The 57671-nt window shown below is 65.0% G+C and carries 50 protein-coding genes and 1 tRNA gene (2 of these 51 cut by a window edge); 32 read left to right on the plus strand and 19 right to left on the minus strand.

Translation table 11 applies throughout. The features are described 5' to 3' along the window. From SFA35_RS22125 to SFA35_RS22145, 5 genes are all read left to right on the plus strand, one after another. On the plus strand, positions 1 to 129 hold the 3' end of the coding sequence (locus SFA35_RS22125; protein WP_320572682.1) for a sigma-54-dependent transcriptional regulator. 1380 nt of this gene lie to the left of the window's left edge; only the last 129 of its 1509 coding nucleotides appear in the window; its start codon lies off the left edge, out of view; its stop codon occupies positions 127 to 129. A gap of 245 nt (positions 130 to 374) precedes the next feature. Then, complete coding sequence (gene gcvH, locus SFA35_RS22130) at positions 375 to 752, plus strand: glycine cleavage system protein GcvH (RefSeq protein ID WP_320572684.1); 378 nt, start codon at positions 375 to 377, stop codon at positions 750 to 752. Between the two features lie 11 nt (positions 753 to 763). Continuing rightward, positions 764 to 3616, plus strand: a complete 2853-nt coding sequence (gene gcvP, locus SFA35_RS22135) for an aminomethyl-transferring glycine dehydrogenase (RefSeq protein WP_320572686.1) — start codon at positions 764 to 766, stop codon at positions 3614 to 3616. A gap of 52 nt (positions 3617 to 3668) precedes the next feature. Beyond that, a complete protein-coding gene (gene gcvT, locus SFA35_RS22140) occupies positions 3669 to 4793 on the plus strand; it encodes a glycine cleavage system aminomethyltransferase GcvT (RefSeq protein WP_320572687.1) in 1125 nt (374 codons plus the stop codon). A gap of 369 nt (positions 4794 to 5162) precedes the next feature. Continuing rightward, positions 5163 to 5375, plus strand: coding sequence for a cold-shock protein (locus SFA35_RS22145; RefSeq protein WP_003227496.1), 213 nt, complete (start codon positions 5163 to 5165; stop codon positions 5373 to 5375). A gap of 120 nt (positions 5376 to 5495) precedes the next feature. Here SFA35_RS22145 and lptG read toward each other — a convergent pair whose 3' ends face one another. Then, entirely contained in the window at positions 5496 to 6557 is a 1062-nt protein-coding gene (lptG, locus tag SFA35_RS22150; protein WP_320572715.1) for an LPS export ABC transporter permease LptG, read from the minus strand. After that, the gene (lptF, locus tag SFA35_RS22155; RefSeq protein WP_320572718.1) at positions 6550 to 7665 is read right to left on the minus strand and encodes an LPS export ABC transporter permease LptF; all 1116 of its coding nucleotides are present in this window, start codon (positions 7663 to 7665) and stop codon (positions 6550 to 6552) included. Before lptF ends, lptG begins: the two co-directional genes overlap by 8 nt. Before the next feature lie 289 nt (positions 7666 to 7954). Between lptF and SFA35_RS22160 the strand changes: the two genes are divergently transcribed. The 3 genes from SFA35_RS22160 (at position 7955) to SFA35_RS22170 (ending at position 10389) form a co-directional block, all read left to right on the plus strand. Further along, complete coding sequence (locus tag SFA35_RS22160; protein WP_320572719.1) at positions 7955 to 9445, plus strand: leucyl aminopeptidase; 1491 nt, start codon at positions 7955 to 7957, stop codon at positions 9443 to 9445. 98 nt (positions 9446 to 9543) lie between these two features. Further along, a complete protein-coding gene (locus tag SFA35_RS22165) occupies positions 9544 to 9972 on the plus strand; it encodes a DNA polymerase III subunit chi (protein ID WP_320572721.1) in 429 nt (142 codons plus the stop codon). Positions 9973 to 9996: 24 nt separating this feature from the next. Next, positions 9997 to 10389, plus strand: a complete 393-nt coding sequence (locus SFA35_RS22170; protein ID WP_320572723.1) for a DNA polymerase III subunit chi — start codon at positions 9997 to 9999, stop codon at positions 10387 to 10389. A gap of 3 nt (positions 10390 to 10392) precedes the next feature. Here the strand turns inward: SFA35_RS22170 and SFA35_RS22175 are convergent, their stop codons facing one another. Next, the gene (locus tag SFA35_RS22175; protein WP_320572725.1) at positions 10393 to 11460 is read right to left on the minus strand and encodes an LLM class flavin-dependent oxidoreductase; all 1068 of its coding nucleotides are present in this window, start codon (positions 11458 to 11460) and stop codon (positions 10393 to 10395) included. A gap of 200 nt (positions 11461 to 11660) precedes the next feature. On the opposite strand from SFA35_RS22175, the gene SFA35_RS22180 reads away from it, so the two are divergent. From SFA35_RS22180 to rlmF, 4 genes are all read left to right on the plus strand, one after another. Then, positions 11661 to 12734 carry an LLM class flavin-dependent oxidoreductase gene (locus SFA35_RS22180; protein ID WP_320572727.1) on the plus strand — a complete coding sequence of 358 codons (1074 nt, stop codon included), beginning with the start codon at positions 11661 to 11663 and terminating at the stop codon, positions 12732 to 12734. Further along, entirely contained in the window at positions 12734 to 13639 is a 906-nt protein-coding gene (gene gcvA / locus SFA35_RS22185) for a transcriptional regulator GcvA (RefSeq protein WP_320572729.1), read from the plus strand. Before SFA35_RS22180 ends, gcvA begins: the two co-directional genes overlap by 1 nt. Positions 13640 to 13808: 169 nt before the next feature. Next, complete coding sequence (locus SFA35_RS22190) at positions 13809 to 16655, plus strand: valine--tRNA ligase (protein ID WP_320572731.1); 2847 nt, start codon at positions 13809 to 13811, stop codon at positions 16653 to 16655. A 73-nt stretch (positions 16656 to 16728) separates the two neighbouring features. Next, positions 16729 to 17634: a 23S rRNA (adenine(1618)-N(6))-methyltransferase RlmF gene (rlmF, locus tag SFA35_RS22195; RefSeq protein WP_320572733.1), complete on the plus strand. Its 906-nt coding sequence runs from the start codon at positions 16729 to 16731 to the stop codon at positions 17632 to 17634. 51 nt (positions 17635 to 17685) lie between these two features. Here the strand turns inward: rlmF and SFA35_RS22200 are convergent, their stop codons facing one another. Beyond that, positions 17686 to 17967, minus strand: a complete 282-nt coding sequence (locus SFA35_RS22200) for an HU family DNA-binding protein (protein WP_320572735.1) — start codon at positions 17965 to 17967, stop codon at positions 17686 to 17688. Positions 17968 to 18337: 370 nt separating this feature from the next. On the opposite strand from SFA35_RS22200, the gene yejK reads away from it, so the two are divergent. Then, entirely contained in the window at positions 18338 to 19339 is a 1002-nt protein-coding gene (gene yejK, locus SFA35_RS22205) for a nucleoid-associated protein YejK (RefSeq protein WP_320572738.1), read from the plus strand. A 128-nt stretch (positions 19340 to 19467) separates the two neighbouring features. Here the strand turns inward: yejK and SFA35_RS22210 are convergent, their stop codons facing one another. Further along, positions 19468 to 20226: a tetratricopeptide repeat protein gene (locus SFA35_RS22210; RefSeq protein ID WP_320572739.1), complete on the minus strand. Its 759-nt coding sequence runs from the start codon at positions 20224 to 20226 to the stop codon at positions 19468 to 19470. A 1-nt stretch (position 20227) separates the two neighbouring features. Then, positions 20228 to 20908, minus strand: coding sequence for a Fe2+-dependent dioxygenase (locus tag SFA35_RS22215; protein WP_320572741.1), 681 nt, complete (start codon positions 20906 to 20908; stop codon positions 20228 to 20230). A gap of 216 nt (positions 20909 to 21124) precedes the next feature. Here SFA35_RS22215 and SFA35_RS22220 point away from each other — a divergent pair, with 216 nt between their 5' ends. Next, positions 21125 to 23407, plus strand: a complete 2283-nt coding sequence (locus SFA35_RS22220) for a TonB-dependent siderophore receptor (RefSeq protein ID WP_320572743.1) — start codon at positions 21125 to 21127, stop codon at positions 23405 to 23407. Between the two features lie 140 nt (positions 23408 to 23547). Continuing rightward, entirely contained in the window at positions 23548 to 25923 is a 2376-nt protein-coding gene (locus tag SFA35_RS22225) for a sulfite reductase flavoprotein subunit alpha (protein ID WP_320572745.1), read from the plus strand. Between the two features lie 180 nt (positions 25924 to 26103). On the opposite strand, the gene SFA35_RS22230 is transcribed toward SFA35_RS22225, so the two are convergent. From SFA35_RS22230 to ptsP, 3 genes are read right to left on the minus strand one after another with little or no spacing between them, the layout of a single operon-like run. Continuing rightward, positions 26104 to 27846, minus strand: a complete 1743-nt coding sequence (locus SFA35_RS22230; protein WP_320572747.1) for a PTS fructose-like transporter subunit IIB — start codon at positions 27844 to 27846, stop codon at positions 26104 to 26106. Between the two features lie 14 nt (positions 27847 to 27860). Beyond that, entirely contained in the window at positions 27861 to 28799 is a 939-nt protein-coding gene (pfkB, locus tag SFA35_RS22235) for a 1-phosphofructokinase (protein ID WP_320572749.1), read from the minus strand. Beyond that, complete coding sequence (gene ptsP / locus SFA35_RS22240) at positions 28799 to 31669, minus strand: phosphoenolpyruvate--protein phosphotransferase (RefSeq protein WP_320572751.1); 2871 nt, start codon at positions 31667 to 31669, stop codon at positions 28799 to 28801. Before ptsP ends, pfkB begins: the two co-directional genes overlap by 1 nt. Positions 31670 to 31940: 271 nt before the next feature. On the opposite strand from ptsP, the gene cra reads away from it, so the two are divergent. Then, positions 31941 to 32936, plus strand: coding sequence for a catabolite repressor/activator (gene cra / locus SFA35_RS22245; protein WP_320572753.1), 996 nt, complete (start codon positions 31941 to 31943; stop codon positions 32934 to 32936). Positions 32937 to 32938: 2 nt separating this feature from the next. Then, positions 32939 to 33718, plus strand: a complete 780-nt coding sequence (locus tag SFA35_RS22250; protein ID WP_320572755.1) for a TatD family hydrolase — start codon at positions 32939 to 32941, stop codon at positions 33716 to 33718. 43 nt (positions 33719 to 33761) lie between these two features. Here the strand turns inward: SFA35_RS22250 and ampE are convergent, their stop codons facing one another. The 3 genes from ampE to SFA35_RS22265 form a co-directional block, all read right to left on the minus strand. Then, positions 33762 to 34598, minus strand: a complete 837-nt coding sequence (ampE, locus tag SFA35_RS22255; RefSeq protein ID WP_320572757.1) for a regulatory signaling modulator protein AmpE — start codon at positions 34596 to 34598, stop codon at positions 33762 to 33764. Positions 34599 to 34600: 2 nt separating this feature from the next. Then, positions 34601 to 35182 (minus strand): 1,6-anhydro-N-acetylmuramyl-L-alanine amidase AmpD, encoded by a 582-nt coding sequence (gene ampD, locus SFA35_RS22260; RefSeq protein ID WP_320572759.1) that lies wholly within the window; start codon positions 35180 to 35182, stop codon positions 34601 to 34603. Between the two features lie 90 nt (positions 35183 to 35272). Further along, positions 35273 to 37546: a DUF1631 domain-containing protein gene (locus SFA35_RS22265; RefSeq protein WP_320572761.1), complete on the minus strand. Its 2274-nt coding sequence runs from the start codon at positions 37544 to 37546 to the stop codon at positions 35273 to 35275. 262 nt (positions 37547 to 37808) lie between these two features. On the opposite strand from SFA35_RS22265, the gene nadC reads away from it, so the two are divergent. Further along, entirely contained in the window at positions 37809 to 38657 is an 849-nt protein-coding gene (nadC, locus tag SFA35_RS22270) for a carboxylating nicotinate-nucleotide diphosphorylase (protein ID WP_320572763.1), read from the plus strand. Between the two features lie 44 nt (positions 38658 to 38701). Further along, a complete protein-coding gene (locus tag SFA35_RS22275) occupies positions 38702 to 38965 on the plus strand; it encodes a hypothetical protein (protein WP_320572765.1) in 264 nt (87 codons plus the stop codon). Positions 38966 to 39081: 116 nt separating this feature from the next. Here the strand turns inward: SFA35_RS22275 and SFA35_RS22280 are convergent, their stop codons facing one another. The 6 genes from SFA35_RS22280 to SFA35_RS22305 form a co-directional block, all read right to left on the minus strand. After that, positions 39082 to 39873, minus strand: a complete 792-nt coding sequence (locus SFA35_RS22280; RefSeq protein WP_320572768.1) for an EAL domain-containing protein — start codon at positions 39871 to 39873, stop codon at positions 39082 to 39084. A gap of 51 nt (positions 39874 to 39924) precedes the next feature. After that, positions 39925 to 41220 carry an SGNH/GDSL hydrolase family protein gene (locus SFA35_RS22285; protein WP_320572770.1) on the minus strand — a complete coding sequence of 432 codons (1296 nt, stop codon included), beginning with the start codon at positions 41218 to 41220 and terminating at the stop codon, positions 39925 to 39927. A gap of 224 nt (positions 41221 to 41444) precedes the next feature. Then, positions 41445 to 41909: a helix-turn-helix domain-containing protein gene (locus SFA35_RS22290; protein WP_320572772.1), complete on the minus strand. Its 465-nt coding sequence runs from the start codon at positions 41907 to 41909 to the stop codon at positions 41445 to 41447. Positions 41910 to 42459: 550 nt separating this feature from the next. Next, positions 42460 to 42535, minus strand: a tRNA-Thr gene (locus SFA35_RS22295). A 105-nt stretch (positions 42536 to 42640) separates the two neighbouring features. Further along, positions 42641 to 43066, minus strand: coding sequence for a pilin (locus tag SFA35_RS22300; RefSeq protein ID WP_320572774.1), 426 nt, complete (start codon positions 43064 to 43066; stop codon positions 42641 to 42643). A 211-nt stretch (positions 43067 to 43277) separates the two neighbouring features. Further along, positions 43278 to 43697: a prepilin-type N-terminal cleavage/methylation domain-containing protein gene (locus SFA35_RS22305; RefSeq protein ID WP_320572775.1), complete on the minus strand. Its 420-nt coding sequence runs from the start codon at positions 43695 to 43697 to the stop codon at positions 43278 to 43280. 228 nt (positions 43698 to 43925) lie between these two features. Here SFA35_RS22305 and pilB point away from each other — a divergent pair, with 228 nt between their 5' ends. The 7 genes from pilB to SFA35_RS22340 all read left to right on the plus strand — a co-directional run bounded on the left by pilB (position 43926) and on the right by SFA35_RS22340 (position 50772). Further along, on the plus strand, positions 43926 to 45611 hold the full coding sequence (gene pilB, locus SFA35_RS22310; protein ID WP_320572776.1) for a type IV-A pilus assembly ATPase PilB: 1686 nt from the start codon (positions 43926 to 43928) through the stop codon (positions 45609 to 45611). Between the two features lie 2 nt (positions 45612 to 45613). Continuing rightward, a complete protein-coding gene (locus SFA35_RS22315) occupies positions 45614 to 46831 on the plus strand; it encodes a type II secretion system F family protein (RefSeq protein ID WP_320572778.1) in 1218 nt (405 codons plus the stop codon). Position 46832: 1 nt separating this feature from the next. Next, positions 46833 to 47702, plus strand: a complete 870-nt coding sequence (locus SFA35_RS22320) for an A24 family peptidase (RefSeq protein WP_320572780.1) — start codon at positions 46833 to 46835, stop codon at positions 47700 to 47702. Next, positions 47702 to 48316: a dephospho-CoA kinase gene (gene coaE / locus SFA35_RS22325; RefSeq protein WP_320572783.1), complete on the plus strand. Its 615-nt coding sequence runs from the start codon at positions 47702 to 47704 to the stop codon at positions 48314 to 48316. The genes SFA35_RS22320 and coaE overlap by 1 nt, the downstream gene beginning before the upstream one ends. Further along, the gene (gene yacG / locus SFA35_RS22330; protein WP_320572785.1) at positions 48313 to 48513 is read left to right on the plus strand and encodes a DNA gyrase inhibitor YacG; all 201 of its coding nucleotides are present in this window, start codon (positions 48313 to 48315) and stop codon (positions 48511 to 48513) included. Before coaE ends, yacG begins: the two co-directional genes overlap by 4 nt. A gap of 126 nt (positions 48514 to 48639) precedes the next feature. Further along, the gene (locus tag SFA35_RS22335) at positions 48640 to 49269 is read left to right on the plus strand and encodes a DUF1780 domain-containing protein (protein ID WP_320572786.1); all 630 of its coding nucleotides are present in this window, start codon (positions 48640 to 48642) and stop codon (positions 49267 to 49269) included. Positions 49270 to 49473: 204 nt separating this feature from the next. Further along, complete coding sequence (locus SFA35_RS22340) at positions 49474 to 50772, plus strand: NAD(P)/FAD-dependent oxidoreductase (protein WP_320572787.1); 1299 nt, start codon at positions 49474 to 49476, stop codon at positions 50770 to 50772. Between the two features lie 76 nt (positions 50773 to 50848). On the opposite strand, the gene SFA35_RS22345 is transcribed toward SFA35_RS22340, so the two are convergent. Then, a complete protein-coding gene (locus SFA35_RS22345; protein WP_320572789.1) occupies positions 50849 to 51808 on the minus strand; it encodes an isopenicillin N synthase family dioxygenase in 960 nt (319 codons plus the stop codon). Between the two features lie 278 nt (positions 51809 to 52086). Between SFA35_RS22345 and hutH the strand changes: the two genes are divergently transcribed. From hutH to hutC, 6 genes are all read left to right on the plus strand, one after another. Beyond that, positions 52087 to 53619, plus strand: coding sequence for a histidine ammonia-lyase (gene hutH, locus SFA35_RS22350; RefSeq protein ID WP_320572790.1), 1533 nt, complete (start codon positions 52087 to 52089; stop codon positions 53617 to 53619). A gap of 267 nt (positions 53620 to 53886) precedes the next feature. After that, entirely contained in the window at positions 53887 to 54735 is an 849-nt protein-coding gene (locus SFA35_RS22355; protein WP_320572791.1) for a transporter substrate-binding domain-containing protein, read from the plus strand. Positions 54736 to 54806: 71 nt separating this feature from the next. Then, a complete protein-coding gene (locus SFA35_RS22360) occupies positions 54807 to 55466 on the plus strand; it encodes an amino acid ABC transporter permease (RefSeq protein ID WP_320572792.1) in 660 nt (219 codons plus the stop codon). Beyond that, positions 55463 to 56134 carry an amino acid ABC transporter permease gene (locus SFA35_RS22365; protein WP_320572793.1) on the plus strand — a complete coding sequence of 224 codons (672 nt, stop codon included), beginning with the start codon at positions 55463 to 55465 and terminating at the stop codon, positions 56132 to 56134. Before SFA35_RS22360 ends, SFA35_RS22365 begins: the two co-directional genes overlap by 4 nt. Positions 56135 to 56138: 4 nt before the next feature. Continuing rightward, entirely contained in the window at positions 56139 to 56948 is an 810-nt protein-coding gene (locus SFA35_RS22370; protein ID WP_320572794.1) for an amino acid ABC transporter ATP-binding protein, read from the plus strand. Positions 56949 to 56997: 49 nt separating this feature from the next. Continuing rightward, on the plus strand, positions 56998 to 57671 hold the 5' portion of the coding sequence (gene hutC, locus SFA35_RS22375) for a histidine utilization repressor (protein ID WP_414058560.1). Its footprint extends 61 nt past the window's final position; only the first 674 of its 735 coding nucleotides appear in the window; its start codon is at positions 56998 to 57000; its stop codon lies beyond the right edge, outside the window.

Here is a 57671-nt window from a genome sequence, read left to right on the forward strand (position 1 = left end):
GAACGCGGCCTGCTGGAAAAGCTCTACGTCAACTATCCTTCCAGCCGGCAGTTGGCGGCTCGGTTGCAGACGTCGCACACGGCGATTGCCAATCGGTTGCGCAAATACGGGATTCCAGGGGAGCGCTAGTCCACTTGACTGTATGGATTTGACTACACCGTATCGAATCCTTTACACACCCCTGGGGTCGCCCCGATGCGTGCCATCGACGGTGATGGCCCCACAACCCGTAGCGATTTCATTACAGCCCGCTTCCGACGATGGCGGCCGCGCGCCCACATCCATTGCTTTCAACGACTTGGCAACGAACTTGCTAACTATCCCGGCAATTATGCCGTTGCCCGCCACGCCGAGCGGGCCTTTGAGGAGTCTTGATGAGCCAGTTGCGATTCACCGCCGAACACGAATGGCTGCGCGCCGAAGCCGATGGCAGCTACACGGTAGGCATCACTGCATTCGCCCAGGAGGCCTTGGGCGACGTGGTGTTCGTGCAATTGCCGGAGCTGGCACGCTACACCCGCAACGCCGAAGTCTCGGTGGTGGAATCGGTCAAGGCCGCCAGCAGCATCAACATGCCGCTCGACGGCGAGATCGTCGAGGTCAACCCTGCCCTCGACGACACCCCCGAACTGGTCAACGACTCCCCACTGGGGCGTGGCTGGTTCTTCCGTTTCGTGGCGGCCAATCCGGCCGAGGTCGACGCACTTCTCGACCAACAGGCCTACGATAATCTGATCAGCGCCGCAGGTTGAGGACTCAGGACATGACCGATCGCACCGTATTGACCACCGCCAACGAATTCATGGCGCGCCACATCGGCCCGCGCCCGGCCGACGAACAGGCCATGCTCAAGACCCTGGGCTACGACAGCCTGGAGGCGCTGAGCGCCAGCGTCATCCCGCAGAGCATCAAGGGCACCAGCGTGCTGGACCAGGGCGAAGGCCAGAGCGAAGCCGATGCGCTGGCAGCCATCAAGGCCATCGCCCAGCAGAACCAGCTGTTCAGGAACTGGATCGGCCAGGGCTACTACAACACCCACACGCCGGCGCCGATTCTGCGCAACCTGCTGGAAAACCCGGCCTGGTACACCGCCTACACGCCCTACCAGCCAGAAATTTCCCAGGGCCGCCTGGAGTCCCTGCTCAACTTCCAGACCCTGATCAGCGACCTGACCGGCTTGCCGATCGCCAACGCCTCGCTGCTCGACGAAGCCACCGCCGCCGCCGAAGCGATGACATTCTGCAAGCGCCTGAGCAAGAACAAGAGCGGCCATGCCTTCTTCGCCTCCAGCCACTGCCATCCGCAGACGCTCGATGTGCTGCGCACCCGGGCCGAGCCGCTGGGCATCGAGATCGTGGTCGGCGACGAGCTGGCTCTGGGTGACGTCAGCCCGTTCTTCGGCGCTCTGCTGCAGTACCCCGCCAGCAATGGCGACGTGTTCGAATACCAGGCGCTGGTGGAGCGCTTGCATGGCGTCAACGCGCTGGTGGCCGTGGCCGCCGACCTGCTCGCTCTGACCCTGCTGACCCCGCCGGGCGAGTTCGGCGCCGACGTCGCCATCGGCAGCGCCCAGCGCTTCGGCGTGCCACTGGGCTTCGGCGGCCCGCACGCGGCCTACTTCTCCACCAGGGACGCGTTCAAGCGCGACATGCCCGGCCGCCTGGTCGGCCTGTCCATCGACCGCCATGGCAAGCCGGCCCTGCGCCTGGCCATGCAGACACGCGAGCAGCACATCCGCCGCGAGAAGGCCACCAGCAACATCTGCACCGCCCAGGTGTTGCTGGCCAACATCGCCAGCATGTACGCCGTCTATCACGGCCCGGCCGGCCTGCAGCAGATCGCCCGGCGCACCCATACCCTTGCGGCCATCCTCGCCGACGGCCTCAAGGCGCTGGGCGTGACCGTCGAGCAGACGCACTTCTTCGACACCCTGACCCTGGCCACTGGCGCGGCGACTGCCGATTTGCACGCCAAGGCCCGCGCCGCCGGCATCAACCTGCGCGAAGTGGACGCCGGGCGCCTGGGCCTGTCGCTGGATGAAACCAGCACCCAGGCCGACGTCGAGGCCCTGTGGGCACTGTTCGGCAGCGCCCCGGACTTCGCCAGCCTGGCTGGCGCCGTGCAATCGCGCCTGCCCGCCGCGCTGCTGCGCCAGTCGGCGATCCTTACGTACCCGGTGTTCAACCGCTATCACTCGGAAACCGAGCTGATGCGCTACCTGCGCCGTCTCGCCGACAAGGACCTGGCGCTGGACCGCACCATGATCCCGCTGGGCTCGTGCACCATGAAGCTCAACGCCGCCAGCGAGATGATCCCGGTGACCTGGGCCGAATTCGGCAACCTGCACCCCTTCGCCCCGGCCGAGCAGAGCAAGGGCTACCAACGACTGACCGACGAGCTGGAGCAGATGCTCTGCGCCGCCACCGGCTATGACGCCGTGTCACTGCAACCCAACGCCGGCTCCCAGGGCGAATACGCCGGCCTGCTGGCCATCCGTGCCTATCACCAGAGCCGTGGCGACGAACGCCGCGACATCTGCCTGATCCCGTCGTCGGCCCACGGCACCAACCCGGCGACTGCGCACATGGCTGGCATGCGCGTGGTGGTCACCGCCTGCGATGCCCGCGGCAACGTCGACGTCGAGGACCTGCGCGCCAAGGCCATCGAGCACCGCGACCAGCTCGCCGCGCTGATGATCACCTACCCCTCGACCCACGGCGTGTTCGAGGAAGCGATCCGCGAAATCTGCGCCATCGTCCACGACAACGGCGGCCAGGTGTACATCGACGGCGCCAACATGAACGCCATGGTCGGCCTCTGCGCGCCCGGCAAGTTCGGTGGCGACGTCTCGCACCTCAACCTGCACAAGACCTTCTGCATCCCCCACGGCGGCGGCGGCCCGGGCGTCGGCCCGATCGGCGTGAAGTCGCACCTGGCGCCGTTCCTGCCCGGCCACGCGAGCATGGCACGCAAGGAAGGCGCGGTGTGCGCGGCGCCGTTCGGCAGCGCCAGCATCCTGCCGATCACCTGGATGTACATTCGCATGATGGGCGGCGCCGGCCTCAAGCGCGCCTCGCAGCTGGCCATCCTCAATGCCAACTACATCGCCCGGCGCCTGGAGGAGCACTACCCGGTGCTGTACACCGGCAGCAATGGCCTGGTCGCCCACGAATGCATCCTCGACCTGCGCCCGCTCAAGGACAGCAGCGGCATCAGCGTCGACGACGTGGCCAAGCGCCTGATCGACTTCGGCTTCCATGCCCCGACCATGTCGTTCCCGGTGGCCGGCACCCTGATGATCGAGCCCACCGAGAGCGAATCGCGCGAAGAGCTCGACCGTTTCTGCGACGCGATGATCAAGATCCGCGAGGAAATCCGCGCGGTCGAAGAAGGCCGTCTGGATGCCAACGACAACCCGCTGAAGAACGCGCCGCACACGGCGGCGGAAATGGTCGGTGAGTGGACCCACCCGTACAGCCGCGAGCAGGCGGTGTACCCGTTGCCTTCCCTGGTCGAAGCCAAGTACTGGCCGCCGGTGGGCCGGGTCGACAACGTGTTTGGCGACCGTAACCTGGTGTGTGCCTGCCCGTCGATCGAGGCGTATCAAGAGGCTTGATGCTTGCTGGATGGCCGCGTAGCGGCCATCCCCTCCCTCCAAGGAATTTCCGATGTCTGAGCAAACCCTGCTGAAAACCCCCTTGCACGCCCTGCACCTGGAGCTGGGCGCGCGCATGGTGCCCTTCGCCGGCTACGACATGCCGGTGCAGTACCCGCTCGGTGTGCTCAAGGAGCACCAGCACACCCGCGACCAGGCCGGCCTGTTCGACGTCTCGCACATGGGGCAGATCCTGCTGCGCGGCGGCGACGCCGCTGCCGCCCTGGAAACCCTGGTGCCGGTGGACATCCTCGACCTGCCGGCAGGCCTGCAGCGCTACGCCATGTTCACCAACGAGCAGGGCGGCATTCTGGACGACCTGATGGTCGCCCGGCTGGCCGAAGACACCCTGCTGCTGGTGGTCAACGCGGCCTGCAAGGAACAGGACCTGGCCCATCTGCGCCAGCATCTGGCCGGCCGCTGCAGCATCGAGCCGCTGTTCACGGAGCGCGCCTTGCTGGCGCTGCAGGGTCCGGCCGCGGTGACGGTACTGTCACGACTGGCACCCCAGGTGGCGAACATGACCTTCATGCAGTTCGCCAGCGTCGAACTGCTCGGCGTCCCCTGCTTTGTCAGCCGCTCGGGTTACACCGGTGAAGACGGCTACGAAATCTCGGTGCCCGCCGCCGACGCCGAGGCGCTGGCCCGGCGCCTGCTGGCGGAACCGGAAGTTGCCGCCATCGGCCTCGGCGCACGGGACTCGCTGCGCCTGGAAGCCGGCCTGTGCCTCTATGGCCACGACATGAACGAACAGCTGACACCGGTCGAGGCCAGCCTGCTCTGGGCCATCTCCAAGGTGCGCCGCAGCGACGGCGCGCGGGCCGGCGGTTTTCCCGGCAGCGCAGTGATCTTCGCCCAGCAGGCCGGCGGCGTGCCGCGCAAGCGGGTCGGGCTGCTGGCGCAGGAACGCACACCGGTGCGTGAAGGCGCCGAGCTGGTCGATGCCGCCGGAGAGGTGGTCGGCAGCGTCTGCAGCGGCGGCTTCGGGCCGACCCTCGGCGCGCCTTTGGCCATGGGCTATGTCGACAGCGCCCATGCCGCACTGGAAACGCCGCTGTGGGCGCTGGTACGCGGCAAACGCGTGGCCATGAAGGTCAGCCGCATGCCGTTCGTCCCGCAGCGCTACTATCGCGGTTGAAGCAACGAAGTACCGGGGCAGACCTGAGCAACACTTTGACTCAAAAAAATGACGCTTTATGGCGCCTGGGTCGAGGTCCCGGCACTGATGTTGTGCAATGAAATTGACATGCCGCCAGTGCCGATAAAAAGGCGTCTAAAAGCCGTCAAAAAGTACTAAAAGCGGTGTTCTTCGGGGCTTGTTTTTGCTGACGAAGTTGGCGTAGAGTTTCCCCACTGTGTTTGCAAGGGTCGCGAGGATGGTGACCTGGGCAGTAGCTCTAAGCTTTGCTACAACCCGTTCGACGTCTGCTGTTTTCCTGCAACTCAGCCCAGTACTCTTCCATGTGGAAGAAGCTGTTACTAATTTCAAGTTCCAAGGAAAATAGCTATGTCGACTCGTCAGAGCGGTACCGTCAAGTGGTTTAACGACGAAAAAGGTTTTGGTTTTATCACTCCAGAAAGCGGGCCGGATCTGTTCGTGCACTTCCGCGCTATTCAGGGTAATGGCTTCAAAAGCCTGAAAGAAGGCCAGAAGGTGACCTTCGTTGCTGTGCAGGGCCAGAAAGGCATGCAAGCGGACGAAGTACAAGCCGAAGCCTGATCGCCGACGCCACAAAAAAGCCCCTGCTGGTGACAGCAGGGGCTTTTTTGTGGGCCTGATTTGAGTCGGTGCAGCCCTGCCCCCTTGGGAGCAACGCTGCTCACGGCGGCGGTTGCGCCGTCAACCGGCCCGGCGCAACAACCAATACCCTGCTACGGCGCAGATCCCGGCCGGCACCACCACCGCCAGCAGCGGCGTAAAGCCGAACACCAGGCTGGCCGGGCCGAGCAGGTCCTGAACGATGCGGAACACGAAGCCCACCAGCACCCCGGTGAAGACCCGCTGGCCGAGGGTCACCGAGCGCAGCGGACCGAAGATGAACGAGATGGCCATCAACACCAAGGCAGCGGTGACCAGCGGCTGCAGGACCTTGGTCCAGAATGCCAGCCAGTATTTGCCGTTGTTGAGGTTCTGGTCGGCCAGGTAGTGAATGTAGCTCCACAGGCCGCTGATCGACAGCGCCTCCGGCGGCACCACCACGGTGTCGAGCAGCTGCGGCGTCAGGGTCACGTTCCAGGGCAGGGCCGCGCTGGTGACGATCTCGGTACTGTTCTCGTGAAACAGGGTGGTGGTGACGTCGTTGAGGGTCCAGTGGCCGTCCTTGTAGTGGGCGGTCTTGGCGAAGCCCGACTCCTGCAGGTGCCGCTGGTTGTCGAAGCGGTAACGGGTCACACCCAGCAGCAGGCCCTTGGGCTGCACGGCGTTGATGTGGATGTACTCGTCACCCTCGCGGTGCCACACGCCATGGCGGCCGGTTTGCGCGTCGCCCTGGCCCTGCAGGAACGAGCGCTGAGCCTGGGCCTGGTTTTCCAGCGGCGGCGCCACGTACTCGCCCACCAGCAGGCCGCAGACCATCAGCACCAGCATGGGCTTCATCACCGACCAGACGATGCGTCCGACCGACACGCCGGCGGCGCGCATGATGGTCAGCTCGCTGCTGCTGGCCAGGGTGCCGAGGCCAATCAGGCAGCCGATAAGCGCGGCCATCGGCAGCATGTCGTAGACCCGCCGCGGCGCGGTGAACAACACGAAGCTGGCGGCATCCAGGGCGCTATAGGTGGCGCTGACATCGCTCATCTCGTCGATGAAGGCAAACAACGAAGCCAGCCCGAGGATCACCCCGAGCACACCGAGGATGGCGGTCAGCACACTGCGGCCGATATAGCGGTCGAGCTTACGCATGGCGCAGCTCCCGTGCCGCGCGGCGACTCGCCCGCTTGAGGCGCATCGGCTCCCAGTACATCAACCCCAGGCCGATGACCAGGAAGATCGCATGCACCCACCACAGACCCAGTGACTGCGGCAGGCGACCCTTCTCCAGGGCGCCGCGGGCGGAAATCAGGATGGTCAGGTAGGCCATGTACAGCAGGATCGCCGGCAGAAGTTTGAGGAAGCGACCTTGGCGCGGGTTGGCGCGCGACAGCGGCACCGCGATCAGGGTCACCACGAAGACCAGCAACGGCAGCGAGATGCGCCATTGCAGCTCGGCCTTGTCGCCGCCCGGCTTGAGCAGCTCGCGGGTGGGAATGGCGTCGCGGTCGGTGACGTCGTCGCTGACGTCCGGTTTGGGCAGCAGCACGCCGTAGGTGTCGTACTTGATCGCCCGGTAGTCCGCTTCGCCGGGGTTGCCGTCGTAGCGATAGCCGTTTTTCAGGATCAGGAAGCGGCCGCCGTCGGGATGGGTCTCCTGATGGCCTTTCTCCGCCACCAGCACGGTGATGCCGCGGTCCTTGGACTGGTCCTGGGACAGGCGTTTCTCGGAGATGAACACGCTGCCCAGCTCCACACGGTCGTCGGACAGGGTGTCGGTGTAGGTCACCCGGCTGCCGTCGCGCAGCGACTGGAAGCGCCCGGGCACCAGGGTGTCGAATTCAGTGAGGGCGTCCTGCTGGTTGAGCACCTGGGCAAACAGCGCCGCGCCCTGGGGCGCCAGGCTGAACGACAGCCAGGCCACCAGCAGGGCGACCATGGTGGCCGGGATCAGGGTAATGCCGAGCAGGCGCTGCTGGCTCATGCCGGTCGCCGACAGCACGGTCATCTCGCTTTCGAGGTACAACCGGCCATAGCCGAGCAGGATGCCGAGGAACAGGCCCAGCGGCAGGATCAGGGTCAGGAAGCTGGGCATGCGATAGCCCATGATCATGAACAGCGCGCCCGGGTCCAGGGCGCCGGAAGCGGCCTGGGCCAGGTACTTGATGAAGCGGCCACTCATGATGATCACCAGCAGCACCGCACTGACGGCGCTCATGGTGAACAGGACTTCACGGGACAGATAACGAGAGACGATCAAACCAGACACTCCAGGTTGTCGGCCCGGCTGGCCCGACAAGCAAAACACGACAGACCCGCTATCGGGACGACCCGCAACGCAGAGCTCGCGAAAAAGTTGGCGCATTATCCTGTGATTGACCCTGCCTGTCACTTGGCAAGGGCACTGGCGTGGCGCATTCGCCGATCCAAGGGTTGTCAGCGCCGGCCAGCAAGGCTCAAACTGGGCGCTTTGGCGCAAGCACCGTTCTTGCCGCCGTAGTCGCCGGGCACCGCGCCGGCGAAACCGACCGTCAGCCAGGGGCCCGGATATGGAATTAGTTGTAAAAAGCGTCAATGCCGACACGTTGAAAACTGCCACGCTGGTCATCGCCGTGGGTGAAGACCAGCCGCTGGGCACCGTCGCCAGCAAGATCGACAGCCTCAGCAACGGCGCCATCAGTGCCGTGCTCAAGCGCGGCGACCTGCTCGGCAAGGCCGGCCAGACCCTGCTGCTGCACAACCTGCCCAACCTCAAGGCCGAGCGCGTGTTGCTGGTCGGCACCGGCAAGGACGGCGAACTGGGCGACCGCCCTTGGCGCAAGCTGGCCAGCGCCGTGTTCAACGTGCTCAAGGGCCTGGGCGGCGGCGACGCCGTGCTGGCCCTCGACGCGCTGGTGGTGAAGAACCGCGATACCTACGGCAAGACCCGCCTGCTGGCCGAAACCCTGCTGGACGGCGAATACGTGTTCGACCGCTTCAAGAGCAAGAAGGCCGAGCCGCGCGCCCTGAAGAAGATCACCCTGCTGACCACCAAGGCACTGCAGGCCGAAGTCGAGCGCGCCGTCAGCCACGCCTCGGCGATCGCCAGCGGCATGAGCTTCACCCGCGACCTGGGCAACCTGCCCCCCAACCTGTGCCACCCGACCTTCCTCGGCGAAGCGGCGAAGAGCCTGGCCAAGGCGCACAAGAACCTCAAGGTCGAAGTGCACGACGAGAAGAAGCTCAAGGAACTGGGCATGGGCTCGTTCCTCGCCGTGGCCCAGGGCAGCGAACAGCCTCCACGGCTGATCGTCGCCAACTACCAGGGCGGCAAGAAGGGCGAGCAGCCGTACGTGCTGGTCGGCAAGGGCATCACCTTCGACACCGGCGGCATCAGCATCAAGCCGGCGGCCAACATGGATGAAATGAAGTACGACATGTGCGGCGCCGCCAGCGTGTTCGGCACCCTGCGCGCCGTGCTCGAGCTGGAACTGCCGATCAACCTGGTGTGCATCCTCGCCTGCGCCGAGAACATGCCAAGCGGCCGCGCCACGCGCCCTGGCGACATCGTCGAGACCATGAGCGGGCAGACCGTCGAGATCCTCAACACCGACGCCGAGGGTCGCCTGGTGCTGTGCGACGCGCTGACCTACGCCGAGCGTTTCAAACCTCAGGCGGTGATCGACATTGCCACCCTGACCGGCGCCTGCGTGGTCGCTCTGGGCGGCCACACTTCAGGCCTGATGGGCAACAACGACGGCCTGATCGAGCAACTGCTCAGCGCCGGCAAGCAAGCCGACGACCGTTGCTGGCAGCTGCCGCTGTTCGACGAATACCAGGAGCAACTGGACAGCCCGTTCGCCGACATCGCCAACATCGGCGGGCCGAAAGGCGGCACCATCACCGCCGGCTGCTTCCTGTCGCGTTTCGCCAAGGCCTACCACTGGGCGCACCTGGACATCGCCGGTACCGCCTGGCTGAGCGGCGGCAAGGACAAGGGTGCCACTGGCCGCCCTGTGCCCCTGCTGACCCAGTACCTGCTGGACCGCGCCGGGGTCTGAGGACCGATCGGTCGCGCTTGCATCGCGGCCTTGGCGCGCGCCAAGGCCGCGATGCAAGCGACGCCATCTGCCAGACACACCGCACCCACGAGGCATCGATGCCCCAGATCGACTTCTATATTCTCCCCAGCCCCCTCCCCGCCGCTCGCCTGGACTTCGCCTGCAAGCTGGTGGAAAAAGCCTGGCGTCTGGGCCACAGCATTCACCTGCACTGCAGCGACGCCGCCCAGCGCGAGGCGCTCGACCAGCGCCTGTGGGCGTTCAAGGGCGAGAGCTTCGTGCCGCACAATATCGTCCAGGACGAAGCCAGCGCGCCTATCACCCTGGGCCTGGACGACTCGGCAGGCCAACACAGCGACCTGCTGGTCAACCTGGACCTGAAGGTGCCGGCCTTTTTCGAACGCTTCAGCCGCATCGCCGAAATCGTCGTCGAAGACCCGGCGATTCGTCAGGCCGCCCGGGAGAGTTTTCGTTTCTACCGCGAACGCGGCTATCCTTTGCAGGATCACCGCCTACAGCGACTTTGAGCCCACGCCGGACAAGAGCCCAAGATGGACAATTTCAAACCTCTGCCCAAGTCCGCGCACCTGCTGGACGACCTCGAGTCGATCCGCCAGCTGCTCGGCGACGAAACCCTGCAGCCGCCGCTGCTGACCGACTCGGTGCCCGACGAACGCGAGCAGATCCCCCTGCTGCTGGACGTCGAAGGCGAGACCGAAAGCCTGCAACAGGCGCCTTCGGCCGCCCAGGCGCCGCTGCCCAAACCTGTGGCGCAGCCCAGCCCCGAGCAGAACCGCCAGGACACCCTGCTACACCTGGACGCCGACCTGCGCAGCGCGGCGCAGCAGATCATGCAGGACGTCATCGACGACTTCGCCCCACACATCGAGACCGAGATCAAGCGGCGCCTGGAGGCGCGCCTCGAGCGTCTGTTGCAGCAATAGCCCTCAGTCTCGGCGGCCGATACCCGCCAGGGGCCCCAGCTCGCGCTCCAGCAGCGGGATCACCTCGCTGCCAAAGCGCTCCAGCGAGCGCCGCGCGCGGGTGATCGGCATATCGCCGAACTGAAAAAAGCCGTTGTAGTGGATCGGGTCCAGTTGGCGAATCTCCGCAACCATGCGCTCGGCAACGTAATGCGCATCGCCAATGATCAGATTGTCACGGAAGGTTTCCAGCGGCGGTTCGCCGTCGAACGCTGGCGCCTGCACCATCGATCCCTCCAGCAGCAGGTCGGGCGAGCGCAGGGCCGTGACCATGCGCCCGACATAGCGGGCCCGTTCGGCCGCCTCCAGCGCTTCGCTGCGGCTGTCGGTCACGTGAATGTACTGCTGTAGCGCGACCGGCATCTGCGCACCCTGCAACCCGGCGGCCAACCAACTCTCTCGCACCTTCTCGACCAAACCGGGCAATGCGCTGGAACCACGCCAGCCGGCCGTGACGAACGGAACGGCCTGCCAGCGCGCCAACTGGCGCAGGATCTGCGGGCTCGGCGAAGTGCAGAACAACGGCGGCAGCGGCTGCTGCACCGGGCGCACGGTGATGCAGGTGTCCGGCACCTGGATGAACTTGCCTTCGAACGCCACCCGTCCCTGGGTCAACGCCTGCTCGACCACCGCCCAGTACTCGAGAAACATCGCCGTCTTCTGCGCCACATCGGCGCCGTAGCGTTCGAACTCGTAGGCCTGGTAACCGGTGCCGACCCCGATCACCGCGCGGCCGTTGCTCTGCTGATCGAGCAGGGCGATCTCCTGGGCGACGCGCATGGGGTGATACAGCGGCAGCACCACCACACCGGCGCCCAGACGGATGCGCTCGGTCTTGCCCGCCATGAACGCGGCCATCATCAGCGGTGAGACGCTGATCGAGTAGTTGGTGAAATGGTGCTCGGCGAACCAGGCCACGTCGAAGCCGATGTCTTCGGCCAATCTGACCATGCTCACCGTGTCGTCGATCACCCCGGGCGTGCCGCGTGGATTGTCACGCAGCCCCATCAGGTTGAAGATTCCGAAATTCATCGCACTCACCGCCGCCAGAAAAAACCAGTCTGCGTGGCCGCCGGCGCGCCTGACAAACGATCAATCCTTGTGCGCGCATTAGCCCGGCTTGCCCCAGGCTTGCCTTAACCTGTGCTTATGCATGGATTAGAACGGCTCGCTTGCCGCCCGCAGCGGCGCCCGCTAGCGTTGCGCTCCTGACTCCCGGGAGCACGCCGCTGATGGTCAAGCTCGGACTGTTCAACCTGATGGGCCTGTACGACCGCAATACCTCGCCTGCCTCGGTGTTGCGCACCACCGTCGACATGGTTGGCATGGCCGAGGAGCTGGGCTTCGACATCGCCTGGTTCGCCGAGCATCACTTCACCAACCATTCCATCTGCCCGTCCGCACTGCTCATGGTCGCCCATTGTGCCCCCCTGACCACGCGAATCCGCCTGGGCCCAGGGGTGCTCGCCCTGCCCTTCTACCAGCCATTGCGAGTCGTGCAGGAACTGGCGTTCGCCGACCTGTTGAGCAGCGGCCGCTTGGTATTGGGCCTGGGCAGCGGCTACCAGCCATATGAGTTCGAGCGCTTTCAGGTGGCGCCCGCGCAGCGCTACGAGCGCATGCTCGAGGCCTGGTGCATCCTCGAGCAAGGCTTGACCACGGGCACCGTGGAGTTTCACGGCGAGCATTACCAGGTGCCGCATACCGAACTGTCGATGCGCCCATTTGGCCTGGCCATGCCCGAAGTGTTCGTCGCCAGCAGCCATCCACAGGTCGTGGCACGCATGGTGCAGGGCGGTCATACCCCGTTCATGAGTTTCGGCCATCGCGGGCTGGCGGCCGCCAGCCAGTTTCGGAAAGTGATTGCCCAGCGCTGGGCCGAAGCCGCAGGAGAAGTCGCCACCATGCCCCTGGCCGTGCAGCGCTACATCTTCATCACCGACTCGCCCCATGAGGCCAGCCATGCGGCCAGCTGCGTGCGCAACCTGGCCCGGGCCGCGCTACCGCTGTCGCGGGCACGACCGAGCATGGACGGGCCTTTCCTGCGGCTGATGCCGCTCAATGACGAACCGCCGCTGGACGACTTTCTGGACAATGCCATCATCGGCCCGGCGGACTATTGTGCCGAACGCCTGCATCACGAGCTGACCACCCTGGCGCCGAGTCACCTGTCCTGCTTCATGGGCTTCGCCGGCATCGGCCGGCGTGAGACGCTGTCGTCGCTGGAGCGTTTTGGCGCCGAGGTGATGCCCCAACTGAAGTCGCTGCTGCACCTTTGCGGGCCGCAGGCCGAGGCCGCCACCTGATGGCACGCATCAACCGACTGCCGCCCTTGAACCTGTTTCGAGTGTTCGATGCCGCCGCCCGCTGCGGCAGTTTCACCGACGCGGCCGCCGAGCTGTGCGTCACGCCCTCGGCGGTCAGCCAGCAGATCCGCCAGCTTGAAGACTTTCTCGAAGTGCGCCTGTTCCGCCGCCTGCCCCGGCGCATCGAGCTGACCCGCGAAGGCACCGCCCTGGCCGATGTCGCCCACGAGGCGCTGAGCATGCTCAGCCGGGTCTGCGAACGGGTCATCGACCCTGACGTGCCCAGCGTGCTTTGCGTCAATGCCGCGCCGGCCATCGCCAGCCGCTGGCTGGTGCCCAGGCTCAAGCGCTTCATGCAGCAGTACCCGAAAATCCGCATCACCCTGCTGGCGTCCTCCGACCCGGTCGATTTCGACCGCCAGGACATCGACGTCGCCATCCGCTGGGGCAACGGCCACTGGCCCGGCGTGCTGGCCACGCCGCTGGGCGCCGAACCGATCTTCCCGGTCTGCAGCCCCGACCTGCTGGAAGCCGAAGGCCCTATCGAGAGTCCCCACGCGCTGACCCGCCACACCTTGCTGCAGGTGGTCAACAGCGGCTACTGGAGCGAATGGTTCGAAGCAGCCGGTGCGCGCGGCATCAGCTTCGCCGACACGCTCTACTTCAACGAGCCGGGGCTGATGCTCGAAGCCGTAGCCCAGGGCCAAGGCATCGGCCTGGCCAGTTACCTGCTGGTGGAAAGCGACCTCAAGTCCGGACGTCTGGTGCGCCCGTTTGCCACCGAACTGCAGACTGAGGAGGGCTTCTACCTGTTGAGCAGCCCGGCGTTCGCCAATAAACCAGCCATCGCCGAGTTCCGCGAGTGGCTGATGGCCGAAGCGCTGCAGGCGATTGCGGCGCGTTAGGGGTATGGCCACATTGGACATTTCGCCGGCGCCCGAAGATCAAACCGGCCTTGCGGCCTCTCGGGGGCTCTGCCCCCTCCCACATCGCGCATGCAGGAGGGTGCTAAGCCCCCGAGCTTTGTTATACTTCCCGGCTTTCCCAAATTAATGCCTAAGGGTCCCCCCGCGCATGGACAAGACCTACCAGCCGCACGCCATCGAAACTTCCTGGTACCAGACCTGGGAGTCGGAAAACTACTTCGCGCCGCAAGGCTCGGGGGACTCCTACACCATCATGATCCCGCCGCCGAACGTCACCGGCAGCCTGCACATGGGCCATGGCTTCAACAACGCGATCATGGACGCCCTGATCCGTTTCCGCCGCATGCAGGGCCGTGACACCCTGTGGCAACCGGGCACCGACCACGCCGGCATCGCCACCCAGATGCTGGTCGAGCGTCAGCTCGAGGCTCAGGGCCAGAGCCGTCACGACCTGGGTCGTGAGGCCTTCCTGGAAAAAGTCTGGGAATGGAAAGGCCAGTCCGGCGGCAACATCAGCCGGCAGATTCGCCGCCTGGGTTCCTCGGTGGACTGGAGCCGCGAGCGCTTTACCATGGACGACGGCCTGTCCGAGGCGGTCAAGGAAGCTTTCGTGCGCCTGCACGAAGACGGCCTGATCTACCGCGGCAAGCGCCTGGTGAACTGGGACACCAAGCTGCACACGGCGATCTCCGACCTCGAAGTGGAAAACCACGACGAAAAAGGCTTCCTGTGGAACCTCAAGTACCCGCTGGCCGACGGCGTGACCACCGCCGAGGGCAAGAATTACCTGATCGTCGCCACCACTCGCCCTGAAACCATGCTCGGCGACGCTGCCGTGGCGGTGAACCCCAATGACGAGCGCTACCAGGCACTGATCGGCCGGTTCGTCGAACTGCCGCTGGTGGGCCGGCGCATCCCGATCATCGGCGACGACTACTGCGACCCCGAGTTCGGCACCGGCTGCGTGAAGATCACCCCGGCCCACGATTTCAACGACTATGAAGTCGCCAAGCGCCACAACTTGCCGCTGCTGAACATCTTCGACAAGAACGCCGCCGTACTGCCGGCCTGCCAGGTGTTCAACCTGGACGGCAAGCTCAACGAAAGCATCGTCGGCGACATCCCCGCCGCATACGTCGGCCTCGACCGTTTCGAGGCGCGCAAGCAGATTGTCGCCGCCTTCGACGCCGCCGGCCTGCTGGTCAGCGTCGACGATCATGGCCTGAAAGTGCCGAAGGGCGACCGCTCCGGCACCGTCATCGAGCCGTGGCTGACCGACCAGTGGTACGTGTCGACCAAGCCTTTGGCCGAGCCTGCGATCGCCGCCGTGGAAGACGGCCGCATCCAGTTCGTGCCCAAGCAGTACGAGAACATGTACTTCTCCTGGATGCGCGACATCCAGGACTGGTGCATCAGCCGCCAGCTGTGGTGGGGCCACCGCATTCCGGCCTGGTACGACGAGAGCGGCAAGGTCTATGTCGGCCGCAGCGAAGCCGAAGTGCGCAGCAAGCACGGCCTGGCCGCGGACGTCACGCTCAACCAGGACAACGACGTACTCGACACCTGGTTCAGCTCGGGCCTGTGGACCTTCTCCACTTTGGGCTGGCCGGAGCAGACCGAATTCCTGAAGAAATTCCACTCCACCGACGTGCTGGTCACCGGCTTCGACATCATTTTCTTCTGGGTCGCCCGGATGATCATGCTGACCATGCACCTGGTCAAGAACGCCGACGGCACCCCGCAGGTCCCGTTCAAGACCGTGTACGTGCACGGCCTGGTGCGTGATGGCCAGGGTCAGAAGATGTCCAAGTCCAAGGGCAACGTACTCGACCCGCTGGACATCATCGACGGCATCGAGCTCGAAGCACTGGTGGCCAAGCGCACCTCGGGCCTGATGCAGCCGAAACTGGCGAAGAAGATCGAGAAGCAGACCCGCGACGAGTTCGAAGGCGGCATCGCCAGCTACGGCACCGACGCCCTGCGCTTCACCTTCTGCTCGCTGGCGTCCACCGGCCGCGACATCAAGTTCGACATGGGCCGCGTCGAAGGCTATCGCAATTTCTGCAACAAGATCTGGAACGCGGCGCGCTACGTGCTCGACAAGGGCGAGGACTGCGGCCAGAACGGCGAGGCCTATGAACTGTCGCTGGCCGACCGCTGGATCATCTCGCAGCTACAGCGCACCGAAGCCGAAGTCACCCGCCAGCTCGACCAGTTCCGCTTCGACCTGGCCGCCCAGGCGCTCTACGAGTTCATCTGGAACCAGTACTGCGACTGGTACCTGGAGCTGTCCAAGCCGGTCCTCTGGGACGAGAACGCCCCGGTCGAGCGCCAGCGCGGCACCCGCCGCACCCTGGTGCGCGTGCTGGAAGTGGCGCTGCGCCTGGCACACCCGTTCATGCCATTCATCACCGAGGAAATCTGGCAGCGCCTGGCCCCGCTGGCCGGTGCCCAAGGCAAGACGATCATGCTGCAGCCCTGGCCGGTGGCCAATGAAAGCCGCATCGACGTCGCCGCCGAAGACGACATCGAATGGCTCAAGGGCCTGATGCTCGGCACGCGCAACATCCGTGGCGAAATGAATATCGGCCCGGGCAAGCCCTTGCAGATCTTCGTGCGCAACGCCAGCAGCGAAGACCAGCGCCGTCTGCTGGAAAACGAAGCCTTGCTCAAGAAGCTGGCCAAGCTCGAATCCATCACCGTGCTGGCGACGGGCGCCGAGGCGCCGCTGAGCGCCACCGCGCTGGTGGGCGAGATGGAAGTGCTGGTGCCGATGGCCGGGCTGATCGACAAGGCCGCCGAACTGGCGCGCCTGGACAAGGAAATCCTGCGCTTGCAGGGTGAAGTCCAGCGCGTCGGCGGCAAGCTGTCCAACGCCGCGTTCGTCGACAAGGCGCCGCCTGCGGTGATCGACAAGGAGCGCGCCAAGCTGGCCGAGTCCGAGCAAGCGCTGGCCAAGCTGGCTGAACAGCACGCGCGGATCGCCAGCCTGTAACCCCGCGCTGCACCGCCTACCTGCACGGCCGAGCTTGCTCGGCCGTGCAGGACCGGGCTCCCAGGACATCCCCATGACCACCCCGAACAAACCCACCTTGCACCCGCGCAACCGCCATCAGGGCCGTTACGACTTCCCGCAGTTGATCAAGAGCAGCCCGGAGCTGGCCCAGTTCGTCATCCTCAACCCCTACGGCAAGCAGAGCATCGACTTCGCCAACCCGGACGCGGTCAAGGTGTTCAACCGCGCGCTGCTCAAGGCGCTGTACGGCATTGCCCACTGGGACATTCCGCCAGGCTACCTGTGCCCACCGATCCCTGGCCGCGCCGACTATGTCCACGCCCTGGCCGACCTGCTGGCCGAGGACAATGGCGGCGAAATCCCGCGCGGCGCTGGCGTGCGGGTGCTGGACATCGGCACCGGCGCCAACTGCATCTACCCCTTGCTGGGGCACAGCGATTACCGCTGGCAGTTCGTCGGCTCGGACATCGACCCGGTGGCGCTGGCTTCGGCCAAGGCCATCGTCCAGGCCAACGGCCTGGCCAAGGCCATCAGCCTGCGCCAGCAGAGCAACCCCAGGCACATCCTCCAGGGCCTGCTGCAGGCCGACGAGCGCTTTGACCTGACGCTGTGCAATCCGCCCTTCCATGCCTCCCTGGAGGACGCCACCCGGGGCAGCTCGCGCAAGTGGCGGGCACTTGGCAAGGCCGACCCCAAGCGCAAGCTGCCGGTGCTCAACTTCGGGGGGCAGAACAACGAGCTGTGGTGCGAAGGGGGCGAGATCCGTTTCGTCACCCAACTGATCGCCGAGAGCGCGCCGGTGGCCCGGCAGGTCGGCTGGTTCAGCACTCTGGTGTCCAAGGCGTCGAACCTGCCCGGTATCGAGGCGGCCCTGCGCAAGGCCGGGGTCAGGCAGCACCGGGTGGTGGAGATGGGCCAGGGACAGAAGATCAGCCGCTTCGTCGCCTGGCGCTTCTGACCGGCATAAAAAAACCGCGCCAGGCGCGGTTTTTTTTGCGAACAGTAATGCTTACTTGTTCACAGCGTCGGTCAGCACTTTGGCCGGTACGAACTTGACGACTTTCTTGGCGGCGATTTCGATCGCGGCGCCAGTCGACGGGTTGCGGCCAGTGCGTGCTGGGCGCTCGGTGATCTTCAGCTTGCCGATGCCTGGCAGGGTGATTTCGTTGCCATTTTCCAACTGATCAGCAACGATCTGGCCGAGCTGCTCGAGAGCGTTACGCGCGGTGTTTTTTGGCGCGTCGATAGCTTCGGCGATGTCGGCGATCAGTTGGTCTTTGGTTAATGCCATGGTGGTGTTCCTTCCCTATCAAATTCATTTGGATGCAATGTGCAGTGTCGGTCTATGGCCAGACCCGCAGGATCGGGGCGTAGGACCACGGATGCGGGAATCGCATCTGTAGATGCGCAAATCGGCCTTTGGTTCGACTCGACCGCCGCACACGGCGGGCTTCACGCGGCTCTAACGCGCAAGACCGGGCAAAACTAGCACACAGACAGATAAATATCCGCCACTACCTGGGCATTTATTGCCGTTTCTCCCGCATTTGTTTGAAATTTGAGCAAAAGGCTTGTTTTGCCAAGAGAAAATCCCCCGCCCAGGCGCTGCAAAGCCCAGTTGCGTTACACTTGGCGCCTTTGCCGACCGCACCGAGAAGCCCATGCCGATCCGTCACAGCATCGTCCATTTGATCGACAAGAAACCCGATGGCAGCCCTGCCGTGCTGCACGCGCGCGACTCGGAACTGGGTGAGTCGCCCGCCATCGAAAACCTCCTGGCCGACCTCAACGACAGCTATAACGCCAAGCAGGGCAAGGCCTGGGGGCTGTTCCACGGCGAGTCCGGCGCCTATCCGTTCAGCGGCTGGCTGCGCCAGTACCTGGACGCCGAGCTGGACTTTACCGCCTTCAGCCGCCAGGCCGTCGAGCACCTGCAGAAACTCATGGAGGAGTCCAACCTCTCCACCGGTGGCCACGTGCTGTTCGCCCACTACCAGCAAGGCATGACCGACTACCTGGCCATTGCCCTGCTGCACCATAGCGAAGGCGTGGCAGTAAACGCCGAGCTCGACGTGACGCCCTCGCGCCACCTCGACCTGAGCCAGTTGCACCTGGCGGCGCGCATCAACATTTCCGAGTGGAAGAACAACAAGCAGTCCAAGCAGTACATCTCGTTCATCAAGGGCAAGAACGGCAAGAAGGTCTCGGAGTACTTCCGCGACTTCATCGGCTGCCAGGAAGGCGTCGATGGGCCTGGCGAGACACGCACCCTGCTCAAGGCCTTCAGCGACTTCGTCGAGAGCGAGGACCTGCCCGAGGAGTCGGCCCGCGAGAAGACCCAGACCCTGGTCGACTACGCCAGCAGCCAGTCGAAGATGGGCGAACCAATGGCCCTCGAAGAGCTCTCCGGGCTGATCGACGAGGAGCGCCCGCGCGCCTTCTACGACCACATCCGCAACAAGGACTACGGCCTGTCGCCGGAGATTCCGGCGGACAAGCGCACGCTCAATCAATTCCGCCGTTTCACCGGACGCGCCGAGGGTTTGTCGATCAGCTTCGAGGCCCATCTGCTGGGCTCCAAGATCGAGTACGACGAGGAAAATGGCACGCTTATCATCAAGGGCCTGCCTACCCAGCTGACCGACCAGCTCAAACGCCGCTAAAGGCGCCTCAATGTGGCAGAGGCAGCCTGTGGGAGGGATGAAGCCCCGAGAGGCCGCCAGGCCGGTTTGCTCCTGGAAAGATCAACCGCTCGCGGGCTTTGCCCGCGCCCACAGGCCCCTCTCCAGGCTCATGACGCCAAGCTCAGCATTCTCGCCCGGTAAGCCACCGCCATCGCCCGCACCTGTGGCTGCGCGGCCTGCTCCAGCACCTGCACACTCACCCGCAGAAAATTCAGGTTGCCGCCCTCCAGCGCCAACTGCAGCCAATGCAGCGCCGCCGCCACCTCACCCTGCTCGGCAAGCACGGCGGCATGGCTGAACTGCCCGCGAAAATCCCCGGCCTCGGCCGAGCGCTGGTACCACTGCCGGGCCTGCTCGACATCCGCCGCGCAGGCCAGCCCCTGCTCCAGATAGCGCCCCAGCAGATTCATCGACTTGGCGTGCCCCAGCTGCGCCGCGCGCCGGTACCAGCTCAGGGCCAGGGCCTGGTCGGTGGCCACGCCGCGCCCGGTGGCGAGCAGGTTGGCATAGTTGTACATGGCCCAGTCCAGCCCCGCTTCGGCCGCCAGCCGATAGTGGCCCGCCGCCGCGCTGGCGTCGGCCACACAGCCCCAGCCGTGCTCGTGACAACGGCCGAGCATGTTGCGCGCCATCAGGTGGCCGCGGTGCGCGGCGATGGCGAACCACTTGACCGCCAGCGGCGCGTCCTGGGCGATGCCCTGGCCATCGAGCAGCAGCTGCCCGAGCAGCGCCTGGGCCTGCAGCACCCCGGCGCGGGCACCGGCGACGATCGCCTGGGCCGGGCGCTCCTGCAGCAGCGCATGCCAGCCGGCGTCGTCCAGTTCGCGGGGGTTGCGCAGGCGAAAGTCGGCTTCGCAGATCCGCATCTCAGACCTCGACCCAGCGCCGCAGCAGGTTGTGATAGGTGCCCGTCAGTTGCACCAGGGCCGGGTGATCCGGCATGTCGGCGGTCAGCTGGCGAATGGCCGTGTCCATCTCGTAGAGGATGGTCCGCTGGCTGTCCTCACGCACCAGGCTCTGGGTCCAGAAAAACGCCGCATAGCGAGTGCCGCGGCTCACCGCATTGACCTTGTGCAGGCTGGTGCCGGGGTACAGCAGCAGGTCGCCGGCGGCCAGCTTGACCTCGCGCAGGCCGAAGGTGTCCTGGATGACCAACTCGCCCCCGTCGTAGCTCTCGGGGTCGCTGAGAAACAGCGTCGACGACAGGTCGGTGCGCACCCGCTCCACCGAGCCGCGCGGCTGGCGCACGGCGTTGTCGACATGAAAGTCGAAATGGCCGCCAGCGGTGTAGCAGTTGAGCAACGGCGGGAACACCTTGTTCGGTAACGCTGCCGACATGAAGTCGGGGTTGGCCCACAAACGCTCGATCAAGGCCGCCCCGACTTCCTTGCCCAAGGGGTGGCCATCGGGCAGTTGCAGGTTGTGCTTGGCCTTGGCCGACTGGTAGCCGGCGGTGATCTTGCCGTCAGCCCAGTCGGCCTGCTCCAGAGCCTGGCGAATGCGCTGCACCTCGTCGGCCGTGAACACACCGGGGATATGTAGAAGCATGAGGGCAACACCTGAAAACATGGACCGCCAATGGTATTGATTCTTATTGACGAAAAACAGGGGCAAACCCGGCCATAGCAGACAAATGTAGAAATTCTGTCAATCGAATGTGTAAAGAATGTAAATTCTTCTCGAATAGCAATGCCTCTCAATTGTACTTAAATCGCATTGACCCTATATTCCGCCCCCTTCAAACCTTGGGGAAGGTCAATCGACATGTCGCAACACCAAAAAAACAACGCGGTCAGCGCACCACGCCTGCTCGCCTCCGCCATCGGCATGGCCTTGAGCGCCGCCTCGGCCACCCAGGTGGCCCAGGCCGCCGAAAGCACCGATGCTGCGGCCAGCAACGACTCGCTGAAGCTGGGCGCCACCAACATCAACAGCGATGCGGTGGATGAAGGCTCCTACCAGACCGAGAAATCCGCATCGGTCAAGCTCACCGCGCCGCTGGTGGACACGCCACGCTCGGTCACGGTGATCCCCCAGCAAGTGCTCAAGGACACTGCCTCGCTGAACCTGCAGGATGCCCTGCGCACCGTGCCGGGCATCACCTTTGGCGCCGGTGAAGGCGGCAACCCGCAGGGCGACCGGCCGATCATCCGCGGCTTCGACGCCCAGGGCGACACCTTCATCGACGGCGTGCGCGACACCGGCGCACAGAGCCGCGAGATCTTCGACATCGAGTCCATCGAAGTCAGCAAGGGCCCCAACTCCACCATCGGCGGCCGCGGTTCGGCCGGCGGCAGCCTCAACCTGATCAGCAAGCAGCCCAAGGACACCGACTTCCTCGACGGCGGTTTCACCTACGGCTCCGACCAGACCCGCCGCTACACCCTGGACGTGAACCGCAAGTTCACCGACACCGCAGCGTTCCGTCTGAACCTGATGAACCATTCGCAGAACGTCTCCGGGCGCGACGACGTCAACTACGACCGCTGGGGCGTGGCCCCGTCGCTGACCTTCGGCATGGGCACCGCCAACCGCCTGAACTTCAGCTTCTACCACATGCAGAGCGACGACCTGCCGGACTCGGGCATTCCCTACGGCTACAGCTCGCCGACCGCCACCGCCCACGTGCATGACAAACCTGATGACGGCGGCGACCGCAACAACTTCTACGGCATCAAGGGCCGGGACTTCCGCAAGACGCGCACCGACATCGGCACCATCAGCTTCGAACACGACTTCAACGACGACATGACGCTGAAGAACACCTTCCGTCACGGCAACTCGGGCCAGGACTACATCCTCACCCAGCCGGACGACAGCCAGCGCAACGTCAACCGCTACGGCACGGTGTGGCGCCGGGCCAACACCCTGGTGTCGAACACCGAGACCACCACCAACCAGACCGACCTGTTCGGCAACTTCCACTTGCTGGGCCTGAAGAACAGCTACTCCACCGGGGTCGAACTGACCCGCGAAGTCAGCCGCTCCAGCAGCTACAGCTACAGCACCAGCGCCCTGAACAACTGCTCGCCGACCGGCAGTGGCAATACCGTCAGCGGCAACTGCACCTCGCTGAGCAACCCGAACCCGGAAGACACCTACGGCGGCACCATCGCCCGCAACTACGCGACCACCCAGACCGACGCCAACACCCGCTCGATCTACGCGTTCGATACCATCGAGCTGACCCCGGCGTGGTTGCTCAACCTGGGCAGCCGCTACGACAGCTTCGATACCACCGCCAACTCGCCGACCGTGCACGCCAGCAGCGAGAACAACTTCTGGAACTGGCAGGCCGGCCTGACCTGGAAACCGGCGCAGAACGGCAGCGTCTATGCCTCTTTCGCCACCTCGGCGACCCCGGCCGGCGGCCTGGTCGGCCAGGGTTCGGACGGCAACCCGCTGACCGCCGGCACCGCCACCAGCGACCTGGAACCGGAAACCACCAAGAACTACGAAGTGGGCACCAAGTGGGACGTGTTCAATGAGCGCGTGTCGCTGACCGCCGCCGTGTTCCGCACCGAGAAGACCAACACCCGCGTGCTGGTCAGCACCGGCCTGTACGAGAACGCCGGTGAATCGCGCGTCGACGGCGTCGAGCTGTCAGCCAGCGGCAAGATCACCGACAAGTGGCAAGTGTTCGCCGGCTACAGCTACCTGGACAGCGAACTGGTCAACCCGGGCCAGGTCGGGCGCAATGGCACCGTGACGGCTGGCGCCGTGTCCCAGGCGGGCAACGAAATGCCCAACGTGCCGAAGAACAGCGCCACCCTGTGGACAACCTACGAACTGGCACCGAAGTTCACCGTCGGTGGCGGCGCGTTCTATGTCGACAAGGTCTGGGGCGACACCGCCAACACCGTCTATGTACCGTCCTACACCCGTTACGACGCCATGGCTTCGTACAAGCTGAACAAGCACATCGACTTCCAGGTGAACGTGCAGAACCTCACCGACAAGGTCTACTACGACAAGGCCTACGCTGCCCACTTCGCCAACGAAGCGGCGGGTCGCACCGTGCTGTTCTCGACCAACTTCCACTACTGATCGTAGCGGACCAACAAAGCCTCGCGGACTTCGGTCGGCGGGGCTTTTTTGCTGATCCGCCGGTTTATTGGGTTTGAGACGTATTCTCAAGATTGCGGCATAATGCCAGCCGCCTGACACCGGACCTCAAGGACTTCGCTGTGCTGAAAAAAACCCTGTTCCAGCTGCACTGGTTCTTCGGCATCACCGCCGGCACCGTGCTGGCCCTGATGGGCATCACCGGGGCCATGGTGTCGTTCCAGGACGAAATCCTCACCCTGCTCAACCCGGCCATCCTCGACGTGCAACCGAGCCAGGCCGACGCCCTGGCGCTGCCTGAACTGGTCCGGCGGATCCAGGCCGAGCAGCCCAAGGGCATCCAGTCGATCAGCATCGATGTGACCAACAGCGAAGCTTCGCGGGTGTTCCTCACCCCGCCGCCCGGTGAACGTCGTGGCGAAATGCGCTACTTCGACACGGCCACCGGCCAGCTGCAGGGCGAGGTGCGCGGCCAGGCGTTCTTCGCCATTACCCTGCAGTTGCACCGCTTCCTGCTGGCGGGTGAAACCGGCAAGGCCATCACCGGCGCCTGCACCCTGATCCTGTTGTTCTTCTGCCTGTCCGGGCTGTACCTGCGTTGGCCGCGCCAGGCGCTGAACTGGCGCGCCTGGCTGACCCTGGACTGGGCCAAGAAGGGCCGCAGCTTCAACTGGGACCTGCACTCGGTGTTCGGCACCTGGTGCCTGCTGGTGTACCTGATGTTCTGCGTCACGGGCCTGGCCTGGTCGTACCAATGGTTCAACGACGGACTGACCCGCGTGCTGGGCGAGACGCCCAGCGCCGAACGCCGTGGCGGCGGCCGGCCGATGGCCAAGCCGGACCAGGCGGCGCCCGTGGTCGACTACGACGCCGTCTGGGCCGCCATCAGGACCAGCGCCGGGCCGGACCTGCGCAGCTACAACCTGCGCCTGCCCCCTGGCCCGCATCAGCCGGCCACGGTGTACTACCTGCTCAAGGACTCGCCGCACCCGCGGGCGCTCAACGTCATCACCCTGGACCCGGCCACCGGCACTGTGGCCAAGGTCGAGCGCTACGCCGACAAGACCCTCGCCGGGCAGCTGCTGGGCAGCATCTACGCGCTGCACGTGGGCAGTTATTTCGGCCTCGGCGGGCGCATCATCATGACCCTGGCGGCGCTGTGCATGCCGCTGTTCTTCGTCACCGGCTGGCTGCTGTACCTCGACCGTCGGCGCAAGAAGCGCCAGGTGCGCGCTGCGCGCAGTGCCATGGGCAGCTCGCCGGCCAGCGGCCCGAGCTGGTTGATCGGCTTCGCCAGCCAAAGCGGCCTGGCCGAGCAGCTGGCCTGGCAATCGGCCGGGCAGTTGCAGGCTGCCGGCCTGGCGGTTCAGGTTCGGCCGCTGGCCAGCCTGACCGAAAGCGACCTGAGCCAGGCGCAGAAGGCCTTGTTCGTGGTCAGCACCTTCGGCGACGGCCAGGCGCCGGACAGCGCCCGCAGTTTCGAACGGCGTGTGCTCGGCCAGGCCTGGTCACTGGGCCATCTGGACTATGCCCTGCTGTCGCTGGGCGACCGCCAGTACGCCCATTTCTGCGCCTTCGGCCAACGCCTGCATCAGTGGCTGGGCGCCCGTGGCGCGCGTTCGGCGTTCACCCCGGTGGAAGTCGACAGCGCCGACCCGGCGCCGCTGCAGCTGTGGCAGCAGCAGCTCGGCCAGCTGACCGGCAGCCAACCAGGCCCGGCGTGGCAGGGTGCGGCGTTCGAGGACTGGTCGCTGGTGCAACGCGAGCTGCTCAACCCCGGCAGCCAGGGCGCGCCGGTGTATCGGCTGGCGCTGCAGCCCCCGGGCGAGCGCAGCTGGCAGGCGGGGGATCTGATCGAGATGATGCCGCGCTTGAGCGTGGACGTGCCGCTGACCACCGAAGCGCGCGAATACTCCATCGCCTCCCTGCCCGAGGACGGCGTGCTCGAGCTGATCGTGCGCCAGCATCGGCACGGTGACGGCAGCTTCGGCCTGGGCTCTGGCTGGCTGACCGAGCATGCCCCGCTGGGTTCGCCGATCAGCCTGCAACTGCGGCGCAACAGCAGCTTTCACCTGCATCACGACGACCTGCCGCTGATCCTGATCGGCAACGGCACGGGCCTGGCCGGCCTGCGCAGCCTGCTCAAGGCACGGGTGGCCCAGGGCCGGCAGCGCAACTGGCTGTTGTTCGGCGAGCGCAACGAGGCCCATGACTTCTTCTGCCGGGCCGAGCTGCAAGGCTGGCTGGCTTCAGGCGACCTGCACCGCCTGGACCTGGCGTTCTCCCGCGACCAGGCGCACAAGGTCTACGTGCAACAGCGCCTGCGCGAGAATGCCGAGCTGCTGCGCAAGTGGCTGGACGAAGGCGCGGTGATCCATATCTGCGGCAGCCTGCAAGGCATGGCCGGCGGCGTCGAGGAAACGCTGGTGCAGATCATCGGCACCGATGGCCTGGATAATCTGGTCGAGCAGGGGCGCTATCGGCGGGATGTTTATTGATCAAGTCGCTAGCTGTGAGCTGGAGGTGCAGGACCGGGCTTGCTCGGCAACGCGCGTAACACTCCAAGCAGATCAAACCGGCCTTGCGGCCTCTCGGGGGCGTTGCCCCCTTCCACCAAGGATGCGCCAGCGCGATCGAGGTGGGAGGGGCGCAGCCCCGAGCGGCTGCCCTTCAGCCGCTCAAGCCGCTTGCACCGCCGCCAATTCAACCACCTCGGGCCGCTTGATCACCGCGTATACCACCGCCGTCACCAGACTCCCCGCGACAATCGCCAGCAGATACAGCGCGGCGTGGTTGATCGCGTTCGGGATCAGCATCACGAACAGCCCCCCATGGGGCGCCATCAGCTTGCAGCCGAAGAACATCGACAGGGCGCCGGTCAAGGCGCCGCCGGCGATGGCTGCCGGGATGACCCGCAGCGGGTCCTTGGCGGCGAACGGAATCGCGCCTTCGGAGATGAAGCACAACCCCAGCACCAGGGCCGCCTTGCCCGCCTCGCGCTCGCTCTGCGCGAACTTGCGCCGGGCCAGAAAGGTGGCGATGCCCAGGCCGATCGGCGGCACCATGCCGGCGGCCATGGTCGCGGCCATCGGCGCGTAGCTCTGCGAGGCCAGCAGGCCAACCGAGAACGCGTAGGCGGCCTTGTTGATCGGGCCACCCAGGTCGACGCACATCATGCCGCCCAGCACCACACCGAGCAGCACGGCGTTGGTGGTGCCCATGCTGTCGAGGAAGTGGGTCAGGGCCTGGAGCATGCTGGCCACCGGCGTGCCGACCACGTAGATCATCATCAGGCCGGTGAACAGGCTGGCCAGCAGCGGGATGATCAGAATCGGCTTGAGCGCCTCCATGCTCGCCGGCAGACGCGCATAGCGGTTGATCGCCCAGGCGCTATAGCCGGCGACGAAACCGGCGACGATACCGCCAATGAAGCCGGCGCCCAAGGTCGCGGCGAGCATGCCGCCGATCATTCCCGGCGCCAGGCCCGGGCGGTCGGCGATGGAGTAGGCGATGTAGCCGGCCAGCAGCGGCACCATCAACTTGAACGCGGTCTCGCCGCCGATCTGCATCAGCGCAGCGGCCAGGGTCCCGGGCTCCTTGAACGCGGTGATGCCGAAGACGAACGACAGGGCGATCAGCAGGCCGCCCGCCACCACCATCGGCAGCATGAACGACACACCGGTCAGCAGGTGCTTGTAGACCCCGGTCTTCTCCTGCTTCCTGGCTGCGCCGGCCTTGGCCGCCGTACCGGCCGATTCCACCTGGGCCTCGGCCAAGGCCTTGTCCAGCGTCGGCTTGGCCTGCTTGAGGGCCACGCCGGTGCCGCAACGGAAGATCCGTTTGCCGGCAAAGCGCTCGGTGGCCACCTCGATGTCACAGGCCAGCAGCACCACGTCGGCCTGCTCGATGGCCGCCGCGCTCAGCGGGTTGCGCGCCCCGACCGAGCCCTGGGTTTCCACCTGCAGGTCGTAGCCGGCCTGCTTGGCCGCCTGCTGCAGGGCCTCGGCGGCCATGAAGGTATGCGCCACGCCGGTTGGGCAGGCGGTGATCGCCACCAGCCGAGGCGCGCGGTCGGCCGCCGCTGCGGGCTGCGCCGCCGGTTGCGGTGCCTGGTAGACCTGTGCCTGCTCGGCGGCCTGGCGGACGAAGTGCTCGGCGTCCTGCAGGGCCACCGCCGGTGAGCTCTGGAACACCCGTTTGCCGGCAAAGCGCGTCAGGTCGATGGGCCCGGTGTGCACCGCCAGCACCCAGTCGGCCTCGGCGATGGTCTGCGGCGACAACTGCCGCTCGGGGTGGTTGGGGTCCTGTATCTCGACGCTGGTGCTCCAGCCCTGACGCTGGGCGACCGCATCCAGCAAACGTGCGCTGAGCACGCTGGAGACGCGGCCGTTGGGGCAGGCCGTGACAATGGCTAACTTCATCTCTAACCCTCTTGTTATTCAGCCAGCGTATGGACGCTGACGTCGTTGTGCAGACGAGCCAATTGTTCGGGGTCGCCGATGCCGAAGCCGATCTGCGACACGGCCATGGCGGCGATCGCCGTGGCCGTGCGCAGGCCTTGCTCGGCGCCTGCCCCACTGAGCAGTCCGTGCAGCACGCCCGCCAGCAACGAATCCCCGGCGCCGACCGTGCTTGCCACCTGCACCTTGGGCGGCTGGGCATGCCAGGCGCCGTCGGGGCCGAACCAGTTGACGCCCTCGGCGCCCTGGGAAACCACCACATGCTCGACCCCGCGCGCGCGCAACTGGCGCGCCGCAGCCGCCTGTTGCGCCGGCGTCTGGACAGACGTGCCGAGCACCTCGGCGAGCTCTTCGGTGTTGGGCTTGATCAGCCAGGGGCGGGTCGCCAGCCCCGCCTGCAGCGCTGCGCCGCTAGTGTCCAGGGCGACCTTGAGGCCGCGCTGGCCGAGGCTTTCAAGCAACGCCGCGAACCAGGCCACACTGACCCCACGCGGCAGGCTGCCGGCCACCACCACCGCGTCGAACCCCTCGGCGATCTGCACCAGGCGCGCCAGCAGCGCCGCCTGCGCGGCGTCGTCGACAAAGGCGCCGGGGCCATTGAGGTCGGTGACCTGACCATCGGCCTCGGCCAGCTTGATGTTGCTGCGGGTTTCCCCGGGCACGCGGATGAATTCGTCGACGAAGCCGCGCTCGGCGAACAGCTGCACGAAGGGTTGCTGGTTGGCCTCGCCCAAAAAGCCGCTGACGGTCAGGGTGTGGCCCAGATCGGCCAGCACCTGGGCGACGTTGACGCCCTTGCCGGCGGCATGGGTGTGCAGGGCATCGCTGCGGTTGACCTGGCCCAGGCGCACGCTGGGCACCTGCACCGTGAGGTCCAACGCCGGATTGAGGGTAAGGGTGAGGATCCTGGCCATCAATTCGCCTCCGTGAGGGCGCGGACTTCCTGGGCGGTGCCCAGGCCCAGAGCGGTCTGCGCCAGGTCGCGGGCGCGGCTGAAGGTCAGCTCGCGCACCCCGGCCTTGACCTCGGCGATGCTGCGCGCCGAGACGCTGAGTTCGTCGACACCCAGGCCCACCAGCAACGGCACCGCTGCCGGGTCGCCGGCCAGCTCGCCGCACACGCCCACCCATTTGCCATGGGCATGGGCGGCGCGCACGGTGATGTCGATCAACTGCAGCACCGCCGGGTGCAGGCCATCGGCCTGGGCCGACAGGGTCGGGTGACCACGGTCGATGGCCAGGGTGTACTGGGTCAGGTCGTTGGTACCGACGCTGAAGAAGTCCACCTCACGGGCCAAGACCGGGGCCAGCAAGGCGGCGGAAGGAATCTCGATCATGATGCCCAATTGCAGGTCGGCCACCGGGATTTCCTCGCGCAGGCGCTCGGTCATGGCCCGCGCCTGGCGCCATTCCTCGACGCTGCCGACCATGGGAAACATGATCCGCAGCGGGCGGTTGTCGGCGGCGCGCAACAGCGCGCGCAGCTGCCCTTCCATGACGTCGGGGCGTTGCAGGGTCAGGCGGATGCCGCGCACGCCGAGGAATGGGTTTTCTTCCTTGGCGATCGGCCAGTACGGCAGCGGCTTGTCGCCGCCCACGTCCAGCGTGCGCACCACCAGCGGCCGCCCGGCGAGGCCGTCGAGCACCTTGCGGTATTCGGCTTCCTGCACGGCTTCGTCCGGCGCTTGCGAATGGGCCATGAAGATCAACTCGGTGCGCAGCAGGCCGACGCCCTCGGCGCCCTGCTCCACAGCGGCGGTCACCCCAGCGCTCTCGCCGATGTTGGCGAAGACTTCCACGGCGTGGCCATCGGCCGTCACCGCCGCCTCGTGGCGCCGTGCGGCAGCGGCTTGCAGGCGCTGGTCGCGCTGGTCGCGGTCGCTCAAGGCGCGCTGCAAGGCATCGGCCGAAGGCGCCACGTCGAGGCGGCCACGCTGGCCGTCGATCAGCAGCGCGGTGCCCGGGGCCAACAGCAGCACCGCTTCGCCGGCGCCGACCACCGCTGGAATGCCTAACGCGCGGGCGACGATGGCGCTGTGGGCAGTGGCGCCGCCACGGGCGGTGAGGATGCCGGCGACCCGTGCCGGGTCAAGGCGGGCGACGTCTGAGGGGCCGACCTCGTCCATCACCAGGATGTAGGGCTCTTCGGGCTCGGGCGTGGCCTGGTGGCCACAGAGCTGGCCCAGCACCCGCCGGCCGATATCCCGCAGGTCGGCTGCGCGTTCGGCCAGCAGCGCGTCCTGCAGGCTTTCCTGCTGGCGCGCGGCGGCTTCGATGACCGCGATCCAGGCGGCCGGGGCGCTCTCGCCCAGGCGCAGGCGCTCGGCCACTTCGTCGGTCAACGCCGGGTCGTCGAGCATCTCCTGGTGGGTGACGAAGATTTCCCGGATGGCCTTGGCCTGGCTGCGCTGGATCAAGCCTTCAAGGTCTTCGCGGACCTGGGCCAAGGCCTGCTGCAGACGCTCGCGCTCAGCCGCCACCGACTCGCCGCGCTCGGGGTAGGCGTAGTCGTGGGCCACTTCGACATGCGCCGGGCCGAAGGCGATGCCCGGCGCGGCGGCGATGCCCTGGATGCGCGTACCGGCCGCCGGTGCGACGGCCACGGCACGCGCCGCGACCACCGCAGGCGGCGCTTCGGCCACCACCGCCACCGCCGGCAGCGGCTCGACCTCTTCACCCAGGCCCGACTCGATGGCCGCCAGCAGCGCCGGCAGCGCCTGCTCGGCGATGCTCGGCTCGACCACCACCTCGATCATCTGGCCACGGCGCACGCCCAGGCTGAGCAGCTTGCTCAGGCTCTTGGCCGACACCGGCGCCTCACCGCTGTCGACCACCCGCAGGCGGATCTCGCCGTCGTAGTTCTTTGCCAGCTGGGCGAGGATTTTCGCCGGCCGAGCGTGCAGGCCATGGGCGTTGGCCAGAGCGATTCGTGCCGAAGGCCAGTCCGCCGGCAACTCGCCGCCCAGCACTTGCAGCACCGCACGGGTGGTGGTGGCGCGGGCCAGCTCGTGGCCGCGGCCTTCGATCAGCAACGAGCACAGGCGCTCGAGCAGGGCCTGATGCGCTTCACCGAGGCTGGCCAGGCAGAACAGGCCGATCAGCGGCTGACCCAGGTAGCGCAATGGCCGCGACGGGGTGACGAAGGCCAGCCCCGGGCGCTTGACCATCTGCTCGCTGTTGAGCCACCACAGGCCATCGCCCAGCGGCAGCGCCTCGACCTGCTGCAGCACCGCGGCAAAACCGTTGTTGACACAGTCGGCCTGGCGCAGCAGACGCGCGCCGCGCCACACCAGCTCCTCGAAGTCTTCGGCGGCCACGCTCAGGCCGATCATCTGCGCGTCCAGCGCCAGCTCCTGTGGCGCACCCTGCAACAATTTCAGCAAGGCTTCGGGCGAGCTGGCGCGGCGCAGGGCCTGGCCCAGGTCGGTCTCGCCGAGGGCGCGGGTCAGCAGTTGCAACAGGCGCAGGTGTTCGTCGGATTTGGCGGCGATGCCGATCGCCAGGTAAACCTTCTGGCCGTCACCCCAGTCCACTCCTTCGGGAAACTGCAGCAGGCGCACGCCGGTGGCGTACACCAGCTCGCGAGTGTCCGGGGTGCCGTGGGGGATGGCGATGCCTTGGCCAAGAAAGGTCGAGCCTTGCGCCTCACGGGCCTGCAGGCCGGCCAGGTAGCCGGCGGCGACCAGGCCGTCGGCAACCAGCTTGTCGGCGAGCAGTTGCAAGGCGGCGGGTTTGTCCACTGCCGTCTGGCCCATGGATATCTGCTCAATAGTGAGCTCGAGCATGCCTCTCTCTCCTTTTCGTGCGCCGGGCGACGCTCAGGTATTGTTGTGAAATAGGGGTGCGGCAAAAAAGACCAGCATAGAAGCAAAAAGGCCGGGTAAAATTCCTGACCGCATAGACAAGAAAATTGCGCCAAACAATTACGCAAGCTGAAACGATTAATCTAAGCTGTCGGGCACGTTACTCGATAATCTTCGATCATTGAAGCCCCCCAGCCCCGTCCAATGTGACCACTGGGTCGCAAGTTGTTTCGGCAAAACAAGGAATCAGCGCTTGAAACTCAGTGATATCGCCCGACTTGCCGGTGTCTCCGTCACCACCGCCAGTTATGTCATCAATGGCAAGGCGCAACAGCAGCGCATCAGCAAAGCCACTGTCGAACGTGTCGAAGCCGTGGTCCAGGCCCACGGCTTCACGCCCAACCCGCAGGCCGCCGGGCTGCGCAGCCGGCATACGCGAACCCTCGGGTTCATTCTGCCGGACCTGGAAAACCCCAGCTATGCGCGCATCGCCAAGCTGCTGGAGCAGGGCGCCCGCGCCCGCGGCTACCAGTTGCTGATCGCCAGCTCCGACGACGACCAGGACAGCGAACGCCAGCTGCAGAAGCTGTTCAAGGCCCGTCGCTGCGACGCGCTGTTCGTCGCCAGCTGCCTGCCGGCGAGCGACGACAGCTACCGCGAGCTGCAGGCCCAGGGCACCCCGGTGATCGCCATCGACCGGCCGCTGGACCCGCTGGTGTTCTGCTCGGTGATCAGCGATGACCAGCACGCCAGCGCGCAACTGACCCGCAGCCTGCTCGAACTCAAGCCCCGGCACATCGCCCTGATCGGCGCCCGCCCGGAGCTGAGCATCAGCCGCGACCGCGCCGCCGGCTTCGACGCCGCGCTCAAGGGCTTCACCGGCGAGGTCACCCGCCTGGAAGGCGAAGCGTTCAGTCGCGAGGGCGGGCGCGCCCTGATGGAACAGCTACTGGCGGACAGCGGGCAACTGCCAGACGCCCTGCTGACCACCTCCTATGTGCTGCTGCAAGGGGTGTTCGATGTGCTGCAGGGCCGCCCACTGGATTCCCAGGCGCTGCACCTGGCCACCTTCGGTGACACCCAGCTGCTCGACTTCCTGCCGTTGCCGGTCAACGCCATGGCCCAGCAACACGGCCTGATCGCCGATACCGCGCTGCAACAGGCCATCGCCGCCATCGAGCGCAAGTCCTGCGAGCCCGGCGTGCACGCCATCGCGCGGACCTTCAAGCAGCGTATCCACGGGGCCTGAGCATGCGCCTGATCGACACCCACACCCACCTGGACTTCCCCGACTTCGACGCCGACCGGGCGACGTTGCTGGAGCAGGCACGGGAGGTGGGCGTCGAGCGCATCGTGGTGCTCGGCGTGCACCGCGAGAACTGGCAGCGGGTCTGGCAGCTGGCGGAACAGACGCCCGGCCTCTATGCCGCCCTGGGCCTGCACCCAGTGTTTCTCGAACAGCACAGGCCCGAGCACCTCGGCCAGCTGCGCGACTGGCTGGAGCGCCTGGCCGGCCACCCGCAGCTGTGCGCGGTGGGCGAGTTCGGCCTGGACTACTACATCGAAACCCTGGACCGCGAGCGCCAGCAGGCGCTGTTCGAGGCGCAGCTACAGATCGCCAAGGACTGCAACCTGCCCGCCCTGCTGCACGTGCGCCGCAGCCATGCGCCGATCACCGCCGCCCTCAAGCGCTATCGGCTGGAACGGCGCGGGGTCATCCACGCCTTTTCCGGCAGTCGCGAAGAAGCCCGCGAGTACCTCAAGCTGGGCTTCAAGCTCGGCCTCGGCGGTGCGGCCACCTGGCCGCAGGCGCTGCGCCTGCGCAAGGTGCTGGCCGAGTTGCCATTGGATGCCGTGGTGCTGGAAACCGACGCCCCGGACATGGCCCCGGCGATGTATCCCGGGGTGCGCAACAGCCCGGTGCACCTGCCGCAGATTGCCGAGGCGCTGGCGGGGATCATGGGGGTGGAAGTGGAGCGCCTGGTGGAGGCGAGTACGCGCAATGCCTGTGAAGTGTTCAGCTGGACTTGAGCGGCTCGGGGCCTAGCCCCCTCCTCCCGACCTTGCCTCGGCCTCAGACCAGCACCGTCCAGATCGCGAACGCCGCATACCAGAGTACTGCCGAGCGCAGCAGCAGCTCCCAGGCCTTGTCCAGAGTCGCCAGGCCCTCGGCGCCCGGGGCCTGCTCGGGGATTTCCCCCGCGGCCCGCCCTGCCCGCTCGATCAGCTCGGCGGCGGTGATGTCCCAGCTCAACAGCTCATGCAGCATCGCCCGGCTCAGGGCGACGAAGTTGCCGACCAGGGCAAAGCTGGCCGCCAGCAGGCGCACCGGCAGGAAGTCGAAGGCGTGGCGGATCTGACCGGCTCGCAGCACCAGCGCAGGATTGTGGCTGTGGCCCTGCACCAGCGCGAGCAGGCGATAGGCCAATGCCGCCACCGGCCCGAGCAGGCAGTACCAGAAGATCACTGCGAAGAAGCCCTGGTAGCCGTCCCACAGCAGATGCCCCTGCACTCGCTGCAACAACTGCGGTGCACTGTCAGCGCTGAGGTTCAAATCACGCTCGGCGACGTGCACCGCAGCCTGGCTGTCCTCGCGCCGCCAGGCATCGCGAAACGGCCCCAGTGACCCGCGCAGGTCGCCCCGACCCAGGCTGTAGACCAGCACCAGCAAGTGCACCGGCAACGCCAGCAGGCCGTACGCCACCGGCTGCAGTACCAGGCACACCAACGCCAGCAACGCACAGGGCAGCAGCACGCACAAGGCCAGCAGCAGCCAGGGCTCGCGCGCCAGGCGCGGGCCGGTTTCAAGCCGGCGCAGCTCGGTGACGAAGAAGCGATCGTCCTGCAGCCGGTGGCGCAGAGCGGAAAACTTTTCGATCACCAGCACCAGCAGCAACACCAGAAAACTCATTGTCACTCCTTTTTCAGGGCCGGATTGTCCGGCGCCGGGTCATTGAGCGCCTGCCGATAGCCGTGCCAATCGAAGCAGGGCCCAGGGTCGGTCTTGCGCTCGGGCGCGATGTCGCTGTGCCCGGTAATGCGCTCTACGGTAATGGCCGGGTACGCCGCCTGCAACTGGCGCGTCAATTCGCCAAGGGTGACGTACTGCGCCGGGGTGAACGCCTCGAAGTCGGTGCCTTCGAGCTCGATACCCAGGGAAAAGTCGTTGCAGCCCTCGCGCCCGTCGAACTGCGACACCCCGGCGTGCCACGCACGGTCGTTGCAGGAAACGAACTGAGTGACGCTGCCGTCGCGCTCGATGAGGAAATGCGCCGACACGCGCAGATGGGCGATGCCGGCAAAATAAGGATGTTCGTCGATATCGAGGCGATTCTGGAACAGCGCCTGAACCCTGCCGGTGCCGAACTGGCCCGGCGGCAGGCTGATGTTGTGAATGACCAGCAATGAGATTTCGCCGGCGGGGCGTTCGTTGCAATTGGCGGAAGGGCAGTGGTTGACGCCGTGGAACCAGCCACTGACGGGGTCGAGCTTCATCGATGCGGCCTGCAGGTGCGAGCGGAACCCGCAGTATGCCGCGCCGCGCGGCCGCTGGGCAGCCATGCGGCGGCCAAAGCAGCTACGGGATCATTGCTGGGCGTTGCGAAGTTTGCTCACCACCGACTGCAGCGCACGGTCGAACAGCAGCGCGTCGTCGAGGATGCGGATGCTGCCGCGACGGAACTCCACGGCCAGGCCCATGCGAGTCTTTTCCAGCACCTTCATGCCGGTACGGTTGACGAAGATGTACTTGCCGGTCTGCTCGATGATGGTGGTCAGCTTGCAGCGCAGCTTGTTCTCTTCGTCTTCCTGGATCTCCACCCAGCAGCCGGGGCGCAGCTTGTCCACCTGCAGCAGGCTGGCGTCGTCGTCGGCCAGGCGCACATGGGACTCCAGCGGCATGCTTTCGCCAGGGGCGGCCAACACGATCTGGTCGGTGACCTCGACCATGGTGGTGTCGCGCACGGCGGCGTTGACCACTTCCGGGGCGACGATGTCCTGGTGGAACGACTGCACGTGCAGCGTCTCCAGGCGGTTGAAGAACTGGCTGGTGGCGAACGGGTCGAAGGCCGAACTGGTCAGGCCGTCGCGCAGGGACTTGAGCAGGCCGGGCACCAGCTCCAGCAGGCGCAGGCGCTCTTCCGGGTCGTCATGGGGCTCGACGCTCCAGATCAGCTGATCCATGGTGTCCAGGCCGGCCTTCCACTCCGGCGACGAAGCGCCGTGCTTGAGGCAGGTCAGCAGCAGCACCCGGCTCCAGGCCTCCTGGAGCAATTGCACGACCACCTGCGGCAGGGTCTTGCCCAGCAACCGACGGTTGAGCTCCTGCTCGACGATGTGCCGGGCCAGCTCGGCGCGCGCACGGCCTTCCTCGGCATCGCGGGTGCGCTGTTCGAGCAGTTCGCTGCGGCGGCGTTCGTCGTTGTTGAAGGCGAGAAAATCCACCAGCAGCTCGGTGAACAGCGCCGGGTCGTCGACGAAGTCGTTTAGCAGGCGCTGCACGATCTGCTCGATGCGCGTGTACAGCGAGTCGCGCTGGTAGTCGTCGCGATTGCCCCAGCCCATGGCCGCCGAAGCGATCTCGTTGAGCAGGCGCCGCGCCGGATGATTGCCGCGGCTGAAGAAACTCTTGTCGACCACCGCAACCTTGAGCATCGGGATCTGCAGGCGCGCGATCAGCGCTTTCAGCGAATCGGGCAGGTTGCGGTCCTGCAGGATGAAATCGAAGAGCATGGCGACCAGGTTGATCACGTCCTCGTCGATGCTGCCGACCACGCGATACTTGCCGCTCTTGACGCTGACCCGGGTCAGCAGCTGTTCGAGCTGCTGGCGCAGGTCGTAGTCGTCCAGATGGGTCTCGACCGCCTGCGGCGACGGTACATATTGCTGCAGGTGCGATAACAGGCGCAGCAGGTCGTTGGTGGAAATCGGCTGCGCGGTGCTGCTGGTGGCGCTGTCGAGCTTGGGCGCGACGGTGCCACGCAGGTCGTGCAGCAGGCTTTGCAGCGAGCCGAACACCTCCTGCACGCTTTCGTCTATCTGCGCCACGCGCTCGGCAGTGCTCACCGGGGCGGCGGCCTGGGCTTCGCCGGCAGGCTGCGCAGCAGGAGCGGCCGCTGCGGCTGCAGCAGCGGGCGGGTTACGATCGGCGGCACGGCGAGCGGGCACGGCCTTGAGGTCGGGCAGTACGCCAGCGGCGATCAGCAATTGGTTGGCCTCGGCATACAGGTGGTCGGTGTCGGCAAGCACATACTTTTCGAACAGCTTGAGGATGATCAATTTGACCTTGATCTCAACCCCCAGGCTGCGCCCGGCTTGCAGGAAGAATTCACAGAGTTGCGATGGCCCAAACGGGTTGCTCGATTCCTCGATGCGCCGCGGGACCAGCATATTGATGCGCGAAGTCAGCTGGCTCAGGGCCAGGCCGTCGCGCTTGTAGACCTTGGAAATCATCGCATCCAGGGCCACGGTGCGTTCCAGCTCATCATTGGGCACGAGCGCGAGCTTGTCGTAGCTGACCGGTTCCGGTGCCGAGGTATCGACACTTTCGTATTGACCGACCCGCACGAACGCCTCGAACAGCTTTTCGAGGAAGCCGCGCTCGATACTCTTTCGCTTGAGCCTGAGGTCGCGCATGGCTTCGAAGAAGGTGCTCTGCTCGACGTTGTTCTTGGCCTTGTCGGCCATCTCGAACAGCGTATCGTCGGCATTGTCGAACAGGGCATGCAGCCCTTGCTTCAACTGCAGCGCGGACTTGTCACGGACCTGAAGCAATACGACAGGCAGGCGGGCGACCGGGGCCTGGCTTGCCGAATCGGCAGCAGCCTTGTTGAGCGGTACGACCTTTCCATCATTCTGCATTCGGATCTCCATGATGCCGTTTTCGATTAAAAGCCTGCGTCAATTGCGCGGCGCCAAATATACGTCAGCTCTCATGTGCTGGGATATGGAGTGCGTTTTGCGCGGAAAGTTCTGATCGCAGGCCAGCTATATAAACTAGACCATAATCTGGGATAAAAGCTCAGTAATTGCCCCACCGACCGTCGGGGCATGGCTCTGTTGCCGGCTTCGCGCCTGACGTCGTCTGCCCTATAATCGGCCGACCTTGCCTGTGGAGCCCGTCATGCCGAACCTGATCCTCGCCGACCTGACCGCCGAAATCGAAGCCAACGTGCGCCGCGCGTTGCACGAGGACGTCGGCAGCGGCGACATTACCGCGCAGTTGATTCCCGCCGAACGCCTGGCCACGGCGACCATCATCACCCGCGAGGACTGCGTGATCGCCGGCACGGCGTGGGTCGATGCGGTGTTCCGCCAGCTCGACCCGCGGGTGGCGGTGCACTGGCAACTGCGCGACGGCGAGCACGCCAGCGCCAACCAGCCGCTGTTTCACCTCGAAGGCCCGGCTCGCTCGCTGCTCACCGGTGAGCGCAGCGCGCTGAATTTCCTGCAGATGCTCTCTGCCGTCGCCACCCGTGCCAACCAGCTGGTGGGCCTGGTGGCAGGTACCCAGGTCAAGTTGCTCGACACCCGCAAGACCCTGCCCGGCCTGCGCCTGGCACAGAAATACGCCGTCACCTGCGGTGGCGCGCACAACCACCGCATCGGCCTGTACGATGCCTTCCTGATCAAGGAAAACCACATTGCTGCCTGCGGCGGCATCGCCGAAGCGGTACGGGCCGCCCACGGCATCGCCCCTGGCAAGCCGGTGGAAATCGAGGTGGAAAGCCTGGACGAACTGCAACAGGCGCTGGACGCCGGCGCCGACATCATCATGCTCGACGAGCTGTCGCTGGCCGACATGCGCGAAGGCGTGCGCCTGACCGCTGGGCGCGCCAAGCTCGAAGCCAGCGGCGGCATCAACGAAAGCACGCTGCGCACCATCGCCGAAACCGGCGTGGACTACATCTCCATCGGTGCCATGACCAAAGAGGTCAAGGCCGTGGACCTGTCGATGCGCCTGAGCATCTGACGGTTTCTACTCACCAGTACGCATCTGTTTACGGAGCAATCGCAGTGACGAACACGTTCAACCCTGGCACCGACACCGTTTATATCGTGCGCATCGACGGCACCCGCCTGGGCCCGTTCCAGACGAGCTTCGACCCGGCCAAGGTGCTGATCCACGAAGTGACCCTCAACGCCGGCGCCGGCGACACCCTGGAACGCCACCTCCCCGGCCAGTCACCCGAGCTGTACCGCATCAGCAATACTCATTTCCAGCCAGAAATGAGCGGCGTGCGGGCGCACTATACGGTGCGGTTGCGCAAGGAAGGTTGAAGACCGCAGCCAACGCCTGCTTCGCCTTTCTGCTGTAGGTCCGAGCTCGCCTGGGAAGATGCCCAAGCTATTCCCGGGCAAGCCCGGTTCTACAAGCAAACCCAGGCGTTTCCCGCCTAAGCCGCCTCTCCAGAAAAATCCCCGGGCACCAGCGCGCCTATGGTCGGCCGGGCGAACAGGTAGCCCTGCATCAACTCGATGCCCACCGCCCGCAACGCCGCGCACTCCTCCGGGGTTTCCACGCCCTCGGCCACCAGAATGATGCCCAGGCGCCCGGCCACCAGCACGATGCCTTCGACGATCGCCTGGCGCACCGGGTCGCGGTCGATCGCGCGGGTCAGCGCCATATCGATCTTCAGCACCTGGGGCTGAAACATCGCGAGGAAATTGAGCCCCGAATAGCCGGCGCCGAAGTCATCGATGGCGGTGATGAAGCCCTGGCGCTCGTATTCCTGGAAGATCGCCTTGAGGTGGTCAGGGTCGACCACCTGCTCGCCCTCGGTCACCTCGAACATCAGGCGTTCCAGCGGAAAGCCGAACTCGTGCGCCGCTTCGAGGGTGGCCCGCACGCAGGTCTCCGGGCGATACACGGCATTGGGCAGGAAGTTGATGCTCAGCAGGCAGTCGGGAATCTCCAGCAGCCCGAGCCTGGAGGCCAGCTCAATGGCCTTGACCCTACAGGCCTGATCGAAGCGATAGCGGTTGCTGTCGTTGACCCAGCCCAGCACGGTGGCCGCCGACTCGCCAGCGACCCCGCGCACCAGCGCCTCATAGGCGAAAGGCTGCTGCGTTCGCACATTGAAGATGGGTTGGAACGCCATGGTGAAGTCGAACCCCAACCCTTCGATGTTGCGGCATTCGGCGCAGCCGACGGCCTTGAAGGGTTGCACGAAAATATTGTTGTCCATCGAGGCGTTCCTTGAGCGATCAGCCATCACAGCCGGCCCGTGCACTCTACCTCAATATGTGAACTTGAAGGCACCACACTGAGCAAACCAGACACTGGCATCGATGGCCGTGTTCGGGCTGCAACTGATGTCGATGCGCGGCTCGATACCGGTCTGCTTGTCGCCGACATGTTTATACATCGGCGTCTCCCGCGACAGCACGCCCGTCGGCTCACTGGGCCATGGGCACTCGCGGTGGCTGTCCTCCGGGTCACTCTTGACCGCCCAGGCGGGCGTGAGCAGCAGCGCCAGGCCGACGTTCGACAGGCCCCGGCCTTCACTCTTGACCAGCGCGGTGGCCTTGATGCGATCGCCCTCGTGCAGGTCGCCGACGTTGACCGGCGTCGAGATATTGATCTGCGGCGCCTCCCCGCCGGACTGCCCAATGATGTGCACCTTCTGCCACTCGCGCCCCTCGGCATCGACCTCCTTGCTCAGCGTGATCATCAGCCCATCGATATGGTTGGCCGACGCCTTCCAGCCGCTGGCCAGTTGCGACCCGCAACCGGCGCTGAACTCCAGATTGCCATCGCTGCCTTCCAGCAGCGGGTTGGCGGTCAACGAGCCCAACGGATTGCCGGCGTGGAAGCGCACATTGGAATCGAGGAAATCCCCCAACTGACGCACCTCGGCGGCGATCCGCGCACCTCCGGCGAGGCCCACCACCTGGGCGCCGATTTTCGACATATGGATGCCATCCACCGTCATGCCGTCCTTGACGTAATAATCGCTCCCGGAGGCCGGATCGACCATGGCATCCCAGACGTTGAGCACAGTGCATACCTTGCTCAGGGTGTGCTGGAACCACAGGTGCATCTGATAATGGTCCTCCTTGATCTGCGCCGAGCTCAGCTCGTAGTCACTGTGGCCGTTGCCGCGCGGCGTTTCGCCCACGACGATCACGCTGATACCGGCCTGGAAGAAATTGCGCACGATTTCGCGGACATTCTTCTTGCTGGTGCCCAGGTCGATGCCCGCCGTGCGGTCATTGGTACTGCCGATAAACACCGCCCGCGTGCAACCGCGGCTGTGCAGCAGCTCAATGAATTGCGGCTGGCGCTCCAGCATGCCGCGGGTGGTGTCGCCGGCGACGCCGCCGTTGAGTTCGCCCAGCAGGGAAAAGGCGTTCAGGCCGTAGGCTTGCAGCCAGTGAGCCAGGCCGACGTTGCGCAACTGGAAGTTGAGGCCGCCACTGCTCCAGGAAAGATAGGCGCGGCTGTCGCCGAAGAACCCGACGTAGCGCGAGTTGGCCGGATTCACTACAGCCAGGGCATGTTGGTCTACGGCAGGAATGGTTGGTGTACCCATGTGTCACCTCGTTCAGGCAAGGACAGACAGGAATTCCGTTTCAGGACGACGTTGGATGTCGAATGACAGTAGAGGCTGGGGCCTGGGCGGGCAATGAATGAGTTTTGGCAGATGTGGCGGGGGTGTATGGGGGGTTACAGCGGGAGGGGGAGATGGTGGAGATAGGAGTTGACCTGGATACAACACACAGGCGTCATAGATAACAGTGAACGGTGAATGCCTCATCAATACCCCATATCAAGCTCTTGGGCTTGTGCCGCCAGTTCTTCCATGGCGGCTTGACTCGCTCTGTCACGCTCGGCCTTGTAGGCCATGATATCGGTGAACTTGATACGGCGGTGGCTGCCGGTTTTTGTGTGTGGGATCTGACCCTCGTCCAGCAGCTTGACAAGATGCGGACGCGATACATTGAGCATGTCGGCGCCTTCTTGAGTAGTCAGTTCCGCGTGGATCGGCACTACCTTCACGGTGTTGCCCAAGGCCAGTTCGTTAAGTATGTCTCCGAGCAATCTAAGAGCGAACGTTGGTAGCTCAATGGCTTGGCGTTGCTGGTCCTCGTCAACCAGTTCGATACGTTGAGTGTCCAGCTTCCTCGAAATGAACGCAGCAATCTGGCGGCTTGATTCAATAGCCGCAGCGATCGCTTTCTCATCTGGAAGGATGCTTCGAGCGAGATCGGCGGTGGTCATGATGCATCTCCAAAAGCGACTTGAAATTCCTGGCGCCTCATACGGCAGGTAGGATTTTTAATCGAAATAAACGAAAATTGCAACAAGCGAAATAAACGAAACACAGCTGCGTGCTAGCCTAAGCGTAGCTATGAGCTAGCGGAGACGGCGCCGGCGGCACCCTCAGACCTGTACTCCCGCGCAGACTGACGCAAGCGTCTCTGCGCGGCGGTCTGGATCAAGGGAAACCACCGGGATGCCACTCCAACCCGAGCCTTTGCGCATATTGGCACGAGACATTGCCGCCTGAGCCCGAGCTACCGTCCTTTCAAGGCCTGGATGCCGCCCCTGTGGAACCAGTTGGCGTCCATCAAACGCAAGCTGGCGAGCCTACGCCAGGTCACGTTTGTCATAGGCATGTGAGTACCCATGGATTGTTGAACAGCGAAAGGGTACACAGATAGCAAAGGATGGGATGGGATCGGATGACACCGCATGAAACAGAAAGCCCGCACTAGGCGGGCTTCTTCGGGAAACATGCTACTGCTTAGCACTGCATGAATCTATCAACTGGTGCCGGAGATAGGAATCGAACCTACGACCTTCGCGTTACGAGTGCGCTGCTCTACCGACTGAGCTACACCGGCGGGTGGTGGTGGGGGCGATACGTTAGCATCAGGTAAAGCAGGTAGCAATGGTGGCCGAGCAGCTAACCACTCGACCTCCTGCTCGCCAGCAAATCCTCTACGTAGTTACTGCTTCACATAGTTGTTGGTGACACAGGCGTCGGCAGCGCCATACGCCCACGTGATCACGCCATTAGCGACGGTAGGCGTCAGTGTGCACGTATCACCAACCACAATGCCTTTGTATGCATTAGGGCTGGCCGTGATAACACCGTTAGCGTCGACAGCAATTGTCTTGAGAGCGCCTGTAGCTTTGTTCGTCGGCAAGGTAATGCCCAATTGAGCGGCGGTATTGCAGCTAGCGAAGGAAGAAGTTTCGTTGTAACAGACCGAGATAGCACTCTTCACCGCGGCCATTGTATCAGTGACCTCAGCGTAAGCCGCTTTCTTCATGTAGTTCTGGTAGGCCGGCAGAGCGATTGCAGCCAGGATGCCGACGATCGCCACTACGATCATCAGTTCGATAAGGGTAAAGCCTTTTTGACCTTTCATGACGAATCCTCGGGAAGCCAGTGTTAGTTCAGTCGATGGTCGGAGGCCGCCTTTCTGGCGCCTGCTGATGACCTGATTGGACTAGAGCACAGCCCGTGCCAAGTTCACATAGCACGGTTTTGCAGCGTGCAAACCCGGGTTGAGCCGCTGCTGAAACGACAAGAGCAGCACTAAGTGACGTTCTTCGTCACTTGTCGCAGGGCTGGTGACGTCATTTGACGTAACCCCGGTCCACGCAGGGGCCGCTGTAGGCCCAGGTCAAGCCACCATTGAGTGGCGTTGGGGTCATGACGCAGGTATCGGTGGCCGCGATGCCGCGATAGTCATTGGGTGTGGCGTTGATGGCGCCTGTGCCTGCCGTCAGGGAAATCGAGGCCAGCGCCTGGCCGGTATTGGTCGGCAGGGTCATGCCGAGCTTTTGCGCGGTGTCGCAGCTGGCCTGATCGGAGGTGCTTTGATAACACACATCCATGGCCGTCTTGATTGGTGCCATGGCGCTGACGATTTCGGTGTAGGCCGCCTTGCGGATGTAGTCCTGATAGACCGGCATGGCGATGGCGGCGAGGATGCCGACGATGGCGACCACTATCATCAGCTCAATCAGGGTGAAGCCACGTTGCAGAGTGTTCATTCGTTTCCCTCGAATTGGCAGCGACCCTTCCAGGGGTCGGAAAGCCGGCAGCTATGGAAGCTTGACGCAAAAAAGCTGGCCGGATTTGCGTAGGATGACGGTTTATCCTGCGATTGGCCAAGGATTTGCAGTAACAAAACCTGACGCCCCGCAGCCGCTCACCACGCCGATTTGGCACCGCCGCTCGACTAGGCTATAAAACAGCGATTGTATGTATCCGGTGGTCAAATGAACGATATCGCCCTCACCGGCCTGGCCAGGCAACTGGTCGTGGCCGAACTGCTTACCGATAAGGATGCGCAACAGGCGTATCAGCAGTCTCAGCGCAGCCGGGTGCCACTGGTCCATTATCTGGTACAGAACAAACTGGCCAAGAGCCGGGAAATTGCCGAAATCGCTTCGGATCAATTTGGCGTATCTCTGATCGACCTGAAGATGGTCGACCCCGAAAGCCAGCCTCGTGGCCTGGTCAGCGAGAAGCTGGTCCGCCAGCACCATGCCCTGCCCCTGTGGCGTCGCGGCAATAAATTGTTCGTAGGTGTGTCGGACCCGACCAATCATCAAGCCATCACCGATATCCAGTTCAACACTGGCCTGAACACCGAAGCCATTCTGGTCGAAGAGGACAAGCTGGCCGATGCCATCGAGAAATTTTTCGAGAGCGGCACCGGGCTCGAAGAGCTGGGCGACGATCTGGATAACCTCGATGTCGAAACATCAGGGGAAACGAAAGAAGTCGGCATAGACGCCGACGACGCCCCGGTGGTGCGCTTCGTCAACAAGATGTTGCTCGACGCCATCCGCAGCGGTTCCTCGGACTTGCATTTCGAGCCTTATGAAAAAGCCTATCGGGTACGCTTCCGTACCGATGGCATCCTGCGCGAGATTGCCCGGCCGCCGATCAACCTCGCCGGGCGCATTGCCGCTCGCCTGAAGGTCATGGCCAGCCTGGACATCTCCGAGCGGCGCAAACCGCAGGACGGCCGGATCAAGATGCGCATCTCGAAGAACAAGGCGATCGATTTCCGGGTCAACACCCTGCCCACCCTGTGGGGCGAAAAGATCGTGATGCGTATTCTCGACCCCACGAGTGCGCAGATGGGTATCGATGCGCTGGGCTATGAGCCCGAGCAGAAGGAATTGTACCTGGCCGCGCTGGCCCAGCCACAAGGCATGATCCTGGTCACCGGGCCAACCGGCTCGGGCAAAACGGTTTCGCTGTACACCGGCATCAACATTCTCAATACCGTCGACATCAACATCTCCACCGCCGAAGACCCGGTTGAAATCAACATGGAGGGCATCAACCAGGTCAACGTGAACAACAAGCAGGGGCTGGATTTCGCCTCGGCATTGCGCTCATTCCTGCGTCAGGACCCGGACGTGATCATGGTCGGCGAGATCCGCGACCTGGAAACCGCCGAGATCGCCATCAAGGCGGCGCAGACCGGTCACCTGGTCTTGTCGACCCTGCACACCAATAGCGCCGCTGAAACCCTGACCCGCTTGATGAACATGGGCGTGGCCAGTTTCAACATTGCCACTTCGGTCAACCTGATCATCGCCCAGCGCCTGGCGCGCAAACTGTGCAGCGTCTGCAAGCGCCCGGCTGAAATACCCCGCGATGTGCTGATCGAGGAAGGCTTTCCCGCAGAGAGAATTGGGACCTTTACCGTCTACGAGCCGGTAGGGTGCGACGTGTGCAATGGCGGCTACAAAGGCCGGCAAGGTATCTATGAAGTGGTTCGCAACACCAAGGCCATCCAGCAGATGATCATGGAGTCGGGCAACTCGATTGAAATCGCCAAGCAGATGCGCAAGGAAGGCTTCAATGACCTGCGTACTTCCGGCCTGGTCAAGGTGATGCAGGGCGTCACCAGCCTGGCGGAAGTCAACCGGGTGACCAAGGACTGATCATGGCAACCAAGGAGATCAAGCTCAGCGTCTACGCCTGGGAGGGCGTGGACCGCAAGGGCACGAAGATGACCGGTGAGCTCAACGGCCAGAGCATGGCGCTGGTCAAGGCGCAGCTGCGCAAGCAAGGCATCACACCGGGCAAGGTACGCAAGAAAAGCAAGTCGCTGTTCGGCAATGGCAAGAAGATCAAGCCGATGGACATTGCCCTGTTCACCCGGCAGATGGCGACCATGATGCGTGCGGGCGTCCCCTTGCTACAGTCGTTCGAGATTATCGGCGAAGGTTTTGAAAACCCCAACATGCGCAAGTTGGTGGAAGAGCTCAAGTTGGAAGTGGCGGCAGGTAACAGCTTCGCCACGGCGCTGCGCACCAAACCGCAGTATTTCGATGACCTCTATTGCAACCTGGTCAATGCCGGCGAACAAGCTGGCGCCCTGGAAACCTTGCTCGATCGTGTGGCCACCTACAAGGAAAAGACCGAGGCGCTGCGGGGCAAACTCAAGAAAGCCATGACCTACCCTATTGCGGTGGTACTGGTGGCGATCATTGTATCGGGCATTCTGTTGATCAAGGTGGTCCCGCAATTTCAGACCATCTTCGAAGGCTTCGGCGCGCAACTGCCCAGTTTCACCTTGATGGTCATCGGCTTGTCCAACATCGTGCAAGAGTATTACCTGATGTTGATTGGCGCTGTCATCGTCGCCATCTTTCTGTTCAAGCGCACCTACCGAAACAGCCAGAAATTTCGCGACTCCATTGACAGAACCCTTTTGAAAATCCCGGTCATCGGCCCCTTGCTTTACAAGTCGGCCATCGCCCGTTTTGCTCGCACCCTCTCTACCACCTTCGCCGCGGGCGTGCCGCTGGTCGAGGCTCTGGATTCGGTGGCGGGTGCCGCCGGCAATGTTGTTTTCAAGAATGCCATCATGAAGATCAAGCAGGATGTCTCCACCGGCATGCAGCTGAACTTCTCCATGCGCACCACCGGTGTATTTCCGGCCATGGCCGTGCAGATGACCGCCATCGGCGAAGAATCCGGCGCCCTGGACGGCATGCTCGACCGCGCGGCCACCATCTATGAAGCCGAAGTCGACAACATGGTCGACAGCATGACCGCACTCATGGAGCCCATGATCATGGCCATTCTTGGCGTACTGGTCGGCGGCCTGGTGATTGCCATGTACCTTCCCATCTTCCAACTCGGTTCAGCCGTCTGACATGACCCCCCTCGACCTCCTGGCCAGCTCACCGCTGGCCTTCGCCGTCTGCGCGCTGATTCTGGGCCTGCTGGTGGGCAGCTTTCTCAACGTCGTCATCCACCGCCTGCCGAAGATGCTCGAACGCGAGTGGCAGACCCAGGCCCGCGACATCCTCAAACTCCCGGAAGAACCCAAGGGTCCGGCCTACAACCTGGCTGTGCCGCACTCGGCCTGCCCGCACTGCGGGCACCGGATCCGCCCGTGGGAGAACCTGCCGCTGGTCAGCTACATCGCCCTGCGCGGGCGCTGCTCCAGCTGCAAGGCGCCGATCGGCCGGCGCTACCCGATTGTGGAACTGGCCAGCGGCCTGATCAGCGGGTTCGTGGCCTGGCACTTCGGCTTTGGCTGGCAGGCCGGCGCGTTCATGCTGCTCAGCTGGGGCCTGCTGGCCATGAGCCTGATCGACGCCGACCACCAGATCCTGCCCGACGTGCTGGTGCTGCCGCTGTTGTGGCTGGGGCTGATCCTCAACACCCAGGCCCTCAATGCCAGCCTGGTGGATGCGGTCTGGGGTGCGGTGGCCGGTTACCTGAGCCTGTGGATCGTGTACTGGCTGTTCAAGCTGGTCACCGGCAAAGAAGGCATGGGTCATGGCGACTTCAAGCTGCTGGCCATGCTCGGCGCCTGGGGCGGCTGGCAGGTGTTGCCGCTGACCATCCTGTTGTCCTCGCTGGTGGGCGCGGTGCTGGGCGTGATCCTGTTGCGCCTGCGCGACGCGCAGACCAGCACGCCGATCCCGTTCGGCCCCTACCTGGCCATCGCGGGCTGGATTGCCTTGCTCTGGGGTGATCAAATAACCGCTTCCTACATGCACTTCGCGGGTTTCTGATGAGCGCCAAACCTTGGGTGCTGGGCCTGACCGGCGGCATTGCCAGCGGCAAGAGCGCGGCGGCCGCACGCTTCGCCGAGCTGGGCATGCACACGGTGGACGCCGACCAGGCGGCGCGCTGGGTGGTCGAGCCGGGGCGACCGGCCCTGGCCGAGATCGCCGAGCGCTACGGCCCCGGCATACTGCAGGCGGACGGCAGCCTGGACCGTGGCGCCCTGCGCCAGGTGATCTTCGCCGACCCGCAGCAGCGGCGCTGGGTCGAAGGGCTGCTGCATCCGCTGGTGGCCAAGGAGATCGCCGACTCGCTGGCCACGGCCACTTCGCCCTATGCGGTGTTCGTCTCACCCTTGATGGTGGAATCGGGGCAGTACCGGCTGGCGCAGCGGCTGCTGGTCATCGATGTGCCGGAGACGTTGCAGATCGAGCGTACACTGGCCCGCGACAGCAGCAGCCTGGAACAGGTGCAGGCGATCCTCAAGGCCCAGGCCACTCGCGAGCAGCGCCTGAGCCTCGCCGACGACGTGCTGGTCAATGACCGCGACCTGGCCTGGCTGCGCAGCGAGGTCGACCGCCTGCATCACTTTTACCTGACATTGCCTGGAGGCCAAGCATGAGCCAACCCATCAACGTGGAATGCCCGACCTGTGGCGCGCCAGTGGAATGGAGCGCGGCGAGCCCGAACCGGCCGTTCTGCTCGGACCGTTGCAAACTGATCGACCTGGGCGCCTGGGCCTCGGAGGAACACAAGATTCCAGTGGCGCCGGATGCCGAGGATGAGTTGTTTTCCGAGGAATTGCCGCCGCGGCATTGATCGGCGGTTTTCACCCTTCATTACCGTGGGACCGAGCTTGCTCGGCAATGGCGCCAACCGCTTTCCCGAGCTCGGTCCTGCAGCCTTGGATGGCCAATCGTCTTGCAACAGCGCTAAGCTCTGCCCATGGACGACTCCGACTACCTGCGCCTGCTCACCCTGCAGGCCGAACAAGCCAATGCCTTCCTGTCGAACGCCCGCAAGTGGGAGCGCGAGAGGTGGGTGTGTCAGCGCTTGTTGCAGGGGCTGAACGTGCCGCACCGCGACGAAGACTTCATGCCCGCCGGCCAGGAGCCGCCGGATGTACTGTTCCAGGACGCCAGCTTCGAGGTGTTCTTCGTGCTCGACGAAGGCCGCCGGCTCAACGACGAGTGGCGCGAGGAATTGCAGCGTCGGCGCAGCGCCTTTTCCCTCAGCCAGCTGGTGCGTCGCGAGGCGCGGCCCAAGCGCATCAGCGCCGTGGAGCTGCTGCAACGCCTGGCGCCGACCCTGCGCAAGAAGAGCCACAACTACCGCGAGCGTGGGCTGGACCTGGGTGAGTTCGACATCATCGCCTTCGCCAGCCTCAAGCGCGAGGTGCTGGACCTCAACAGCCACTTTCCACCCCCCACCGAATACCTGCGCCAGGGCTGGCGTTCGCTGTCGCTGGTGGGCCCGACCTTCGCCCGGGTGCTGTTCGCCCACCCCGATGCCCCGGATTTCCTGCGCGCCAACCTGGGCCGCAGCATCGTCTTCGATGTCGGCATCAGCCTGTGACGGGCAGGCCGCAAAGATGGCGCAAAGCCTTGGCGAATGTTACAAAGTATTCTCTGCCAATGAAGTTGTGCTTGGAAGTCGCGTCGATGCGTCAACCCGATATGCCCCTCATTGCCCCCCTTTTCGCCGAGCACCTGGTGCTTCGAGCTGCCTCGCGCTCGCCCGTCTCGGCCCCCGCTTCCGTAAACCTTATGAGATATCCCCATGACTCACCGTATCGTGATTGTCGGCGGCGGCGCCGGCGGCCTGGAGTTGGCGACCCGCCTGGGCAAGACCCTGGGCAAGCGCGGCAAGGCCAACATAACCCTGGTCGACGCCAACCTCACGCACATCTGGAAACCGCTGCTGCACGAAGTGGCCGCCGGTTCGCTTAACTCTTCGGAAGACGAGCTCAACTACGTCGCCCAGGCCAAGTGGAACCACTTCAACTTCCAGCTGGGCAAGATGAGCGGGCTCGACCGCGTCGGCAAGCAGATCCAGCTGGCCGCCACCTACGATGAACACAGCGTCGAACTGGTGCCTGCACGGGTGCTCAACTATGACAGCCTGGTGATCGCGGTGGGCAGCACCACTAACGATTTCGGCACCCGCGGCGCCGCCGAGCACTGCCTGTTCCTCGACACGCGGGCGCAGGCCGAGCGCTTCCACCAGCAGCTGCTCAACCACTACCTGCGCGCTCACGCCACCGAGACCGATGACAACCGCATTGCCGTGGCCATCGTCGGTGCCGGCGCCACCGGCGTCGAGTTGTCCGCCGAGCTGCACAACGCGGCCCATGAGCTGGCGGCCTACGGCTTTGGCCGGATCAAGCCGGAGAACATGCACATTACCCTGATCGAGGCCGGGCCACGGGTGCTGCCGGCGCTGCCCGAGCGCATCGGCGGGCCGGTGCACAAGACCCTGGAGAAGCTCGGCGTAACCGTGCTCACCGGTTCGGCGGTCAGCGAAGTGACCGCCGATGCGCTGATCACCGCCGACGGCGCGGTGATTCCGGCCAGCCTCAAGGTGTGGGCGGCCGGCATCCGCGCGCCGAACTTCCTCAAGGACCTCGACGGCCTGGAGACCAACCGGATCAATCAGCTGGTGGTCAAATCGACCCTGCAGACCACTCGCGACGATGCGATCTTCGCCTTCGGCGATTGCGCGGCCTGCCCGCAAGCGGACAGCGACCGCCCGGTGCCGCCACGGGCGCAGGCGGCGCACCAGCAGGCTTCGCTGCTGGCCAAGGCGCTGAAGCTGCGGGTCGAAGGCACCTCGACCCTGCCGGAATTCAAGTACAAGGACTACGGCTCGCTGATCTCGCTGTCACGCTTCTCGGCGGTGGGCAACCTGATGGGCAACCTGACCGGCAGCGTGATGCTGGAAGGCTGGCTGGCGCGGATGTTCTACGTATCGCTGTACCGCATGCACCAGATGGCGCTGTTCGGCATGTTCCGCACCGCCATGCTGATGCTCGGCAGCCGCATCGGCCGCGGTACCGAGCCGCGATTGAAGCTGCACTGATGGGTTGCACCTGACTCGCCAGCACTGCCGGCTCCTGCGCCTATCCTGATCGAACCCGGACAGGCGCAGAAGCCGCTTACCCCAGCGCCTTGCGATAAGCCATCGAATCATCGATGCGCTTGAGGATGTACTCCCCCGCCGCCACCGGCTCATAGTGGCTGTCACTGACTGCGATACCCAGATCGCAGGGGTCCACCCGCGCCTCGAAGGTGGGATCGAAGAAGGTAGCGATCGAATAGCGCTCACGTCCCGAGTGGTTGATCACCCGGTGCAGGGTCGAGCGAAAACGGTTGTTCGACCAGCGCGCCAGCAGGTCGCCGACATTCACCACCAGGCTGCCGGCAATCGGCGTGGCGTCGATCCAGCGTTGCCCACCCAATTCGCGCACCTGCAAGCCGCCGCTGTCGTCCTGGTACAGCAGGGTGATACAGCCATAATCGGTGTGCGGCGCCACGCCGTACTGGTCCTCGGTGGCCTGCGCCGGGTGTTCGGGGTAGTAGACCATCTGCGTGCGCTGCAGGCGCTTGTGGTACTTGTCGACGAAGAAGTCTTCGGCGATGCCCAGGCTGGCGGCCACCGCACAGAGCAGGTCGGCGCCCGCCCTGCCCACCTCCTCGTAGTACTCGCCCAGCACCCCCTGCAGCTCGGGCATGAACACAGGCCATTGATTAGGCCCGCGCAGAGGCTGACCGGCCAGCACGCAGGGATCCTGCTCGGGCAATTCCAGGCCTATGCTGAAGAACTCCTTGTGGTCGGGCCGGGTCGCCTGGTACATGGTGGCGCCGCCCAGGGCGTGCCAGCCGCGGTGGCGTTTGTTCACCGCGACCTGGCGCTTGACCTCGGCCGGGTAGGCAAAGAACTGCCGTGCGGCGGCCATGGCCCGGTTGATCAGCGGCTGCGGCACGCCATGGTTGACGATGTAGAAGAACCCGGTGTCGGTGCAGGCCTGGCGGATGGCCTTGCCGGCGCGCTGGATCGCCAGGGGGCTGCGCTCGCGCACGCCGGCCATGTCGATCAAGGGAAGAGTGGGGGTCATGGCACAGGCTCCTGGGGCAATCGGCGGTATAGACAGCTTGAGCAGACCGAGCATATTGCGTGCCGGGCCCTGTGGCCTGATTGCGGCTCCACCGCGGGCAAACCGCCCCGATTGTGTGCAACGGCTACGGGTCGGTGCCACTTAAGGTGACATCACTGCACAGTGAAAATGACGTACCGCCGTAAAGCAGGGCTGTGTTCAAATGGCCTGACTCTTGCCTACCTGTATATACAGGCGTAGATAAGCCTAACCTATCACTTGTGCTCAGGACCCATGCCATGCCAGCGTCCCTCGTTATCCAGCCAGGCTTTTTCGACCTCGACCAACTGCGCGCCATCTATCAGCACCAGGCCGCCTTCGAACTCGACGCCAGCGCGCGCGACGTGGTCGCCGCCAGCCAGCGCACCGTCAGCGAAATCATCGCCAACCAGCGCACGGTGTACGGCATCAACACCGGTTTCGGCCTGCTGGCACGCACCTCGATCCCTACCGAGTCGCTGGCCAAGCTGCAACGCAACCTGCTGCTGTCTCATTGCACCGGCACCGGGCCCCTGCTCGACGACAACAGCGTCGGCCTGATTCTGGCGTTGAAGATGGCCTCCCTGGCCCGAGGTTTCTCCGGCGTGCGCTGGGACATCATCGAGGCGCTCGGCAAGCTGTACGCCGCCAAGGTCTACCCGTGCATCCCGTCCCAGGGCTCGGTGGGCGCTTCGGGCGACCTGGCACCGCTGGCGCATTTGTCTGCCGTGCTGATCGGCGTCGGCCGTGTGCGCCACCAGGGGCAGGAAATGGACGCCGTCGAAGGCCTGGCCCTGGCCGGGCTGAGCCCGATGGTGCTGGGCCCCAAGGAGGGCCTGGCGTTGATCAACGGCACCCAGGTGTCCACCGCCCTGGCCTTGCGCGGCCTGTTCGCCACGGAAAAACTGTTTTCGGCCGCCGTGGTCGCCGGCAGCCTCACGGTCGAAGCGCTCAAGGGCTCGGACGTGCCGTTCGATGCGCGTATCCAGGCAGTGCGTGGGCAGCCCGGGCAGATCGCCGTGGCGGCGTTCTACCGTGAGCTGCTGGCGCAGAGCGAGATCCGCGAATCGCACCGCGACTGCAAGCGCGTGCAAGACCCCTACTCGCTGCGTTGCCAACCACAGGTGATGGGCGCCTGCCTTGACCACCTGCGCTTCGCCGCCGGGGTGTTCCTGCGCGAAGCCAACGCCGTGTCGGACAACCCACTGGTGTTCAGCGCCGACGGCGATGTGCTGTCGGGTGGCAACTTCCACGCCGAGCCGGTGGCCATGGCCGCCGACGTGCTGGCCCTGGCCATCTCCGAGATCGGTGCCTTGTCGGAGCGGCGTACCGCGCAACTGGTGGACCCGGCGCTGTCCGGGCTGCCGGCGTTTCTGGTGCGTGAGGGCGGCTTGAACTCGGGCTTCATGATCGCCCAGGTCACCGCCGCCGCCCTTGCCTCGGAGAACAAGACCCTGGCGCACCCGGCGTCGATCGACAGCCTGCCGACTTCGGCCAACCAGGAAGACCACGTCTCCATGGCCACCTTCGCCGCCCGCCGCCTGCTGGACATGGCCGGCAACAGCAGCGCCGTGGTGGCGATCGAAGTGCTGGGCGCTGCCCAGGGCGTCGACCTGCAGGCACCGCTCAAGACCTCGGAAAAACTCACCGAGGTCATGCAGATGGTGCGCGAGCAAGTGCCCCATTACGACGAGGATCGCTACTTCGCGCCGGACATCGCGGCCGCCCGCGCCTGGGTCGAAGGCGGGGTGTTTGCCCGCTGGTTGCCGTTCGAGCAGCTGTACCAGGCCTGAGGCTGGCTGAAACAACCTCTCCCCCATCCGATCGCAATGGCCGATGGGGGACGCTGCACCGTTATGGGCTTCTTGGCAACCTGAGGCCCCTCGCTGAGCCCCGGGGCGGATCATCACCGGCCGCCCTTGCGGCCTTCGCCAGCTACGCGGGCCCCGACCCGAGCGGTATATACCGGCTGGCACGCTAACTGCTAAGCCATCACTGTGCTACCCACCAGCCCATTCGACACCCCATCGTTTTCCCTGCGCCAGCCCAAGGAGTTATTCATGCGTCTGAATTCCCGCTGCAATAAAACGTTCGGCAAGACATTCGGCGGCCTGTGTCTGGCCATGGCCATGGCCGGCGTCTCGCTGGCGGCCCAGGCCGACGAGCTGGCGGATGTGAAGCAGGCCGGGGTGCTCACCGTGGGCACCGAGCTGCAGTTCGCACCCTTCGACTTCACCGAGGCCGGCAAGCAGAAGGGTCTGAACATGGAAGTGTTCGCCGAGCTGGCCAAAGAGCTGGGGGTCAAGGTGACCTTCCAGGATCTGCCGTGGCCGAGCGTGCTGCCGGGCCTGGAAGCGAAGAAGTTCGACATCGTCGCCGGCCCCGTGATCGTCACCCAGGCGCGCAAGGAGCGTTACCACTTCCTGCTGCCGATCGCCGAGGCCACCGTGTCACTGATGGCCGGGGCCAAGGACGACAGCATCAAGAAGCCTGAAGACATCGCCGGCAAGGCCGTGGGCGCCGGCAAGGGCTCGGCCCAGCTCGAAGAGCTGAAAACCTTCGCCGCGACCCTGCCGCAGAAGGTCGACATCCACGAATACGTCGACAACAACCAGGCCTACGCCGACCTCGCCGCCAAGCGCATCGTCGCCGTGGCCAACTCGCTGCCGAACATCTCCTACGTCGCCAGTCAGCGCAGCAATCTGTACAAGGTGGTGGCCCCGCCCTTCGGCAAGAAATCCTACTTCGCCTACCTGGGCCGCAAGGACGCCGAAGCCGACAGCCTGGTTGCCGCCCTCGACGCCGGCCTGCTGAAAATGCACCAGGATGGCCGCCTGGCCGCCCTGCAGAAGAAATGGCTGGGCGCCGAAATGGACGTGCCGACCGCCGACTTCACCCCCAGCTGGTAACTCGCCAGCCGCCTGCTCGCTGAAATGGCCCACCGGCGCCGATGCCGGTGGACTGCACGGGAGTCGCATCGATGTTCGATTGGCCACTGTTGTTGCAAAACCTGCCGTTGCTGCTCGACGCGCTGTGGGTCACGCTGCAGGTGTCGGTGGCCGCCCTGGTGATCGGCTTTTTCATCGGGGTGCTGGTGGCCAGCCTGCGCCTGTCGCCGACGCCCGCCCTGCGCCGCTTCGGTGGCGCCTATATTTTCGTGTTCCGCGGCATTCCGCTGCTGGTGCAACTGCTGTTCGTCTATTACTTCCTGCCCCGCATCGGCCTGCCCAACGTCTCGCCGCTCACCGCCGCGGTGATCGCCCTGGCACTGTGCTGCGCGGCCTACATCGCCGAGATCCTGCGCGGCGGCCTGCTGGCCATCCCGGGCGGCCAGCTGGAAGCCGCCGGGCTGCTGGGCCTGAGCAGCCGGCAGATGCTGGTGCGCATCCGCGTGCCGCAGGCGGTGCGCCTGACCCTGCCGGCGCTGATCAACGAGATGATCCTGCTGATCAAGGCCTCCTCGCTGGTGTCGGTGGTGGGCCTCGCCGACCTGACCCGCACCGCGCAGAACATGGCCGCCAGCGACTACCTGTTCGTCCAGGACTACCTGCTGCTGGCGGCGTTCTACTGCCTGATCAACATCCCGCTGGGCTGGTGTGGCGGCAGGCTGGAGCGGCGCATGAAGAGGATGGCGGCATGATCTTCGACCCTCATGTGATTACCGACCACCTCGGCGCCATCGGCTCGGGGTTTCTGGTCACCCTCGGCACCTGGACTGGCGGCGTGGTGCTGGGCCTGGTCCTGGGCCTGCTGATCGCGGTCGCCCAGTTGTTCGGCAACCTGCTGCTGCGCGCGCCCCTGCGGGCGTTCATCGAGATCATTCGCAGCACGCCGTTTCTGGTGCAGCTGTTTCTGGTGTACTACGGCGGCCCGGCCTTCGGCCTGAGCCTGGACCCGGTACCGGCCGGGGTGATCGGCCTGGGCATCTATGCCAGCGTGTATTTCGCCGAAGTGTTTCGCGCCGGCTTCGAGTCGGTGCCGCGCGGCCAGTTGGAGGCCGCCGACTGCCTGGGCGTGAGCCGCTGGCAGGCGATCCGGCGTATCCAGCTGCCGCAGATGCTGGTGATCATCCTGCCGGCCATGGTCAACCTGGTGACGGTGATGTGCAAGGAGACTGCCGTGCTGTCGATCATCACCATTCCCGAGCTGACCATGGTGCTCACCGGCATCGGCTCGGAGACCTTCGCCTTCGTCGAAACCCTGCTGGTGCTGTGCATCGGCTACCTGCTGCTGGTCGAGGCCAGTTCGCGGCTGGGCATGTTCCTCGAGGCCCGCGCTGGCCGTTACCTGCAACGCCAACCGAGATGACCCCATGCTAAACCTGAAGAAAGTCGGCAAAAGCTTCGGCCCGTTGCGGGTGCTCAAAGGCATCGACCTGGAAGTTGCGCGCTCGCAGGTGGTGTGCCTGATCGGCCCCTCGGGCTCGGGCAAGAGCACCTTGCTGCGCAGCATGGCCTTTCTCGAGGAGTATGACGAGGGCGAGATCCTCGTCGAAGGCCAACTGTTGGGCTGGGTGCCGGAAACCCTGCAGGGCGACCGGCCGCGCAAGCGCGCGGCACAGGCGCGGATCAACCAGGTGCGCAGCAATATCGGCATGGTCTTCCAGCAATTCAACCTGTGGCCGCACATGACCGCCCTTGGCAACGTTAGCGAGGCGCTGCTGCGGGTGCGCAAGCTGCCGGCCAAGGTCGCCCGCGAGCGTGCCATGGCCATGTTGAGCAAGGTCGGCCTCGGCCACAAGGCCGACGCCTACCCTTCGCAGCTGTCCGGCGGCCAGCAGCAGCGCGTGGCGATCGCCCGGGCGCTGGCCATGGAGCCGCACATCATGCTGTTCGACGAGCCTACCTCGGCGCTGGACCCCGAGCTGGTGGGCGAGGTATTGCAGGTGATGAAGGCCCTGGCCAAAGAAGGCATGACCATGGTGGTGGTCACCCACGAGATGGGCTTCGCCGCCCAGGTCGCCGACTCGGTGGTGTTTCTCGACCACGGCGAAATCGTCGCCAAGGGCACGCCGCAGCAGATCTTTCACAACAACGAGCACCCGCGCCTGCAGCAGTTTCTGCAGAACTACCTGGACCGCAACGCCTTCTGGCAGGACAGCAAGGAAGAGACGCCGGTTTGAACGCCCAGACACTGATCAACCCTCCCGCAGGATGCCGCCCATGCCAGTGATGAAAAACCAGCCACAGGCCTTGTACCAGCGCGCCAAGGACTTCGTGCAGGCGCAGCTGCGCGCCGGGGTGTGGAAACCCGGCGACCTGATCCCTTCGGAAAACCGCCTGGTGGTCGAGCTGGGCATGTCGCGCATGACCATCAACCGCGCGCTGCGCGAGCTGACCGAGGAAGGCCACCTGCAGCGGGTGTCCGGGGTCGGCACCTTCGTCGCCGAAGGCCGGCCGCAGTCCAACCTGCTGCGCATCACCAACATCGCCGACGAGATCATCGCCCGCGGCCATCGCTATGCCTGCGAGGTCCTGCGCCTGAGCCGCGAAGCCGCCTCGATGAGCGTGGCCGCCTCGCTGGCGCTGCCCACCGGCGCCTCGGTGTACCACCTGGTCTGCGTGCACCTGGAGGAAGGCGTGCCGGTGCAGCTGGAAGACCGCTACGTGAACCCGGAGCTGGTGCCGGAATTCGTTCAACAGGCCTTCGGCGAGCAGCTGCAACCGTCGCGCTACCTGCTGCAGGCCATTCGCCCGGACGAGATCGAGCACATCGTCGAAGCCGGCCACCCCAGCGTCGAGGAAGGGCGCCTGCTGCGCATCGAGGTCAACGAGCCCTGCCTGGTGCTGATGCGCCGCACCTGGAACGATAACAAGGTGGTGACCTACGTACGCCTGGTGCACCC

Source organism: Pseudomonas sp. HR96 (assembly GCF_034059295.1).
Classification (GTDB): domain Bacteria; phylum Pseudomonadota; class Gammaproteobacteria; order Pseudomonadales; family Pseudomonadaceae; genus Aquipseudomonas.

Excerpts from the sequence above, each read along its gene's own strand:
- SFA35_RS22280 (WP_320572768.1), bottom strand. The coding sequence starts at position 39,873 with ATGGACAACAATATTTTCGTGCAACCCTTCAAGGCCGTCGGCTGCGCC.
- gcvP (WP_320572686.1), top strand. The coding sequence starts at position 764 with ATGACCGATCGCACCGTATTGACCACCGCCAACGAATTCATGGCGCGC.
- SFA35_RS22335 (WP_320572786.1), top strand. The coding sequence starts at position 48,640 with ATGGACGACTCCGACTACCTGCGCCTGCTCACCCTGCAGGCCGAACAA.
- SFA35_RS22210 (WP_320572739.1), bottom strand. The coding sequence starts at position 20,226 with ATGCGGATCTGCGAAGCCGACTTTCGCCTGCGCAACCCCCGCGAACTG.
- SFA35_RS22160 (WP_320572719.1), top strand. The coding sequence starts at position 7,955 with ATGGAATTAGTTGTAAAAAGCGTCAATGCCGACACGTTGAAAACTGCC.
- SFA35_RS22175 (WP_320572725.1), bottom strand. The coding sequence starts at position 11,460 with ATGAATTTCGGAATCTTCAACCTGATGGGGCTGCGTGACAATCCACGC.
- SFA35_RS22200 (WP_320572735.1), bottom strand. The coding sequence starts at position 17,967 with ATGGCATTAACCAAAGACCAACTGATCGCCGACATCGCCGAAGCTATC.
- SFA35_RS22145 (WP_003227496.1), top strand. The coding sequence starts at position 5,163 with ATGTCGACTCGTCAGAGCGGTACCGTCAAGTGGTTTAACGACGAAAAA.
- nadC (WP_320572763.1), top strand. The coding sequence starts at position 37,809 with ATGCCGAACCTGATCCTCGCCGACCTGACCGCCGAAATCGAAGCCAAC.
- gcvH (WP_320572684.1), top strand. The coding sequence starts at position 375 with ATGAGCCAGTTGCGATTCACCGCCGAACACGAATGGCTGCGCGCCGAA.
- SFA35_RS22230 (WP_320572747.1), bottom strand. The coding sequence starts at position 27,846 with ATGAAGTTAGCCATTGTCACGGCCTGCCCCAACGGCCGCGTCTCCAGC.
- SFA35_RS22360 (WP_320572792.1), top strand. The coding sequence starts at position 54,807 with ATGTTCGATTGGCCACTGTTGTTGCAAAACCTGCCGTTGCTGCTCGAC.
- SFA35_RS22370 (WP_320572794.1), top strand. The coding sequence starts at position 56,139 with ATGCTAAACCTGAAGAAAGTCGGCAAAAGCTTCGGCCCGTTGCGGGTG.
- SFA35_RS22170 (WP_320572723.1), top strand. The coding sequence starts at position 9,997 with ATGGACAATTTCAAACCTCTGCCCAAGTCCGCGCACCTGCTGGACGAC.
- SFA35_RS22285 (WP_320572770.1), bottom strand. The coding sequence starts at position 41,220 with ATGGGTACACCAACCATTCCTGCCGTAGACCAACATGCCCTGGCTGTA.
- SFA35_RS22365 (WP_320572793.1), top strand. The coding sequence starts at position 55,463 with ATGATCTTCGACCCTCATGTGATTACCGACCACCTCGGCGCCATCGGC.
- SFA35_RS22190 (WP_320572731.1), top strand. The coding sequence starts at position 13,809 with ATGGACAAGACCTACCAGCCGCACGCCATCGAAACTTCCTGGTACCAG.
- yejK (WP_320572738.1), top strand. The coding sequence starts at position 18,338 with ATGCCGATCCGTCACAGCATCGTCCATTTGATCGACAAGAAACCCGAT.
- SFA35_RS22305 (WP_320572775.1), bottom strand. The coding sequence starts at position 43,697 with ATGAACACTCTGCAACGTGGCTTCACCCTGATTGAGCTGATGATAGTG.
- pilB (WP_320572776.1), top strand. The coding sequence starts at position 43,926 with ATGAACGATATCGCCCTCACCGGCCTGGCCAGGCAACTGGTCGTGGCC.
- gcvT (WP_320572687.1), top strand. The coding sequence starts at position 3,669 with ATGTCTGAGCAAACCCTGCTGAAAACCCCCTTGCACGCCCTGCACCTG.
- SFA35_RS22265 (WP_320572761.1), bottom strand. The coding sequence starts at position 37,546 with ATGCAGAATGATGGAAAGGTCGTACCGCTCAACAAGGCTGCTGCCGAT.
- gcvA (WP_320572729.1), top strand. The coding sequence starts at position 12,734 with ATGGCACGCATCAACCGACTGCCGCCCTTGAACCTGTTTCGAGTGTTC.
- hutH (WP_320572790.1), top strand. The coding sequence starts at position 52,087 with ATGCCAGCGTCCCTCGTTATCCAGCCAGGCTTTTTCGACCTCGACCAA.
- SFA35_RS22165 (WP_320572721.1), top strand. The coding sequence starts at position 9,544 with ATGCCCCAGATCGACTTCTATATTCTCCCCAGCCCCCTCCCCGCCGCT.
- SFA35_RS22220 (WP_320572743.1), top strand. The coding sequence starts at position 21,125 with ATGTCGCAACACCAAAAAAACAACGCGGTCAGCGCACCACGCCTGCTC.
- SFA35_RS22345 (WP_320572789.1), bottom strand. The coding sequence starts at position 51,808 with ATGACCCCCACTCTTCCCTTGATCGACATGGCCGGCGTGCGCGAGCGC.
- SFA35_RS22320 (WP_320572780.1), top strand. The coding sequence starts at position 46,833 with ATGACCCCCCTCGACCTCCTGGCCAGCTCACCGCTGGCCTTCGCCGTC.
- rlmF (WP_320572733.1), top strand. The coding sequence starts at position 16,729 with ATGACCACCCCGAACAAACCCACCTTGCACCCGCGCAACCGCCATCAG.
- SFA35_RS22215 (WP_320572741.1), bottom strand. The coding sequence starts at position 20,908 with ATGCTTCTACATATCCCCGGTGTGTTCACGGCCGACGAGGTGCAGCGC.
- ampE (WP_320572757.1), bottom strand. The coding sequence starts at position 34,598 with ATGAGTTTTCTGGTGTTGCTGCTGGTGCTGGTGATCGAAAAGTTTTCC.
- lptG (WP_320572715.1), bottom strand. The coding sequence starts at position 6,557 with ATGCGTAAGCTCGACCGCTATATCGGCCGCAGTGTGCTGACCGCCATC.
- coaE (WP_320572783.1), top strand. The coding sequence starts at position 47,702 with ATGAGCGCCAAACCTTGGGTGCTGGGCCTGACCGGCGGCATTGCCAGC.
- SFA35_RS22300 (WP_320572774.1), bottom strand. The coding sequence starts at position 43,066 with ATGAAAGGTCAAAAAGGCTTTACCCTTATCGAACTGATGATCGTAGTG.
- SFA35_RS22355 (WP_320572791.1), top strand. The coding sequence starts at position 53,887 with ATGCGTCTGAATTCCCGCTGCAATAAAACGTTCGGCAAGACATTCGGC.
- SFA35_RS22315 (WP_320572778.1), top strand. The coding sequence starts at position 45,614 with ATGGCAACCAAGGAGATCAAGCTCAGCGTCTACGCCTGGGAGGGCGTG.
- pfkB (WP_320572749.1), bottom strand. The coding sequence starts at position 28,799 with ATGGCCAGGATCCTCACCCTTACCCTCAATCCGGCGTTGGACCTCACG.
- ptsP (WP_320572751.1), bottom strand. The coding sequence starts at position 31,669 with ATGCTCGAGCTCACTATTGAGCAGATATCCATGGGCCAGACGGCAGTG.
- SFA35_RS22250 (WP_320572755.1), top strand. The coding sequence starts at position 32,939 with ATGCGCCTGATCGACACCCACACCCACCTGGACTTCCCCGACTTCGAC.
- ampD (WP_320572759.1), bottom strand. The coding sequence starts at position 35,182 with ATGAAGCTCGACCCCGTCAGTGGCTGGTTCCACGGCGTCAACCACTGC.
- SFA35_RS22290 (WP_320572772.1), bottom strand. The coding sequence starts at position 41,909 with ATGACCACCGCCGATCTCGCTCGAAGCATCCTTCCAGATGAGAAAGCG.
- SFA35_RS22340 (WP_320572787.1), top strand. The coding sequence starts at position 49,474 with ATGACTCACCGTATCGTGATTGTCGGCGGCGGCGCCGGCGGCCTGGAG.
- yacG (WP_320572785.1), top strand. The coding sequence starts at position 48,313 with ATGAGCCAACCCATCAACGTGGAATGCCCGACCTGTGGCGCGCCAGTG.
- SFA35_RS22180 (WP_320572727.1), top strand. The coding sequence starts at position 11,661 with ATGGTCAAGCTCGGACTGTTCAACCTGATGGGCCTGTACGACCGCAAT.